We start from the raw sequence: 57,016 nt of genomic DNA on the forward strand, positions 1-57,016 counted from the left end.
TCGGCGTGCGCGGCAACGGCGTCGGCCACGGCGAGATGCAACTGCTCCAGCGATTCGGAGACCACCGCTTCGACAATGGCGTCGCGATCGGAAAAGTGTCCGTAGATAGATGGTGCGGATATCCCGACCTCGCGAGCGACCGACCGAAGCGTCACCGCTTGATCCGATCCGGTGCGGGCGATGAGCGTCGCCGCTGCGGCGACGATCTCTCCACGGAGCCGTGTGCCGCTTCCTCTTGGATTTCGGGCGCGAGTACTCCGAGATCCATTCGTCCCAGTTTCATCGGCATCCTCGGAAACATCACTCACGCGACAAACTTTACACATGTAAGGCGACGGGGTACGTTCTCATCACTAAACATCCGTAAGGTTACATTCGTAAGGACATGATGAATTCTCTCCACCTCACTGACCGGCGACGATGGGCGGCTCTGGGCGCCCTCTGCACTTCCCTCGTCGTAGTCACGATCGACAACACCATCCTCAACACCGCCATCCCGACCCTTGCCCGCGAACTGCCGGCGACCACCGTCGACCTGCAATGGATCAACAACGCATACACATTGGCGTTCGCCGCCTTGCTCATCACGGCAGGTGGACTCGGCGCGAGATTCGGTCACCGTCGGATACTTCTGACCGGCCTCACCTTGTTCACCCTCGGGTCAGCCTTCGCAGCCCTCTCGCACACGTCGTTGCAGCTGATCGGCTGGCGAACAGTGATGGGGGCAGCCGCCGCACTGGTCATGCCGGCCACGCTGTCACTTGTCGTCTCGATGTTCGTTCCGCACGAGAGAGGCCGGGCGATAGGCATCTGGTCTGCAACCGCCGGACTCGGAATCGCGATCGGCCCTGTAGCCGGTGGCGTACTACTCGAACATTTCAGTTGGGGAAGCGTCTTCTGGATCAACGTCCCATTGGTCGCCGTTGTGATAGCCGCGACGGTTTCTCTTGTGCCCTCAGTTGAAGGAATGGGAAAGGGTTCCTTCGACATCCCCGGACTCCTGTTGTCTGCCGGCGGACTGGCTTTGATCGTGGATGCCCTCACTCAAGCAAGCCTGCGCGGATGGTCTTCGCCCATCACGCTGCTGGAGATCGTCAGCGCAACAGCACTTCTCGCCGGATTCGTCTGGTGGGAGCTGCGGGCCCCGGCGCCGATGACAGATGTGCGCATCTTCACCAGCCGAGTGTTCAGCATGTCCAATGCCATCTTGGCCGCCACGTTCTTCGCCTTGTTCGGAGTTCTCTTCACGTACACGCAATACCTTCAATTCGTTCGCGGGTACGGTCCATTGATTGCCGGCGCCGGTGCAGTTCCGTTTGCACTGGTGATGGCAGTTGTAGCGTCGAGCAGCGATCGTGTGGTCGGCCGACTCGGGGTGCGCAGTTCGATCGCGGGCGGCCTCACGCTTATGTCCGTGGGACTGTTGGTCTTGTCGATCGCCGCAGGTAGGTACGCACCGTCCGGGATCCTCGCTGCGATCATGGCACTGGTCGGCGCCGGGATGGGGCTGGTCATGGCTCCAGCCACAACTGCGTCCATGTCGTCGGTTGCGCCTCAACAGGCTCCGATGGCAAGTTCGATCAACAGTGTCGTACGGGAATTGGGTGGAGTTCTGGGTGTCGCCGTCGTCGGGACGGTCGTAGCAACGGTTTTCCGGTCCCGCTTCGAACCAGGAGTCGGCACTTCCACAGTCGATCTGGCGCAGATCCACGCCGACGCTCCCACGGTGGGCGCTGTGGCCGATGCAGCGAATCAGGCTTACAACTCGGCGATGTGCATCGGAATCCAGATCTGTGCCGCAGTCGCGTTCCTCGGTGCGTTGACCATCATTACGTTGTTTCCCGCACCACGTCGCCCGGCTTCTTGTCCTCCCGCAGACCCCGCCAACTCGGATGGCGAAGGCGTCCGGTTGCCGTCCAATCCATGAACCGCACCTCACCGACGAGTTCAGGCCTCACCCAGACCGCCCCCTTTCGGTCATCTGCTGGAAGTTCCTCCTCGAACGGACTTTCCTTCTGACGCAACGGTTCCAGCACCGCAAGCAGTGACTCCAAATCACGATCACTGAATCCGGTACCGACGCGGCCCACGTAGGTCAATCCGTCCTCACCCGGAATTCCCATGAGCAGCGCCCCGATCCCCTGCGCTCGATTGCCCTGTCCGGTGCGCCACCCACCGATCACCACCTCTTGAGTGCGCCAGTTCTTCACCTTGATCCAACTCGACCCACGCCGTCCCGGAAGGTAGACCGATGCACGACGTTTGGCGACGATCCCTTCCCACCCGGCATCGGTACTCACCTCCAACGCGTTCTCCGCCGTACCCTCGATCTGTGGGGGCACCTCGAGCTCACCGACCTTGCCCGCCAACGCATTCAACACGGTGCGGCGATCCGAATAGGATTTCCGCAGCAAAGACACTCCGTCGAGGTACAGAAGATCGAAGGCCAGGAATATCGGTTCCCCACCTCGCTGGAGGAGGCCGAAATCTGTAACTCCCGCGTCGTTGTACGCCACCACTTCACCGTCGAGAATTACGTCATGACCGTCCAGCACCTCGGCCAACCCGGCAAGGGCTGGATAGTCCCCGGTCTTGTCGTTACCCGCGCGACTGCGAAGCGACATTGTGCCCGAATGATATTCGAGGATCACTCGAATCCCGTCCCACTTGCCTTCGAAGGCCCACTCCTGCGGGTCGAGACCTTCGAGCGTTCCAGCGGTGGCAAGCATCGGCTCGAGATTCTTGGGAAACTCAGTTCCGAAACTCGCGTTCTGATCCTTCATCAGATGCATCAGCCACTGGTCGCCCTTTGTCCGGATCAGCGCGAATCGTCCCTGCACCCGTTCGCCGCTGAGGCGCACAATCACTTCGTCTTCACGCCACTTCTCGGTCTCGTACGTCCCGGAATCCCAGATCGTCATCGAACCGCCGCCGTACTCCCCCTTCGGAATCGTGCCCGAGAACGTGGCGTATTCGAGCGGGTGATCCTCGGTGTGCACGGCCAACCGATTCTCTCCGGCACTGGTCGGCACGCCCTTCGGAACAGCCCAGGACACGAGCACACCGTCCCGCTCGAGACGAACGTCGTAATGCAATCGTCTGGCGTGATGTTCCTGGATCACAAAGGTATTGCCCGCGCTCTCCTTGGTCACCGCAGCAGGGATCGGCTCCGGTGTCCGGTCGGCCGACCGCTTGTTGCGATAGTGCGTCAACGTGTCGGCTACAGCCGCCGAGACCGGCGGATCCAGATCGCTCAGCAGATCGCCGTCGGATTCGACACGCTCCAGAACCTCGTCGAACAACAGATGCCGTAGTTTCGGATCGTCGAGTTCATCCCAACTGCGCGGCGCGGCAACATAGGGTTGATCGCGACCGCGCATCGAATACGGCGCAATGGTTGTCTTGGCTGCGTTGTTCTGACTCCAGTCCACGAAAATCTTGCCTGCCCGGACATTTCGAGCCATCGTCGCGGTGACGAGATCCGGGTGAAGCTTCTCGAGCCCGGTGGCGATCTGCTTGGCGACAGTCGACGCACCACTGCCGTCCAAGGCTCGATCCAGTGGAACGTAGAGGTGAATTCCCTTGCTACCACTGGTTACCGGATAGGCAGTCCACCCCAGAGTTGCGACCAGATCGCGAATCGACCTCGCCACCTCGGCGCACTGGGTCAACCCGACGCCTTCGCCCGGGTCGAGGTCGAATACAAGTCGCGTCGCCGGACCACGCTCGGAACCGTCGAATCGCCATTGGGGAACGTGCAATTCGAGTGCGGCCTGCTGACCCAGCCACGCCAGGGATGCAACGGAATCGAAGATCGGGTAGGTGACGACACGATCAGAATGTTGCAGCGACGCACGCGTGAGCCACTGCGGGGCAGACGATGCAAGGTTCTTCTCGAAGAAGGACTGACCGTCCACACCGTTGGGCCAACGCTTACGAGTGCCCGGCCTACCGACTACATGCGGAAGCATGACTGCGGCGATACGGGTGTAGTAGTCGATGACTTCGGCCTTCGTAGTGCCGCTCTCGGGGTAAAGGATCTTGCCCAGATTGGTCACGGACACGGTTGTGCCGTCGAGTGTGATCTGACCCCGATCCGTCGTTGCCATTTTCTCATTGTGCTGGATAGCGCTGTGTCTGGCAGTAGAAATCTGACGGATCGGAAACCTGCCGCTGCACCAGGCCACGGGCAAGACTGGTTTCTCGATGGGAGAGGAGACCACGATGACAGTTCGCAGTTCCGTGGAGCCGTTGGTCGACAACAATTGGCGGATGTTCGCCACCTGTAAAACAGTGGACCCGGCGGTGTTCTATTCGCCGGGTGAAGAACGCGGACGCAATCGGGCTGCACGGGAAAGTTCGGCGAAGCAGGTGTGCTTCCGCTGCCCGGTCATTCGGGACTGCCTGACCTTTGCACTCGACACCGCCGAACCACACGGAGTATGGGGTGGGACGACACCGTCGGAGCGCCTTGCACTACGACGCTCAGCTGCGTGAACTCCGCTCATACGAGACCCCCGTCACGTCGATACCGGACAAACAGGCAAGATGGCCTTGTGCCTATGACACGACGCGCAGTTGCCGTGACCGCGATCTTCGCTTCCTCGATCTTGTTGGGCTCATGTTCGCCGCAGCCGCAGGCCCCTGCGGCAGCAGACACCACCACCACAGTTCCCGAGGCGTTCACCAAACTGCCCTCGACCACCGCCGTGGACAAGTGCGGACCCCAGAGCGGGACCACCCTCGAGGACGGTTTCTTGACCATCGCCACCGATTCACCGGCGTACGCGCCGTGGTTCGTCGACAACAGTCCGTCGAATGGCAAGGGCTTCGAAGGTGCGGTGGCCCGGGCCGTCGTCGACAAGCTCGGATACAACACCGACCAGGTTCGCTTCACCACGGTCGCCTTCAACGACGCGCTGAAACCTGGCCCCAAGGATTTCGACTTCGACGTCAATCAATTCACGATTTCCGAAGATCGCCGCGCGAACGTCGACTTCAGCTCGCCGTATTACGCCGTCGCGCAGTCGGTGATCGCCTCTGACGGAAGCAAAGCGGCCGGTGCAAAGAATCTTGCGGATCTCGCCGGCTACCGCTTGGGCGCTCAAACCGGTTCCACCAGCCTCGCGGCAATCACCGACACGATTGTTCCGACCACTGCGCCCCGCGAGTTCGCGACCACGGACGACGCGAAAGCTGCGCTGGCCGCGGGCGAGATCGACGCACTGGTCGTCGACATTCCGACCGGATTCCACATCACCGAGAACGAACTGCCCGGGTCGGTCATCGTGGGTCAGTTTCCGCGCCCCAACGCGGTCACCGAATTCTTCGGGTTGGTGCTGGAGAAGAACAGTCCACTGACCGCGTGCGTCTCTGCCGCCGTGGATGCGCTCTACGCCGACGGCACCCTCGAGAAGCTCGCTACCGAATGGATCACGGACAGCGCCGACGCACCCGTTCTCGAGTAGCTCAGCCGGCGCGCCCACTGATCGCGCCGACGAAGACCTTCGGGATGTCTGCCGGTGCCGGAGCGAAGTGACTGTTACCGCCGGTGAGAGCCGAAATCTGCTCGAGCACATCGGTATCGGCGTCATCGGTGACACCGATGGTGATGATCGGTACCGGCCGCGCCGGGTCCTGCTCGCGAGTCAGGGTGTCGACAAGTTCCTGCAGCGAGATACCCGACGGGTCGTCGTTCGCACCGTCGGTAAGGAGAATCACCGAATTGATCGAGGCCGGATCGTAGGACTGTTGCATGGACCGATACGCGGCGAGAACGCTGTCGTACAAACCTGTTCCGCCGCCGACGATCGAAGAGAGATTGTCGATCCGAGACAGCAGTTTGTTCCGATGATCCGTGTCGCCTTCAGTTGCATCCATCCGGGCGACAGGTTCGAGTTCGCGGTAGTCCGTCCCCTCACCGAGGTCTACCGAGAATGCCCAGAGACCCAATTGTGCGTTGGCAGGAAACATTCGTATCGCGATGTCACCGGCCTGCGCCGTCGCGGCCATTCGAGTGACCCCGTCCTGCATGTAGTCCATGGACCCCGAGACGTCGACAACTGCCAACGCACGGGAAGGCCTGGACAGAATCTCGTACCGCGCAAGCGCTTTGGTGACCACAGTCGGATCGGACGGCACCAGTGACACGACCTTTCCCACTCCACCGGCGACCGGTGGGGCTTGATCCGCGCCGCGGAACCCGAGGCCGGCAAGTACCGAGCGCCCGGTGTCCGATGTCAGCGCTGCCGCCAGCAGTTTGCCGGCGCCGTCCGCCGCTGACCAGTCTGCACCCACACCTGCCATCGGGTAGTCCATGAAGACCGAACCGGACGACGGTACCGACGCGGTGAGTCGACTGTCCGCGTGTGCGGCGAGATAGGCCTCGAAGGTCTGCTCGGTAGTCACCGCGGTCCCGCCGTCCGCGTCCACGGTTTGGATGCGTCCGGTCGAACCGGTTTCCTTCAGATTTCCGTACTGCGCTTGCGCCACCGGGACCAAGGCTGCCGATATGGACGTGAGGTCCCCGCCCCGCGACTGGGTCTCGGCAAAGGCTGCCACGATCGGTGCGCTGGAGACGGCACTGGTCAGGGGATCGCCGATGTGCAGTGCTGGAGCGCCGAGGACGTCCGTCCATGCGCCGGGTGCCTCGGTGCCTGGCGCCGAGACGGCGACAACCGGGGTGGACGCGACCGAGTTGCTGATCCGGCGAACCTCCTGCCCGCTTGCGGAAACCTTGTCCAGCCATTCGCTCGAATCAGGTATCCACAGGGCGGGCGCCGTACCGTCAGCGATCGCCGCGACAGTGAGCACGGGATCTTGCGGCGTCACGCTGAGCGAGATGCACCCGAGTTCCGTAGCGGGGATGGCAGCGGCGACAGCTTCGAGTCCCGAGGCGATCGACGGATCGGCCGCCACGGTCACGGTTTCCGGGTTGTCACAATTGGTTGCCGTAGCAGCTGCAGCGGCGCCCGCACCGAGTTCTCCCTTGTCGCTGACGCTTTTGAATGTCACGGCGAATGCCGCGGTTCCACCGACTGCAACTACCGCCAAGAGTCCGATCAGAACCTGCACGGATCGAGGCATGGACGCAGGTGGTGCGCCGTACCCATGACGAGACGACATTGATCGAATCCTTTCCGGCGGGACCCGCACCAATAACAAACCGATGCCCGGTTTATCCCGCCGAAAAGAATCCTAACCCACGTTAGCGGTGAAGTAGCTCAATGTGTAGATCTCGACAAACTAGGTGTAGATCTGGACAAACTGGGCCAGTGACTTCTCCACATCGCCCTTGAGTGCCCGTGCCACGCTCGAACCGATCGGGCCGAACAACGGAGCGCCGCCCAACTCGGCTGTCAGCGCGAGTTCCGACCCGTCGCCCTTTGCCTTCACGTCGAGTTCGAGACCGAGCTTGACCCCGCCCTTGCCGTCTCCCTTGAGCGAGATCGCCTTCGGGACGTCGTACTTCTTGATGGTCCACCGAACGCGGTTGCGCAGGCCCTTCACGGTCACGACCGAGCTGATCTCGGTGCCCACACCCAACTGCTCGGGAAGTTCACTGCGCCATCCGTCGTGAACCACGAGCCAGTTTTCGTATCCACTGAGATCGGACGCCTTGTCCCACACTTCTTGGGGAGGAAGCGGAACATCGATTTTCACTGTGAGCTTTGCCATGGCAGAACAATAAGCCCCGTGCGCCTTTTCCGTAACCGGAGGTACCAGAAAGACGCACGGGGCTTTGCCCGTACTAGTGGCTGACAGCCTTTTCGACGCCGACGCCGGTGAGGGAGCGAACTTCCATCTCCGCCTGCTTTGCCGGATCTTCGATCTTGTTGCGTCCGATGTACGTACCGACGATGCCGAGGACGAATGCCAGCGGGATCGAGACGATGCCGGGGTTCGAGAGCGGGAACCAGGCGAAGTCGGAGTTCGGGAACATCGACGACGGCTTACCCGACACAGCCGGGGAGAACACGATCAGCGTCAAGCAGCTGATCAATCCGCCGTAGATGCTGAAGAGCGCTCCGGTGGTGTTGAACTTCTTCCAGAACAGCGAGTACAGCAGGGTGGGCAGGTTCGCCGAGGCCGCCACGGCGAAGGCGAGAGCCACCAGGAAGGCGATGTTCTGTCCCATCGCCATGATGCCGAGAACGATGGAGACGAGTCCGATGACCACGACGGTGATTCGAGAAACTCGCACCTGCTGCTCCTCGGTTGCGTTGCCGCGCTTGATGACACTGGCGTAGATGTCGTGAGCGAATGACGCCGAAGCAGTGATCGCGAGGCCGGCCACGACGGCGAGGATGGTCGCGAACGCCACCGCCGAGATGATGCCCAGGAAGATGGTGCCACCGAGTTCGAAGGCGAGCAGCGGGGCCGCCGCGTTCTCCTTACCTGGTGCTGCCAAGATCTTGTCCGGTCCGACCATGCTGGCCGCGCCGTAGCCGAGAACCAGCGTGAACAGGTAGAAGGCACCGATCAGCGCGATCGCCCAGGTCACCGAGCGGCGAGCTTCCTTGGCGGTGGGTACCGTGTAGAAGCGCATCAGCACGTGTGGCAGGCCGGCGGTGCCGAGCACCAAAGCGATTCCGAGAGAGATGAAGTCGAGCTTGGTCATGCCGGAGAGTCCGTACTTCGCACCCGGCCCGAGGATGTCGCGTCCCTGCACACCCTTGGTGGTGGAACTGTTGACCATGTCCTGCGCATTGGCCAGCAACTGGGAGAAGTTGCCGCGTACTGCCCACAGAACGAGCACGAACATGATTCCGGCTCCGGCAACCAGCAGAACCGCCTTGACCATCTGCACGTAGGTGGTGCCCTTCATGCCGCCGACCAAGACGTACACGATCATCAGCACACCCACGATCGCGACCACGATCGACTGTCCCACCTTGCCGTCGATATTGAGCAGCAACGCGACCAGCCCGCCGGCGCCGGCCATCTGAGCGAGAAGATAGAAGAGGGAAACGGCGAGCGTGGACAGGGCTGCCGCCATGCGCACCGGACGCTGCTTGAGCCTGAAGCTCAGCACGTCGGCCATCGTGAATCTGCCTGTGTTCCTGAGCAATTCGGCCACCAGAAGCAGCGCAACCAACCAGGCGACAAGGAATCCGATGGAGTACAGGAAACCGTCGTAGCCGTACACGGCGATCGCACCTGCGATACCGAGGAACGATGCCGCCGAGAGGTAGTCGCCGGCGATGGCGAACCCGTTCTGCGGGCCGGTGAACTGCCCACCGCCGGTGTAGAAGTCGGACGCCTTCTTGGTGGTCCGGCTGGCGCGGATGACCAGCGTCATGGTCACGACGACAAACGCGAGGAAGATCGCGATGTTGAAGGCGGGGTTTCCTACGTCCGTTCCGGACGCGGCGAGTGTGGTGATCACTGTGCGGGACCTTCCAGTTCTTCACGGATGGCAGCGGAGCGGGGATCGAGCTCACGCCCGGCGAACTTCACGTACCACGCGGTGATGGCGAAGGTCGTGACGAATTGCCCGAGGCCGAGGATGATGCCGAGATTGATGTTGCCGAGGACCTTGGTGGCCATGAAGTCGTGGGCATAGGTAGCCAGGACGACGTACACCGCATACCAGAGCAGGAAGAATGCAGTGATGGGGAAAACGAACTTGCGCAGACGCGTTCGGAGTTCCTGGAATTCGGGACTCGCTTGCATGTCTATGAATGCCTGGGCATCCGGGGTGCGTCGCTCTTGCGGCGACCCCTCACTGATTTCTGCTGTGGACACTGCCGGCTCCTCGCCTCGCGTGTGAAGTGAACTACGCACAGACGTTAGTGAGATCGGAGTCACATGAAGATGCTGTGGTGCCAGTCACACGCTGAGCAGTCGCGCGCTGCGCCGAACGGTCAGGCAGGCGCGACCAACGGCAGAGACTTCGGGCGACTTCAGGCGGTGACTGTCAGGGTTGGCGGAGATCGTCTTCGCGATCGGAGCCCATTCCGAGCCGTTCCGGGGCGTGCATCCGCGTGAAGATTCGCGCAATATCTGCCGGTACCTGCTTCGACGACGCCTTGCTGACGACGATCATCGTGAGGAACGCCAGCGGCACGCTCACCGCGGCCGGGAACGCGAAAATGGCTGCCGGCCAGCCACCGAGGACGCTCTCCGACAAGCCCCCCAGGACCGCGACAGTCGCAGCGGTTCCCGCGACGAATCCGCCTACCACCATCCCCGCCCCAGCACCGACAGCAGTCAGACCGCGCCACCAGATGCCCAACACGAGCAGTGGACAGAGCGTCGACGCGGCAACCGCGAACACCAACCCGACGGTTCGCGAGAGGTCGACCGACACCACCGCCAGCGACAGTACGAGCGGGACGACACCGGCCAGGAGTGCGGCAATGCGGAAGTCTCGGACTCGCCCGCGGAGAACATCGGTACTGACGACACCCGCGATGCTCACGAGCAATCCGGACGACGTCGACAGGAAGGCCGCAATGGCACCGGACGCCACGAGCGCTGCCAGCAACTGTCCGCCCCACCCCGAGAACACCGAGCCCGGCAACAGCAGCACCGCGGCGTCGGAGGTGCCCGTGATCAGAAGTTGCGGAACGTAGAGGCGAGCGAAGACACCGAGGAGTGTCGGGAACAGGTAGAAGACGCTGACCAGAGCGACAACGGCGAGCGATGTCAGACGGGCGGCCCGTCCGTCGGGGTTGGTGTAGAACCGGACGAGGACGTGCGGCAGGCCGAGCGTTCCGAGGAAGGTGGCGAGCATCAGCGAGTACACCTGATACATCGGATGGGGCCCGCCGAACCCCCAACCCGGAGTGATCCAGTCCGAGTTCTGCGCAGGCGCTCCGGCGACGACGGGGACCGCCGCTCCCGCGTCGAGAACCATCGACATGCCTTCACCGAGGGTGTGCTCCCCCGGACCCAGCGTGACGGTACCTTCAACTGCTTGCCCGTCGACTGTGCCGCCGCTGACCGTCACCGGCTCGGACACCTGGACGACGACGTCGGTTGTGATGTCGACGGTCGTCGCAGTGGTGACCGTCGGCGGCATCGACGCGCCGACGTCGTGGTGATCGCCGAAGAAATAGAAGGTCAGTGCCACAGCGGGAATCGCGACGGCAGTCAGTTTCAGCCAGTACTGGAAGGCCTGGACGAAGGTGATCGAGCGCATCCCACCGCCGACGACGTTGGCGATGACGATGACTCCGACCGCAACGCCCCCGATCCAGCTGGGAACACCGAGCAGGATGTTGAGCGTCAGCCCCGCGCCTTGGAACTGCGGAATCAGATACAGGATGCACACCATCGCGACCACGAGCATCGCGAGCTTGCGCAATCGCGGTGAGCCGAGACGGAATTCGGCGAAATCGGGGACGGTGTAAGCGCCGGAACGTCGAAGCGGCGCCGCGACGAAAAGCAACAGTGCGAGGTATCCGGCGGTGAATCCGATGGGATACCAGAGAGCGTCTGCCCCGTATTTCGCGACCAGTCCGGCGACACCGAGAAACGAAGCAGCAGAGAGATACTCGCCGGAGATGGCCGTCGCATTCCACCGCGCGCTGACGGTTCTGGACGCGACGAGAAAGTCGGAGGTGGTACGAGCCAGCCGAACTCCGTAGATACCGATCGCCACTGTCGCCACAGCCGCCGCCACGATGCCGAGCACCGTCAACACCGGGATTGGTTGTCCGCCCACAGCGCCGCGCTCAGTCGTCCACGATGTCGGTGAAGTCCTGCTCGTTTCGTTCCGCCCGACGCACGAACACCCAGCCGGTGATCAGCAGCAAGGGATACACGGCGCCGCCCATCACGAGCCACGGCAAGCGGATGCCCAGCACTGCGACCTCCGACAGAGTCGGGAAGAGATGGGTCAGAAGCGGCACCGCACACAGGAGTCCGGCTGCGACGACGGCAAGGCGGATCGCCAGTCCCAACTGCGCGCGAACGAGACCGCGAATCATGGCGTCACCGACTTCGGTCTGTTCCTGCACCTCCACCCGGGTACGCACGATCCGAGCGCCACTGCGTTGCGCCAACACAACGCGCTCACGCTGCGGGGGGTCGGACTGCGACGTCACCGCGACAACCAACTCTGTTTGGGCGCACGAACCAGTCGATCCTTGAGTTCACGCGTGTGTCTGCGGCTGACCGGAAGCTCGACGGGCGGCTTGTCGCCGTGCGGGCGCAGACAGACCACCAACCCGCTTCCAACCGTGCGGATACCGGTGACCAGGGCCAGAGACACCAGATATGAACGATGCACGCGCAGGAACCCCGCGTCGGCCCAGCGTGATTCGAGCGTCGAGATCGGGATGCGCACCAGGTGTGACTTCCCGGCGGTGTGCAGACGCGCGTAGTCCCCGTCGGCTTCCACCCACTCCACCGAGGAACGCTGAACGAGCGTCGTGACGCCGCCCAGTTCCACCGGGATCACCTCGTCGGTCGACGCAGTTTCGGGCTTGCTCTCACTCTTGGTTCGCCCGGCCAACCCCACGATCCGTTGAACGGCCTGAGCGAGGCGCTCCTCTCGGAGCGGTTTGAGCAGATAATCGACGGCACCGAGATCGAAAGCCGCAACCGCTCGATCGTCGTGCGCCGTCACGAACACCACGGGTGGTGGAGTCGCGAAGTTGGAGAGAATGCCGGCCAGTTCGAGACCGTCGAGGCCTGGCATGTTGATGTCGAGAAATACCGCGTCGATGCTTCCACCGCGCAGGATTCTCAGCGCGGTCGTCGCATCCGACGCCGTGTGAACGTGCGCGACCGCGCCCTCTGCGCGCAGCAAGAATGCCAGCTCGTCGAGGGCTGGTTTCTCGTCGTCGACGGCCAGGACGGTCAGCTGGGCATCAGTGTCAGTCTCGTTCACAACAGGTCCATGTTCCCACGACCGTTTCGGCCTGATCATCGAAGGCGAGAATCAGACGTGAATCCCCTGCTTGAACTTGGGAACACGCATACTGACCTTCGTTCCGGCGCCCGGCGCTGTCTCCACCACGAGTCCGTAGTCGTTTCCGAATGCGGCACGAAGCCTGTCGTCGACGTTGGCCAAACCGACGTGAGCGGCTTCCCGAGCACTGGGCCGTCCCGACCCCGACTCGATGGCGTCGAGCGAACCGGACCGCAGCAGTTCGGGATCCATCCCCACACCGTCGTCTTCGACGCTGATGATGCAGTCCGGTCCCTCGTCCGCGGCAACGATGCTGACCGTGCCGCCCTCCGGCTTACTCGAAATGCCGTGACGAACCGCGTTCTCGACCAGAGGCTGGAGCGCCAGGAAGGGAAGGACCACGTTGAGCACTTCGGGTGCGACTTGAAGTCGGACGTTCAGAGCGTCCCCGAAGCGCGCGCGTTCGAGAGTCAGATACCGATCGATGTTGCGTAGCTCGTCGGCGAGCAGAGTGAACTCACCCGCAGATCGAAACGAGTACCGGGTGAAGTCCGCGAACTCGAGAATCAGTTCCCTGGCCCGCGCCGGGTCGGTCCGTACGAAAGACGCGACGGTGTTGAGGGCGTTGTAGATGAAGTGGGGACTGATCTGAGCGCGCAGAGCCCGCACTTCCGCTCGATCCAGCAGGGCCCGGGACGCGTCGAGGTCGGCGAGTTCGATCTGACTGCAGGCGTACCGGGCGACCTCGGTGACAGCTCCGAGCATTCCCGGCCACGGGTCCTCGCTGGTGACGATTCCCATCACCCCGACGACGCCGATGTCCTCGATCAGCAGTGGTTGAGCGATCAGCGCGCGCACGCTGTGATCGCTCGACCCGCGTACCAAGTCCGCTTGGGAGACGAGCACCCGGCGCTCACCTTCGATCGCGCGAATGGCGGCGTCGTGGAATTGATCGGCCAATGCCTCGTGACGACCGTCCCACGCCAGCAGATTTCCCGAAGCATCGGCCAGGCCGAAACCGGCGCCGCCGGTCAGCTCGCGCAGGTGAGGCGCTGCCTCGGCAGCCGAATTCTTGTCGAGCCCGCGCCGAAGCGGCCGTGCGGCAAGCGAAGCCGTGTGGAGCGCGGCATGGACGGCTCGTTCGGTGGGCGTGGTCACCTCACGTCTGGTGCGCATCCACACCACTGTCAGTGCCCCGGCCACTGCGAGGATCAGCACGCTGAGAAGTGCGACCACGGCCGGGCTCAACGCGGATCCTCGTCCAGTTTCCGGATCAGTGTTCTCGGAGCCACCGTGCGGTACGCCTCTTCGACGATGTCGGCGACGTCGTTCCAGAATTTCCCGTCCTCGGTGTCGTCGGCACTCGGGACGTCGAGGTACACGCCGATCCATCCACGGCCGCCCACGTACGGCGGCACGAAGAACCGCGACGGATCACGGCCGACCCAATCTGCCTGCGCCCCAGGCGGTGCTGCGGCCCAGATCGCGACACGATCGTCGTGGTGGTGATCTGCCATGGAGACGAACTGCGGCGCCTTACGCACGAACCACGACGGTTCACCGTGGCTGACCCGCTCGGTCGCCTCCGGCAGTGCCAGTGCAAGCGCGCGGATTCGTTCCAACGGCGTCACCGATTCACGACCCGCAGGTATTCGGCGCCGGCACACCTGCAAATCGATCCTTCACCCACGCAACAGCTCCGGGCACCGCGGCACCGTCCGCGTGACCTTCGCCCGGCCGCGCCTGGAATTCGATGACGTCGCCGTCGGCGCAGGCACGTTCGACCGCAGCCTCGGTCCATTCCGGACGGATGAGGTTGTCGTTGGTACCGACAACCACGTACATGGGACCGCTCGCGCGTTGACGTGGGAGCGCAACGTCGCCTAGCCACGCGAGAATTCGGTCCGCATCCTCGGCGGTGGCGGGCCGGGTGTCTGCTGGCGTCACCTTTCCGACAAGACCCAACTTCTCGGTCGCACGGGAGGTCAGGCACGAGGTGAGCAGGTCGTAGTTCTGCTCGAATGCGCCGCGCACGTAGTCGGTTCGTTCGAGGTCCGGATGGGTGAGGGACAGCCCTTCGAGAACATAGGGCAGCAGCAGTTGCTGAGGCAGTGACAGATTCACCTCGGAATCACTCGAGATGATCGGTGAGATGTCCGCTGCCGGGGACAGGTTTGCCGCACCTACGAATTCGAGTCCGTCCCCGTAGGAATCGGCTTCCTCGGCTGCTGCCCAGGACGCCTGCCCGCCTTGGGAAAGTCCCAGTGTTGCCCAGCGAGTCGAGGTGTCCGGAACGACGTTGCGCGCCGCTCGAACAGCGTCTATGACGTTGAACGCCGCAGTGTCCGGTTGCAGGTACGGATGCGGGTCCGGAGTGCCGAGGCCCTCGAAGTCGGAGACAGCGACCACGTATCCCGAGTCGAGGAACGGCGCGACCAGACCGATCGTGCCGAAGAGGGTCGGCGAGGCCGACGGCGCGCAGTCGTCCGAAATACCCGTCGTGCCATGGCCGATGGAGACGATCGGCCAACCACCCTCGGGCGGAGTTCCAGCCGGCGTGAACACCGTTCCCGAGACCTGAGTCTCCCGGCCGTCGATGCCGGAGGTGGAGCCGTACAGGATCTTCGTTGCGCTCGCTCCGGACGCCGCCACTTCGGCTGTGCTGGTGAAAGGTTCACTGGCGAAGACGACGCCGCGTTGAGCACTGCTCACGACCGGTGGGGTCGTCGTGGTTGCGGTGTCGGTGACAGAGATGTCCGGCGACGCATTCGATCCGCAGCCCACGCTGACGAGAAGTGCGCTCGCCACCATGATTCCCCAGCCTGCGCGAACTCTCGAACTCCGAACCGTCATACGCAGTGTTCCCCTCTATTTGCCCGCGCCGCTACCGGCTCGGCGACGCCTGACACGTTCCTCGGCTGCGGCCTCTTCGATGTCGAGTCCTTCCAATACGGTACGCAATACCTCGTCGTCGAGATCGCCGTCGTCACGTGCGGCGATCAAGGCAACTCGTTGCGAGCGCAGTGACTGATGCCGGAACTTGTCGAACAATGCTCCCGCATTCCACAAAGCGGCCTCGCGATCGGCGTCCTCGTCGACCTCCTGGAGTTGAAGCCTCGCCTGCATCGAGCGTCGTACGCGCTCGACGATTGCCTGCAATTCCTTTCCGTCGATCCCCGGCGGAGGGTGCGCGGCTGCGTCTGCCAGCGCCTTCTCGCCCGCCTTGCGAGAAATGTTGCGGGCCAACTCCATCTGTTCCTGTGTCCGCAGCTGCTCGTAAGGATCCGCGACGTCGAGGCGACGGATCATGAACGGCAAGGTCGATCCCTGGATGAGCAGAGTCCCGACAGCGACGATGAACGCGATCGCCTGAATGACGCCGCGACCGGGGAACGGCTCGCCGGACGAGAGCGCGAACGGGATACCGCCGGCCGCAGCAAGAGTGACGACGCCGCGCATTCCCGCCCACGAGACCACCAGATTCTGTTTCCACGTCAGTTGATTCTCGCGGTCACGGCGCAGGGTCACACCGAATCGCACACGCGAGTAACTCAGGAACAGCCACAGCGGCCGAATTACGATGACCACGGCCAGGACTGCGAGACCGTACGCGAACACGTGAAGCACCGGAAGCCCGTCGGCGACAACATCGTCGATCACGAAACTCAGCTGCAGCCCCATGTACGCGAAGACGAACATCTCGAGAAGGGTGTCCAGGCTCGACCACACCGAGCGCTCCTGCAGTCTCGTCATGATCGACGCGTCCGTCGAATAGTGCCCGATCACCAAACCTGCAACCACGACGGCCAGGACACCGGACGCGTGCAGTTCCTCAGCGGCCAGGTAGGCGGCGAACGGAAGCACCAACCCCAGGCCGGTTTCGAGTGGAGAGTCGTACATGCGTGCACGAACGAACTTGACGACGAACGCGAGCACCAAACCGACGACGACGCCACCGATCACTTCGTACGCGAAGAACAACAGGGGCGAATCGGTGGCAATTCTGGTTCCGGTCACTGCTGCGACGGCAACGGTGAAGAGCGTGAGCGCGGTGGCGTCGTTGACGAGCCCTTCGCCCGTGAGGATGGCGATGACCCGTTTCGGGAGTCCGAGTTTCTGACCGACCGCTACCGCGCTGACGGCGTCGGTCGGCGCGATCACGGCTCCGAGCACGAGGGCGGCGCCGATCGTGAACTCGGGAACCATCCATTCGGCGAAGAAGGCCACCACGAACGCCGTCACCAACACCATTCCGACGCCGAGGCGCAGGATCGGTGCAAGGTTGCGTTTGAAGGTCGCCACCGAGAATTTGAGAGCTGCCGAGTAGAGAAGCGGCGGCAGGACCACACCGAGAATGACGTGGGGATCCAGTTCCGGCCGCGGCATGCCGGGTATGAACGAGGCGACCGAGCCCACCGTCACCAAAACCAGCGGGGCCTGCAGGTTTCGCCGATTGGACAGCCCGGTGACTGCGATGGCGGCAATGACGACCAGCAGAATCCAGGTGAAGTTCACGCGTTCATTCTGCCCGCCGACCCTGGGAGTTCACCCAGCGGACGCACAGAAGCCCGCAACCATTTCGGTTACGGGCTCCTGAGCAACGGTATTGCCGAATCCGGTATTACTGCTTTTCTGGAACGGCCTTCTTGGCAGCCTCGGCTGCCTTGTCGATCTGATCGCCGTACTTGTTGCCGGTCTTGTCGTCGGCGATGTCGGCGACCTTGTCGATCGCGTCGTGAACCTTGTCGGAGTTCTCCGCTGCGAGCTCCTGGCCCTTTTCGACCAATCCCTTGACGTTGTCCAAGAAACCCATGTCCGTGTCCTCTCCCGGTGCTGACGCACGTCCTTCGGCGGAATCGTTCCTCCGCGCCCTTCGATTCTCACAGGTCGAGGGCCTCTGCGCCAGAAAGCAGGTCCGTGCGTCCGGGCCACGCACAACTCGAGGTAGCGTTAACCCGCCAATAGCTGATTGCCCATCCATCGACATCGACAGGTACCCGGTTTGAATGCAGGACTGCGCGGGACGGGGAGCGACCCCCACCCGACGCGTGAACTGCTGTCACGGTGGTGGTCAGATCACACGGATTACACCTGGCTCCCCCGATTCCTCGACGCTCGCGGGTTGACCGTTCCCGGACGCAAATTGGTCGCGGTCTGGTGTTTCCTCTTCGCCCTGATCGCGGTGACGATGCAGTTGAGCCGGTTCGGTTCCGACACTGCTCTGGCTCGGTCGATCTTCGCCCTCGGAACGATCAGCGGCGCCTATGCGGGCTACCGCTGGGCGCGTAATGAATCGTGGCCCACCTGGCGACAATCCGTGGCTTTCGTCGTCTGGGCCGACCTATGGCTCGCCGTCACTCTTTTCTTCGCCGTACGCACCGCTTTCGTCGGGACCATCGGCTGCATCCTGTTCATCATGATCGGTTTCTACGCGGCTATCGTTCACAGCCCACGCGTTGCCATCACCCACATCGGCTGGGCTCTTGCTGTCTGTACGGCGCTGGCCGCCATGGCGATGCCCGAACCGGTCAACGACAACTGGGTGGTCCTGAACCTTTATCTGATGGTGGCCGGCGTGGTGTTCTCCACGGCGTGGATTCTGCAGATCGTCTGGCTCCGACTGACCGACGACGCACGCAACGCCCACCGGGACTATCTCACCGCGACGCTCAATCGCCGCGGACTCCAGGACGAGGCTCAGCATCTGCTGCGCAGCGATCGAACGCAAGCGCTGATCGCGCTACTCATCGACGTCGACTCGTTCAAGATCCTCAACGACACGCACGGGCACGTCGCGGGTGACGACGCGTTGACCGCCGTCGCCGACCGCCTCATCGCTGCCGCCGGGCCCGACGCGGTGGTGGCGCGAATCGGCGGCGACGAGTTCGTCGTCCTGCGCGGAGTCGATCGAGGAGAAATCGAACAGGTCGCCACCGAGATACATTCGGCGGTCTCGTCCGACTCCGATCCCTATCCCGTATCCGCTAGTACCGGCGTCAGTGTCTATCTGAGCCCCGAGACGGACTTACCGGATCGGGCTGTCAACGAACTGATCGAGCACGCAGACAACGCGATGTACCGGGCCAAGAAGCGCGGCGGCGATCGCATTGCCTGGGTGCAGATGTTCAGGCGCTGAAACTACTTACTCGCTGTGAGCATGGTGATGCTCACCGGGCAGATCGTCGGGCGTCGCGAACATCTTCCGCTTCTCCCCGTGTAGGCGCGCGCTGATCCACCACGAGAGTTCCACGAGTACGACGCCGATAGCGCCGAGGGTGATCGCGAGCGTCGTGGCAGCGACGTTGCTCGGATCCAGCTTGAAGAACTCGCGGGTGAACGGCAGCGCGAACAGGATGAGGTAGCCGGCCACCGATCCGCCGATCAGAACGAGCTTCCACCACACATACGGCCGGGCCACGACTGCCAGGACCCACACGGCGATCATGATCAACGTGATGAGAGCGCTGGTTCCGGCCTGGATCTTCTGGGTCTCCGTCTGGTCGGGGCCTTGATAGGCCAACACGTAGGAGATGAACGTGGTGATGCCGATGATCAGACCGGACGGCAGCGCCAAGCGCATCACGCGAGAGACGAAACCGGTTCGTGCGCGCTCGTTGTTCGGTGCCAGAGACAAGATGAAGGCCGGGATACCGATCGTGAACCACGCTGCGATCGTGACGTGGCGGGGCAGAAACGGGTACGGCAGCGGCTCGAAGTCGAAGACCTGGGACAGGACGCCGGTGATGCCGATCAGGAACGCGAGCACCACCGAGTAGACGGTCTTGGTCAGGAACAGATTCGACACGCGCTCGATGTTGCCGATCACTCGGCGGCCTTCCGCGACGACGTACGGGAGCGTCGCGAACTTGTTGTCCAGCAGCACGATCTGGGCCACGGCTCGCGTAGCCGGGCTACCCGAACCCATCGAGACTCCGATGTCGGCGTCCTTGAGTGCGAGTACGTCGTTGACGCCGTCACCGGTCATCGCGACGGTGTGCCCGCGAGACTGCAAGGCCGCGACCATTTCCCGCTTCTGATCCGGTCGCACTCGCCCGAACGTCGTTGCTCCGTCGAGAGTGTCCGCCAGCTTTTCCTGATCGCTGGGCAACTCCCGCGCGTCGATGGGGCGGTCGCCGCCCTCGAGTCCGAGGGACCCGGCAACGGCGCCGACGGAAACCGCGTTGTCGCCGGAAATGACCTTGACTGCGACCTTCTGGCTGGCGAAGTACTCCAGCGTCTCCTGGGCGTCGGGACGCACCTTCTGCTCGAGCACGACCAGAGCTTCGGGGGTGACGGTGCCCGGTGCGTCGGCGTCGTCGACGGGGAGGTCGCTGCTGCCGAGCATGAGGACACGAAGCCCGCTCGATCCCACTTCTTCCGCCTTGCGGGCCATCTCCGAGTCCGGGTCGAGCAGCACGTCCGGGGCACCGAGCACCCAGTTGCCGTTACTGCCGTACGACTGGCCGCTCCACTTCTTCGCCGAGGAGAACGGCGCCACCGCGGTGGCTTCGCCCCAGCCTGGATCGTCGGAGAGCGACTCGCGAATCGCCAGCACACTCGCGTTGGGGCGAGGGTCGGACGCAGCCATCGCGCTCAACGCGGACTTGACCGCAGACTCCCCCGAACCACCCGGTGCGACGTCGACCTCGGACAGGCGCATGCCGTTCTCGGTCAGGGTTCCGGTCTTGTCCGCGCACACCACGTCGACACGGGCCAAGCCTTCGATCGCCGGCAACTCCTGAACGAGGCACTGGCGCTTGCCCAATCGGATGACACCGACCGCGAACGCGATGGAGGTCATCAGCACCAGGCCTTCGGGAACCATCGGAACCAGCGCTGCCACCATGCCGTTGAGGGCGGGTCGGATCGGCAGGCCGATGGTGAAGAGCTGATTGAAGATGATCAGCGCTCCCGCGGGAATCATCAGGTAGGTGATGAATTTCAGGATCTTGTCGATGCCGCTGCGCAGTTCCGAGTGCACGAGAGTGAACTTGCTCGCCTCTTCGGCAAGCTTGGCCGCGTATGCATCGCCACCGACCTTGGTGGCGCGGTACGCGCCGCTGCCGGCGGCAACGAAACTGCCCGACAACACTTGCTGGCCACTCGCCTTGTGAACCGGATCGGCTTCACCGGTGAGGAGCGATTCGTCGACCTCGAGTGCAGCGGAACTGACCACCTCGCCGTCGACGACTATCTGGTCACCGGAGCCGAGTTCGATAATGTCGTCGAGCACAACGTCTTTGGGCGCCATCGCCACGGCGACCCCGTCACGCCGGACCATGGGCTTTGCCTGACTCACGATGGCCAGTGCATCGAGCGTGCGCTTGGCACGAATCTCTTGGATGATGCCGATACCGCTGTTCGCGATGATCAACAATCCGAACATGCCGTCGATGATCGAGCCCGTCGCGAGCACGATCACCAACAACACCGTCAGGATCGCGTTGATGCGGGTGAAGACGTTGCCGCGAATGATGTCCTTGACCGAGCGGGACGCCCGATCCGGCACGTCGTTGGTTTGCCCCGACGCGATCCGGGCCGCAACCTGATCGGCGGTCAGACCGCGGGCGACGTCGACGTCGTCCGGCAATCGCTCAGTGGCTACCGCCACTGCTGTCTCTTCTGAACCGGTGTGCTCGTGAGCCATGGTCAAAGATTACGCACCCGGAGCAACTAATCAGGGTTCGACTCGAAAGGCAACCACGTCCGCTGCGCTTCTGGTCAGCTGAGAGCAATCCACCACTTCGACGGCGGTGTCGGCGACAACGCGTCGATCCGGCCGCCCGGCATCGGCACCGACACGCTGGTGCCCGCCTCCGCCGCGGCCTCGTTGAGGCGAATGATCGGCTCCGACCATGAATGAAACGCGAGGTTGAACGTTGCCCAGTGGATCGGGACGAAGACACCGCGAGACCCGTCGCCCTTGTTGAGGTCGATGTGCGTCTGCACTGCCTCTTCGGGGTTCATGTGAATGTCCGGCCAGCGCACGTCGTAGGCGCCGACGGGGAGAAGCGTCAGATCGAACGGCCCGTACGTTTCACCCAACTGTTCGAAGCGCTGCGTGTATCCGCTGTCGCCGCCGAAGAACACCCGGTGCTCCGGACCGGCGAACACCCACGACGCCCACTGAGTCGTGTTCCGGACAAGACCACGACCGGAGAAGTGACGAGCCTCGGTGCACGTGAGGACCAGGTCGCCGATTTTTGTCGACTCGTCCCAGTCCAATTCCACGATCCGGTTCTCGGGCACCTTCCAGTGCCGCAGGTGAGCCCCGATACCGATCGGCACGACAAACGGAGCGGTCTGAGTACGAGTCAGCGTCTTGACCGTAGCCATGTCGAGATGGTCGTAGTGATCGTGAGAGATGACTATCGCATCTACTGCAGGCAGTTCGGTCAATGCCACCGGAGTGGGGTGCATCCGTGCGGGACCTACTGTGGCCGAGGGTGATACGCGCTCGCTCCACACCGGATCGGCGAGAACACGGTAACCGTCGACCTCGACGAGAACACTCGAATGGCCGTACCACGTCACCGCTGCGTCGCCGGCTACCGCCGGTGCCAGCGGAGTGGCCAACGGAATCGGCTGACGCGGCCGACCCGTCGACCCTCGCGTTGCCATCGACTTGAACATTCCGGCATCAGTGCCCGGCACCAGTGTGCTGCTGGGCTCCGAGTTGTGGAACTGGCGGTCCCGATATCGCGGAGACATCGCCGCATACGGTTGCACCGTGTTTCGCGATGCCCCGATCTGCGTCGGGATTCCCCATGCGGCTCGCGCCACCCACCCCGTCGCCGCGGCAACAGCAGCAACTCCGAGAACCGTCGTCTTCTTCATTCAGACGAGCGTAGCCACTATCCGCCCTGTGTGCCCGGCGCCTGTTTACCCTGCAACCGGCTTTACTTGCCCTTGAATACGGGAGGGCGGTTCTCGATGCGGGCCGCGCGGGCTTCCTGGACGTCCTCGCTGAGCCAGGCGGCGTGAAGAGCGTCGAGTTGCTCGGGAGACTGCTCCTCCATGGTGCCGTCGTCGTTGAGAACCATCTTCATGTGCCGCAACGACAGCGGTGCGAGATTGGCGATGCGGTGTGCCCATTCCTGGGCGTCGTCGAGGGTGCCGATTTTGTTGGCGAGGCCCCGAGTGAAGGCTTCCTCAGCGCCGATCTGTTCGATACCGAGCAGAATGGTGCGCGCGGGACCGCCGCCGACCAGCGACGCGAGCCGACGCATCGTCCACTTGTCCACCGAGACACCGAGGGTGGCTGCCGGGATTCCGAAACGAGCGCCCGGCGCCACGACGCGCAGATCCGACGCGATGGCCAGCTGCGTGCCCGCGCCGATGGCCGGACCGTTGACGGCAGCGATGACCGGGATGGGCGCCGTGTCGATAGACCGAAGCATCTCGAACAGGCGATCGGTGAAGCCCTCCATGTAGACGTCGCCGGAGAGATCTGCCCCTGCGCAGAATGCCGATCCCTCACCGGTGATGACGACGACGTGCGCATGCTCGGCGACTGCCGCGTTCATCGCGTCCCGAATCGCAATGCAGAGTTCCGCGCTGAGTGCATTGCGACGCTCGTGACGCTGCAACTCGATGGTCACGACGTTGCCGTCACGGGAGAACCCGATCATGTCCGCTCACTTTCGTTTCTGGAAGGCTCGACGCAGGGACGTTCCGAGGCGCCGATACCGTCCGCATACTTCTCTGCAGCTAAGTTCTGTACATCAGGAGGTTAGATTACCGATGAGTACAGACGACCTTGCCTCACCGGAACCGCACCCGGTTGACGTGGTGGTGATCGGCGCCGGACAGGCCGGACTCTCCGCCGCGTACTACCTGCGCAAGTTCGGAATCGAACCCGAATCGGGTTTCGTGGTGCTCGATCATGCGTCCGGGCCGGGCGGGGCGTGGCAGTTCCGCTGGCCGAGCCTGACACTGAGCACCGTCAACGGTGTGCATGATCTCCCGGGAATGTCCTTCGCGGAAACCACCGGCACCGACGCCGAACAGGTGCCTGCATCCGTCGCGGTCCCCCATTACTTCGAACTGTACGAAAAGCAGTTCGAACTTCCCGTCCACCGCCCGGTGCACACCCGAGTGGTGTGTCCTCGGGAAGAGCGACTGCGGATCGAGACCGACCACGGAGTGTTCGCGGCGCGAGGCTTGATCAATGCGACAGGAACCTGGGAGCGGCCCTTCATCCCCCACTATCGCGGGGCCGAATCATTTCGTGGACGACAGCTCCACACGAAGGACTATCGAACCGCCGCGGAGTTCGAGGGCAAACATGTGGTCGTGGTCGGCGGCGGTATCTCGGCCGTCCAACTGCTCGACGAGATCTCACGCGTCACGACCACTACCTGGGTGACGCGTCGTGAACCGGAGTTCCGCGACGAGCCGTTCACTCCGGACATCGGCCGCGCCGCGGTTGCCATGGTCGAGGATCGTGTACGACGCGGTCTGCCACCGGGATCCGTTGTTTCGGTGACCGGCCTCCCGGTGACACCGGCCATCCGGGCAGCGCGAGAGCGCGGTGTCATGAATCGACTCCCGATGTTCTCCGAAATCCTTCCGAACGGCGTGAAGTGGGCCGACGGTACTGTCATCGATGCCGATGTGATCCTGTGGTGCACCGGTTTTCGCAGCTCACTCGATCACCTGGCGCCTCTGCACCTGCGAGGACCAGGTGGCGGAATACCGATGACCGGACGCCTCGCCACGCAGGTCGAAGCCGACCCTCGCGTACATCTGGTGGGATACGGGCCGTCGTCGTCGACGATCGGAGCCAACCGCGCCGGCCAAGCGGCCGCCCGCGAACTGACGTCTTACCTGGGAATCGGCGAATGAACAGAATTCTTGTACCGGGAGAAACCTGCTGGCGCATCGAACCGGCCGACAATCTGGCCTGCATCGTCGACGCCGCTGACTACTTTCATCACGCGAAGTCCGCAATGCTGCAAGCCGAGAAGCGAATCATGTTGATCGGCTGGGATTTCGACACGCGCATCAAACTCGAGCCAGGCAAGCAGACGCTCGACGGCCCCAACCGATTGGGGATGTTCCTCCGCTGGCTCGTCCGCGAGAAACCCGATCTCGAAATCCTCGTACTCAAATGGAACATCGGCGCCTTCACCGCAATCGGGCGCGGGATGACTCCCGTCTTCGTGTCCAACTGGTTGACCGACGAGCGTCTTCGGTTCGAGATCGACGGCGCACATCCAGTGGGCGCGGCGCACCATCAGAAGATCATCGTCATCGACGACGCCCTGGCCTTCTGCGGCGGCATCGACATGACGGTGGACCGCTGGGACACCTCGGATCACGTCGACCGCAACGACTACCGGATCACACCGAGCGGAAGACGTTACGGCCCTTGGCATGACGCCACCACAGCAATCGACGGCGATGCGGCCGCGGCAATCGGCGAATTGGCGCGGGCACGCTGGAAATCCGCAACCGGCGAGGATCTGGTACCGGTTCAGAGCACAGCGACGCCATGGCCGGTCAATCTGGCTCCCACGTTGCGGGTCATCGACGTAGCCGTAGCCAGAACACTGCCGGAACTCGGCGAACGCACGGAGGTACGTGAGATCGAGGCGCTCTATCTCGCGGCCATCGCCGGGGCGGAGCGGACGCTGTACATCGAGAGCCAATACCTCGCCTCCCGCACTCTGGCCGAGGCAATTGCCGCGCGTCTACGTGAGGCCGACGGGCCGGAGATCGTTCTGGTCATCCCCCGCAATGCCGATGGATGGCTGGAACAAAAGGCGATGGACGGAGCACGCCACGACCTCTTGCATCTGCTGTGGAGCGCCGACATCCATGGCCGGTTCGGTGCGTTCTATCCCGTGACCTCTTCTGGCGCACCCATTTACGTGCACGCCAAGGTCCTCGTGATGGACGATCGACTCTTGCGAATCGGGTCGTCGAACCTCAACAATCGATCGATGGGCTTCGACACCGAGTGCGACATCGCCGTCGAATCCGTCGACGACGCAGATGTCGAGCTGCGCGCGTCGATCATCGGATTGAGGCGGCGGCTACTCGGCGAGCACCTCGACGTCACCGAGGAAGAAGTCGACGACGCGTTGGGTGAGCAGTCACTGTTGTCGACGGTTCGCGCTCTCTCGACCTCCGACGCTCGCAGTCTGCGCGAATTCGACCGCAACACAGTCGACGGCGAAGACCACGTACTCGCCGAAAATGCACTGATGGATCCCGAGCGCACGCCGCCCAGACTGAGCGATCGAATCGAAGGATTACGCCGCCTGCTCGGCAAACGCTGAGACTCTAGAACACGCACACACAGTGACCGGTTGCCAGCGCGAGTTCGACGAGAGTTGCACTTTGAACACTCGGGACGAACACGATGAGAAACGTATCGCTGTCGCTGTCGAGCCAGGCTACGGAAACTCCTGACCCGGCGATGTTGGCGCCGACGCCGGCAAGAAGCGTTTCGAGGCCAGCGGTGCGGTCATAGCCTGCGGCAAGCTCGTCCGCCCATTTCCAGGAGTGGGCCGCTCCGGGTGCAGACTCCAGCTGCCGCAGTCGACCGAGAACCTCGGCGGCGTCCTCGTTCCAGTCCACCCAGGCCAGGAGTTCTTGTTCGTGCAATGCGTCGACGAGAGCAAACCACGCCATTTCCGGGTGCGGCTTCTCGAGCGTCTGTGAGTACAGATCGTTCTGTACCTCGACATACCGTTCCGGGTAGTCGATCGCGAGAGTCACACGATCGCTGACTGCGGGGCTGTCAGAGGCGAGCAGTTCGGCGATCGCACGCAACGCGTCGCGAGCAGGTCCACCCACTACGGCTCCAAGGTTCGATTCGGTCATCGGTGCGGTTCCCACAGTCTGACATGCGAGTGCGCCGTCTTCGGATATGTCTCGATGTCGGGACACGAGCCAGATGCTTACCCCGAGTTCCACCGATTCCCGAGCAGCGCCGGTGTCGAGCTACCAAATTGGACTACCCGGCTATCCCATTCGCCGCACTTGTCCGTTTACCCTTTCACCTGGTCTTACAATCCGGATATAGTCATCGTCGGTCCGAGAAGCCAACTGGGATGTAGCGAGCCAGCGAACAGTCTGTTACCGTTCAGCTAACTACTCCTTCTGGTCAAACCGGATCGAAGGGGTTCGGGCAATGACCCACGGGGGGTTGACGTGAAGGGGCCATGTTCCGCATGAAACACGATTCACACACGACAACCTCTTGGTGGTCGATCGGCGAGTGGCGCCTGGGTTGGAAGGTCATCGCCGTTCTCGCATTGCCGATGATCGTCGCCGTCGTCCTCGGAGCCCTTCGCGTTCAGACCGAACTCGAAGAAGCCGCGCAGCTGAGTTCCTCGTCCGAACGCGCCCTCGCTGTGCCCGCCGCGATCAACCTCGAATCCGCGCTGTACGAACTCGCCGAAGCGGCCTCGGCACGCACTGACACCGGCCCGGCCACACAAGCGGTTTCGGACGCAATGGACCAACTGGTCGACGCGGCGCGCGCGTTCCAGTCCGATGACGCCCTCAACGACCAAGTGACTTCGGCACTTGCCGAGAGCCGATCCATCACCGAGGAGATTTCCGCCGGCGCGGTGGCTCCCGCACGCTTGGTTTCTCGGGTCGGTGAAGTCTCGCGCGCACTCTCGAGCACCTTCACCAGCGTCGTCGAGCATTCTCAGCGTCCGGCGCTGCGCGAAGAGGGTGGCCGACTCGCCGCACTCTGGGATGCGCGACGAGCACTGGCCGAACAACGAATTCTCTTCGGCTCAGGTGATCCGGACCAGCAGGCTCGTACCTCGATGGTCAGTGCCGCCGGTGCCGAACTGGTCGCTCTGGACAACATTCTCGCCATCGACGGGAGTAACGACACCGTCCAGACCCTCAGCAACTCAGCTCAGAACCGGATCAACGCCCTCGGATCAACTCCGTCGACCTCTCCTCTGGGAAGCCGCGTCGGCGCAGACCTGAAATCCGACAACGACCAGTACAACAGCCTGACCGATACCACCGTCACCGAGTTCGGCGACACCGTCACCACTGAATCCAATGCAGCACGAACCGCAGCACTTCGTGACACTGCCATCGTGCTCGGCGCGGTCCTGCTGGCACTGGCGATCGCCCTCGTCATCAGCCGATCGCTCATCGATCCGATCCGCCGGTTGCGGTTCGCCGCTCTGCAGGCCGCGAGACGCGGACTTCCCGACGCGATCGAACGAATCCGCGCAGGTGCCAGTACCGACGAACTCGACTTCGCCCGTGTCCCGATCCGCACCCACGAGGAAATCGGCGAACTTGCGCGCGCCGTGGACGACATGCACGGTCAGGCCATCACGCTTGCCGGCGAGCAGGCGACCCTGCGGCGCCAGGTCAACGACATGTTCGAAACGCTGTCGAGGCGGAACAAGTCCCTCGTCGACCAGCAACTCGGTTTGATCGAACAGCTCGAGCAGGACGAGGACGACCCGCGTCGCCTCGAGAATCTGTTCCGGCTCGACCACATCGCCGCGAGGATGCGTCGAAACGGCGACAACTTGTTGGTTCTCGCCGGAACCGATGTACGCCGAGCCAGAACTGCCCCCGTCGCTCTCGGCGATACCCTTCGCGCCGCGGTATCGGGTGTCGAGGAGTATCGACGCGTCGAACTCGGGCAGATCCCGCCCGGAGTCGTCACCGGTCACGCTGCGCCGGACGTCGTTCACCTCATTGCCGAACTGCTCGACAATTCGCTGCGGTACTCCCCACCGGAGACCACCGTCTCCATCAACGCTGCCCGCACCATCGACGGCTCCATGATCGTCGAGATCGCAGATCTCGGTATCGGTATGTCGCCTGCCGACATCCTCGATGCCAACGAGCGCCTCGCCGCCGGCGGCGAGATGAGCGCGGACACAGCGCGTCGCATGGGTTTGTTCGTCGTGAGCCGAATCAGCCGTCGCTACAACATCTCTGTGCGCCTGCGCCCGACGGCAACGTCGTCGACACACAGCGGCATCACCGCAACGGTGCTCCTACCGACCTCGATTCTCGATTCCTCGCGGGCTCCCGAAATCCGCACGCCGCGAACAGGACCCGTTGCCACAGTCGAGCGGACACCGCCGCCCGCACCACCTGCCCCGGTATGGTCACAGCCGGTCCCGACCGCTTCCGCACCCCCACAGCCTGCGACCAGAAGCTTCGCCGACCTCCCCCGCCGAACGCCCGGCATCAGCACCGATCGGACCGAGACGTTCGCCCCGATCACGCCGGAGTCGACACCGACGGCAACACCCTCGGGACTACCTCGCCGCACCCCGGGCACGAGTGGAGTGCCGCAGGTCAGTACCTCGACCACTCCGGCACCAGCTGCGCCGGTGTCAACCTTCGCTCCCCAACTCGATCCCGCGGGCGCGAACGCATCGACGTCGCTTCCCGTCCGTACTCCGTCGCCGGAATCCAACTCGTCTGCACAGGGTCCCGAGATCCCGGTGGGTCCACAGCCGTCGACAACTCCGGCGCCGCGGCACCGACTCTCGGCACCGACGCCGACGCCGACAAATACTGCGGCCTTCTTCTCCTCTCGTACCCGTGACGGGATGTCGGCTCGCACGTCTGCGCGTACTGACAGCAGCAACAACAACGGCGGCGCGAACGGTGGAACGTCTGCCCCGTCGACGATGCCGATCTTTGCTCGGATGGTGTCGGAGTGGCTGGTGGATCCGACGGCGGAGTCGTCAACGGCTTCCACCGGTGGTTCCTGGACCACGGACGCAGATCAAGGCTGGCTGGCTGCCCGGACGTCGTTCGAGATGCCGGTCACCAAGATCGCCGATTCCGGATTGCCTATTCGGGATCGAGGAGCTCGCTTGGTTCCCGGCGCCGTCGGAGGAGGTGGTACAGCCCAACGTCAAGCATCCAATCCCGCCGACGTTCAACGTGGTTGGAGCAGTTACCAATCCGGCGTGCAACGTGGGCGTCGGCATGCTGCCGTCCACCAGTCCGATGGCGGACAGTCTTTCGAATCGTCCACGATGTTGCACAACGATGAAGGAGAACAGTGAACACTGTCGGAGCCCAAGAGACTCCCCGCGCACTCGACTGGCTGGTTTCGGCTTTTGCCCGAGACGTGCCGGGTGTGAGTCACGCGATCATCGTCTCAGCCGACGGGTTGTTGACGGCCTCGAGCACACACCTTCCGCTCGACCGGGCGGATCAATTGGCCGCTGTCACTTCCGGACTCGCCAGCCTGTCCGCGGGGGCGTCACGCCTCTTCGACGGTGGGGCCGTCATGCAGTCCGTCGTCGAGATGGAGAACGGCTACCTGCTTCTCATGGGCGTCGGTAGTGGCGCCTACCTCGCCGCACTCGCTGTCGCCGGATGCGACATCGGCCAGATCGGTTACGAAATGGCGACTCTCGTCGATCGCGTCGGGACCACCATGGACATTGCCCCGCGAACATCGCAGGGTATTTGAGTTCGATGCCTCACCATCAATCCGAGTACGACGACGCCGAACCGAGCTTGGTCCGGCCGTACGCGCTCACCGAAGGTCGGACCCTGCCGTCCATCGACCTCCCGCTCGAGGCGATCATCGCGACGATCGAAGACGTGGTCTCGAACAATCTTGCACCGCAAGATATTCGTGCCTCGATCGTCGCACTCTGCGAGCAGCGGATCTCGGTTGCCGAGATTGCTGCCCACCTGGGTGTTCCGATCGGAGTCGTGCGGGTACTGGTCGCCGACCTCGTAGTAGCCGGATCACTGGAAATACATGCCACTCTGCGAAGCGACGCATCTCGAGTCGAGCGACGCGAACTGATCGAAAGGACCCTCAGTGGACTTCGGGCACTCTGACTCATCGTCTCGCGTGAAATCGACAAAAATCGTGATCGCCGGGGGTTTCGGTGTTGGCAAGACAACGCTTGTGGGGACCGTCTCCGAAATCGTCCCCCTTCGCACGGAGGCCATGGTCACCGACGCCAGCGACGGTATCGACAATCTCGGTTCCACTCCCGACAAGAGCACCACGACGGTCGCGATGGACTTCGGGCGCATCACTCTCGCCGACGACCTGGTTCTCTATCTGTTCGGAACCCCGGGACAGCGCCGCTTCTGGTTCATGTGGGACGACCTGATCACCGGTGCGATCGGTGCGGTCATTCTGGTCGACACGCGTCGCTTGGAAGACAGCTTCGCCGCAGTCGACTTCTTCGAGGCGCGAGGCCTCCCGTTCATCGTGGCGGTCAACCGTTTCGACGGCGCACCCATCCATTCGGCGAGCGATCTCCGCCAGGCGTTGGCTCTACCCAACCGCGTTCCCATGATCGAGATCGACGCCCGAAACCGCGAATCGGCCAAACGCGCGCTGATCGCCGTCACCGAATACTCCCTCGAACGACTTGCAGCTGAAGCAGTCGTCTAGATGAATCACCAGATGCGAATCGTCACCGAAAGGAACTGGCATGTCGGATGAAATGCACCATTTCTCGATGGGAATCTGGCTGCTCGGGCTCGCCTACGTCGTGTCCGTGGTCGGGTCGGTAGTCGGCCTGGCGTGCACCAGGCATTCAGCGTCGGCGACGACAACCGCCACACGCATGCGCTGGCTCGCCATGGCCGCCCTGTCGATCGGTGGCGTCGCCATCTGGCTGATGCATTTCATCGCCATGCTCGGCTTCGCAGTCCCCGGCAGTCCCATTCGATACAACCTCGGATGGACCGTGATCTCGGCGATCATCTCGGTAGGGGCCGTGTTTGTCGGCCTGCTGATCATCGGGACCGAATTCCGCTGGACTCGACTTCTGATCGGCGGCCTGGTGACCGGTCTTGCCGTGAACATCATGCACTACACCGGTATGCGCGCCTTACGCTTTCAGGGTGAGATCCACTACGACCTGCTCTTCGTCGCACTGTCGGTTCTCATCGCAGTCGTCGCCGGAACGGCCGCACTGTGGTTCACCATGGTGCTCGAGTCCACGATTCTTCGTTTTGTCGCCGGAATCATCATGGGTATCGCCGTCGTCGGAATGCATTACACCGGAATGGCCGCGGTCGAGGTTGTTCACGACGCAGCAGCCCCGGCGCCGCAGGGACTCGAAGTGTTCTCCTTCCTCTTCCCCGTCTTCGTTCTCGGCTTGTTGGCGTTGGCGGTTCCGATCGTTGCGGTGCTGACAGCGCCCAACCGTGCGACGGCTCGGATGGAGTCCGCCGCCGACGACCTGGCGTTCGAAGCACGCGAGTTCGCGATCTCGAACTGAGCGAAGTACGAGGCGAGTCAGTGTGAATCGACGACGCCCCGTACATTTCGAGGATGGTGGATGCCGGACACAACCCCCAGCCGTCGGCCCGCGCGACACTGGTCGTGATCGGTGGTTTGCCGGCCACCGGCAAGTCGACGATCGCGCGAGCGCTTGCCCAGCATCACCGAATCCCTTTCGTGCGGATCGATACCATCGAACAGGCACTGACCCACAGCGGTATCGCTGACGCATCCGGGACCGCTGGATACATCACCGCCTATGCGCTCGCCGCCGAACAATTGCGGCTGGGACTCTCGGTCGTGGTCGAGTGTGTCAACCCGATCGAGGTGACGCGAAGCGCCTGGTCCGCTACCGCACAACACAATTCGGCGTACTTGCTCAATGTCGAAGTAGTCTGTTCGGATCCCGACGAGCATCGCAGACGCGCTGAACAGCGAGTCGTCGACATCCCGGATCTTGTACTACCGACGTGGCAGGAAATTCTGGATCGGGACTACGAGCCGTGGACCACGGAACGGCTGGTGCTCGACACCGCAATCATGGACTCCGACAGCGCAGTACGACGCATCACCGCCACGATGCCGTAGCGTGCGAGCTGCTCACAGGGCGAGAACGAAGAATGCACTGTTCGGATCTTCGCGGTAGTTCCCGAACGGTGGACAGGGCACGAACCCGAATCTCGCGTACAACCGGCGAGCTGGATCGAAGAAGTCCTGTGTGCCGGTCTCCAATTCGAGTTGACGGTAACCTCGTTGTCTCGACTCGTCCACGACGTGTTGAAGAAGTCGCGTACCCACTCCACGCCCGCGAGCTGCCGATGAAGTCCGCATCGACTTGATCTCGCCGCCGGTCGACGACCGTTCCTTGAGTGCTACGCAACCGAGTAGCTCGTCACCGTCGCTCCACAGCGTCCACATGGTCACAGAGCTATCCGTCAGCCCCGTGACGTCCAGCGCGTGAACGCTGTCCACAGGGGAGGTCGCATGCATGTCCGCGAGGTGCTCGGCCAGGAGAGCCCGGACCGCGTCCCGACTCAGGTCGTCAGTTTCGATTCGCACAGATCCCTCACTGTCCACGTCGCCTCCGGCAGCATCGCATGAAAGTATGACTGTCCGTCACTTCGCCGAAGGCTTGGCCCGAACGTGAATGCGTTCTCCTTGTGGGCCGAACAGACTCAGCACTTCGACCGGGCCTTTGCCGTCACTGCCGAACCAATGCGGATTTCGGGTGTCGAATTCAGCAGCTTCACCCGTTCCCATGATGATGTCGTGATCGGCCAACACCAATCTCAGCTTCCCCGACAACACGTACAGCCATTCATAGCCGTCATGCACTTGCGGATTCGGCTCGGTCTGGTTTGCCGGGATGGTCATCTTGAATGCCTGCAGCCCACCCGGTTGCCGAGTCAGCGGCAAGACCGTTCGCCCACTGACGCTTCGAGGCGCACTCTGGATACGCGGATCGGCGACCTGTGGCGCCGCCACCAACTGGTCCAACGGCACTTGGTGGGCGAGCGCGATCGGGAGCAGCAACTCCAAACTCGGGCGACGCTCCCCCGCTTCGAGCCTCGACAGGGTGCTCTTCGAGATACCGGTCGACTCGGACAGCGCCGTGAGCGTGACATTGCGCTGTGTACGAATGCGTTTGAGGCGCGCGCCTATCTGCGAGATGGCGGCATCGATGTGCGGGCCGTTGACATTCATGGTCCGAGTCTGACGACGATTCCCAGAAATGGCAACAATAGTTGCTGAGCTGTCTCGTCCGCGGGCAACCTGTGCTCATGCGAACACACACTGAAACACAGGTCCTCGACACCGTGATCGTCGGTGGTGGAGCCGCCGGACTCAGCGCAGCCCTGGTGTTGGGGCGCGCTCGGCGCAGCGTCGCCGTCATCGATTCCGGCACTCCCCGCAACGCACCCGCGGCACACATGCACGGCTTCCTCTCGCGCGACGGCATGGCGCCGGGCGAGTTACTCACCGTCGGACGCAGCGAATTACAGACGTACGGAGTGGAATTCACACAGGATGACGTTGTCGACATCTCGTGGCGCGGTATCGAACCCGGCTTTGTCGTCGAGCTTTCAGGCGGCACGACGCTCACCGCTCGCACCGTGCTGGTTGCCACCGGCCTACGGGATTCACTTCCGGAAATACCAGGCATCCAAGAACTTTGGGGACAGAGCGTGCTCCATTGCCCCTACTGCCATGCGTACGAGATCAGCGACCAACCGATCGGCGTTCTCGGCGGCGACGTTCGCGAAATGTCACTTCACCAGGCGCTCCTACTCCGGCAGTGGTCGTCGGATGTGACGTTCTTCCCTCATCACATCTCGCTCACACCGGAAGAACGCAGGCGACTTGCGGCGCGCGGTGTCGAGGTAGTCGACGGGCAGGTCACCGGAGTGACCTCCGAGCACGGCGAACTGAAGGCAATCGAGTTGGACAACGGTCAATTGGTTCCTCGTTCAGCGCTGTTCGTCGCACCTCGCCTCGTCCCGAACGACGGGGCCTTGTCACAACTCGGTTGCCACGTGGGCACAAACGGATTCGTGACTGTCGATCCTTCCGGCGCCACCAGCGTTCCTGGCATCTGGGGCGCCGGCAATGTCGTCGACCCTCGCGCTCAGGTGATAGGCGCTGCCGCTGCCGGTTCGACAGCGGCAATCGCGATCAACGGATACCTGGTCGAGCAAGACGTCGAATCGGCCCTGCTTACGACCGCGCCAGAGGATGATTTCTCGGCCACCGTGGAGCAACGCGTCTGCGAGATGAACGGCGGCAGCGCCCTCCACGGCTTCTGAGAGAAGGGTCTACGTCGCGGGGCCGCCATGCAACTTCTCGTAGGCGGCCTTCTCGGCGTCGTGGCGCGAGATCTTCTTCGGGTTCTCGAGGTCGGAAGGCAAACCGTGACGCTCGAGGCGACGCGACCTGTTCTGAGCCATGTAGGAAACCGAATAGAACAGTGCCAGGAGCACTCCGAGCAGCACCATCGATGCCCGCAGAGCCCACGGCCCCGGAAAGAGCATGAAGGCAGCGAAGACTGGAATGAACGGCACCATGCTTCGGATCAGGTGACGCGGCACAGCCCAATCACCGATCAGGTCGTTTCGCACCCAGTCCTGCATGGAGTCGGGCAGCTTACGGCCCACTGAATAGCCCAACCACTGAAGGGGATTCGGGCTCGTACGTTGCTTTTTGGAAGTCACGGAAGTCACCTGTTCGGTACGCATCGACGGTACTGACGCAGTCATCACGTTTCTTTCGGATGCAGTCATCACATTTCTCTCATTGGTCCAAGGCTCCGGCGCGGAGCGCGGCCTCGTTGACCCGCGTCAGAACGTTGTGGAGTTCTTCGAGTTCGGCGAGGCTCACGCCCAACTTCGCGACAACCGCCGGCGGGATCTTCTCCGCCTCGTCGCGCAGCGCCACACCCGCTTCGGTGAGGTCGACGTCGAGTTGACGCTCGTCGGCGCGGCTACGGGTTCGCGTGATCAACCCGGACGCCTCGAGCCGTTTGAGGAGCGGCGACAGTGTCGGCGAATCGAGCTGAAGCGCCTGCCCGATTTCCTTGACCGCCATCGGCGACTTTCCCCACAGTGCCAGCATCACCAGATACTGGGGATGCGTGAGGCCCATCGGCTCGAGCAGGGGCCGGTAGACGGAGAGCACTGCCCGGTTCGCGACCGCAAGTGCAAAACACACCTGCCGGTCGAGAGCCAGCGGATCGTCCATCTGCGTCTGCGGAGCCTTCGTCGTCATGAATCCGATGTTATCAGATTAATTAGTGCAGTAACTATTATTGCACTAATCAATCTGGCGATGATCGTCACTCTTCTCCAACGTCGACGTGGGTTGCCCGGTCAGACCCACGTGCGCTTCCGCCCTCATTCGCTCGACCATGTGCGGGTAGTGCAGCTCGAACGCCGGACGCTCGCTACGGATGCGCGGCAACTCGGTGAAGTTGTGACGCGGCGGCGGGCATGTGGTCGCCCACTCGAGCGAGTTTCCGTAGCCCCACGGATCGTCGACGGTGACCACTTCGCCGTAGCGGTAACTCTTGAAGACGTTCCACAGGAAGGGCAGCGTCGAGGCACCGAGCACGAAGGCGAAAATGGTCGAGACCGAGTTGAGCACGGTGAATCCGTCCGAGGGCAGGTAGTCGGCGTACCGACGCGGCATGCCCTCACCGCCGAGCCAGTGCTGAACGAGGAACGTGCCGTGGAAACCGACGAACGTGGTCCAGAAGTGCCACTTGCCCAACCGTTCGTCGAGCAGACGTCCCGTCATCTTCGGGAACCAGAAGTAGATACCGGCATACGTGGCGAACACGACCGTACCGAAGACCACGTAGTGGAAGTGGGCCACGACAAAATACGTGTCGGTGACGTGGAAGTCGAGCGGCGGGCTCGCGAGGATGACACCCGACAGACCACCGAAGAGGAAGGTGATCAAAAAGCCCACCGAGAACAGCATCGGCGACTCGAAAGTCAACTGCCCCTTCCACATCGTTCCGATCCAGTTGAAGATCTTCACGCCTGTCGGCACGGCGATCAGGAACGTCATGAACGAGAAATACGGCAGGAGAACAGCACCCGTCGCATACATGTGGTGAGCCCACACAGCGATCGAGAGAGCGGCAATCGCGAGTGTCGCATAGACCAATCCCGTGTAACCGAAGATCGGCTTACGGCTGAAGACCGGGAAGATCTCCGAGACGATGCCGAAGAACGGCAGCGCGATGATGTACACCTCGGGATGACCGAAGAACCAGAACAGGTGCTGCCACAACAGAACTCCGCCCGACGCCGGATCGAAGATGTGACCACCGAGGTGACGGTCGACGAACAGCCCCATGAACGCGGCGGTCAGGAGCGGGAACGCCATCAAGATCAAGATGCTGGTGATGAAGATGTTCCAGGTGAAGATCGACATGCGGAACATGGTCATGCCGGGTGCGCGCAGGCAGATCACGGTGGTGATCATGTTGACCGCACCGAGAATCGTGCCGAGCCCACCGACCGTCAGACCGAAGACCCACAGGTCGGCCCCGACGCCGGGGCTGTGAACCGCGCCGGAGAGCGGGGTGTACGCCGTCCAACCGAAGTCGGCAGCGCCGCCCGGCGTGAGGAAGCCGCCGAGAACGATGAGGCCACCAAAAGTGAAGAGCCAGAACCCGAATGAGTTCAGCCGAGGAAAGGCGACGTCGGGTGCTCCGATCTGCAACGGAAGCATGTAGTTCGCGAAGCCGAAGACGACGGGGGTCGCGTACAGCAGCAGCATGATCGTGCCGTGCATGGTGAAAAGCTGGTTGAACTGCTCATTGGAGAGGAACTGCATTCCGGGGACGGCCAGTTCGGCGCGCATGAACAGCGCCATCAGGCCGCCGATCAGGAAGAACGCGAACGCAGTGATCAGGTACATGATCCCGATCTTCTTGTGATCGGTGGTCTTGATCATCTCGAGCATCCACGACCCCTTGGGATCACGACGCTTCGGGTACGGCCGCTCCGGAATCGGCTCCAAGTCTCCGGTCCGCTCGTCCGGCACCGTTGTTGTCATGCTCGCGCGTCCTCTTTCGTGCTCGATACCGCCCTCAAGAACTTTCCGCACGACCATATCGCATGTTAATAGTTAATGCACAAACTAAGTTTCGACGACCGATGCACCGATGAAAACCGAACGTACGCAACCTTTTGCAGATTTTCGGCGAGATGAACTCATGCAGCGGAATAGGTCGAGAGCCGGCCGCGTTGAACAAACCCGTGACTCTTCCCGACACATCGACAGCACCCGAGGCCTCCGCGTTGCGCGGCCTCTTCGAGCCTTTCGAGGTCAAATCACTCTCGTTGCGTAACCGTTTCGCCATGGCCCCGATGACGCGCGCCTTCTCGCCGGACGGAATCCCCGGCGCCGACGTGGCCGAGTACTACCGTCGTCGCGCAGCAGGTGGTGTCGGCTTGATCATCACCGAAGGCACGTACATCCCGGACCCGGCGGCCGGCCCGCACACCCGCGTACCGCGCATCTACGGCGATTCGAGCCTGGGCGGCTGGAAGTCGGTAGTCGACGCCGTCCACGCCGAGGGCGGATCGATCATTCCCCAGCTGTGGCACCTCGGAGTCGAGCGCGGCGAGAATTCGCGCCTGAACCCAGAGGTCGAAACCGTCAGCCCTTCCGGCCTGGCGCTGGACGGCACCCGTCTGGGTCGAGAATTCACCACCGCGGATCTCGATAACTTGAAGCAGTCGTGGGTCGACGCGGCACTCAACGCGAAGAACACCGGTTTCGACGGTCTCGAGTTGCATGGGGCGCATGGCTACCTGCTCGACGAGTTCCTCTGGGCAGGAACAAATGTCCGCACCGATGGATACGGCGGATCACTCGAAGCCCGCACCCGTTTCCCGGCCGAGGTCGTCGCCGCGATCCGGGAGGCAGTCGGAAACGAGTTCGCGATCGTCTACCGCTTCTCGCAGTGGAAGTCCGGCCACTACGACGCTCGTATCGCCCAGAGCCCGGCAGAACTCGGCCGCATCCTCACTCCCCTGGTCGACGCCGGTGTCGACGTTCTGCATCCGTCGACGAGGCGTCATTGGGAACCGGCGTTCGCTGAACTCGACGGTGAAGACGGCAAGCTCGGCCTCGCTGGCTGGACGAAGAAGCTGACCGGGTTGCCGACCATCACCGTCGGCTCGGTCGGACTCGACTCCGTGTTCACGACGGCATTCACCGGCGACGCTGCATCGGCTGTCACGGGACTGGAGCGTCTCGAAGCTCAGTACGAGAACGGTGAATTCGACATGGTTGCCATCGGGCGCGCGCTGCTCGCCGATCCCGAGTGGGTCGAGAAGCTCCGCACCGGACGCGCGGACGAGCACATCGCATTCACTGCAGAACATCGCACGCACCTGAACTGACCTCGCACGACAAAACGGCACTCCCGCGATCGCGGGAGTGCCGTTCGTGGGTCTACCGGAAGTTCTAGCTGCCGAGCGTGACCGGATCGGGGCCGATGCGGCCGGCCGGGTCGTCGAGAGCACCGATCGCGTTGATCTGTTCCGGCGTCAGTTCGAAGCCGAAGACATCGAAGTTGGCGGCGATACGTTCGGGGGTCACCGACTTCGGGATCACCACGTTGCCGATCTGCAGGTGCCAGCGAATGATCACCTGAGCCGCGGTGACGCCATGAGCGTCGGCGACAGCGGTGATGACGGGGTCACCGAGAACGGTTCCCTGGCCGAGCGGGCTCCATGCTTCCGTCGCGATTCCCTTGCCGGTGTGGAAGGCGCGCAATTCGGCCTGGTTGAACTTGGGGTGAAGCTCGATCTGGTTGAGGACCGGTACCTCACCGGTTTCACCGATGACACGCTCGAGGTTCTCGATGGTGAAGTTGGAGACGCCGATGGATCGAACCCGTCCGTCGGCCTTGAGCTTCTGGAATGCCTTGAAGGTCTCGACGTACAGGTCCTTGGACGGTACCGGCCAGTGGATCAGGTACAGATCGAGGTAGTCGAGACCCAACTTGTCGAGGCTGGCGTCGAATGCGGCAAGCGTCGAGTCGTAGCCCTGATCGTCGTTCCACAACTTCGTCGTGATGTAGAGGTCTTCGCGGGCGATGCCGGATTCGGCGATCGCGCGGCCGACGCCCACCTCGTTGCCGTAGATCTTGGCGGTGTCGATACTGCGGTAGCCGGTCTTCAGGGCGGTGGAGACAGCTTCCTGCGTCTCGTCGTCCGGAACCTGGAACACACCGAATCCGAGTGCGGGGATCGTCTTACCGTCGTTCAGAACAATTGTCGGTACATCGGTCACATCATTGGTCTCGGTCATAAGTGAATCCAACGCCCGAGGGCAGGGAGGCATTCCCCGCCGAACCTCCGCGCGGTGCCCTTGTACCGCCCGAAATGCCGGTCTACCTTGGAAGACAAGTATTGGAATCGCCTCGAGAAAAGAGAGAGCGATGAATCTCGGATATCGTCTCGCCTACAAGGTCGGCGTCACTCCGTGGGAGCACACCGGCCACGGCTTCGACGCTCAACTGTCCGGCCTTCTGGATGCGATCCCCGTCCCGGAAGGTGGCCGTGCACTCGACATCGGCTGCGGCACCGGACGCCATTCCATCGAGCTGGCGCAACGCGGTTGGCACGTCACCGGCGTCGACGCCGAGCAGGAACCCCTGGACAAAGCGCGCATACATGCACGCGAAGCACACGTCGACGTCCGGTTCCTCCACGAGGACGCGGCAGACCTGCACATAGCCGTCGACGGTGGGCACATGCTGGTACTCGACATCGGCTGCTTTCACGGGCTCACCGATCACCAACGACGGGACTACGGGAGGTCGGTCAACGCGATCACCGCACCGGGAGCGTCCCTGGTGATGTTCGCGTTCGGGCCAGGTCACCGCTGGCCGATGCCACATGGTGTCTCCGAGGAGGACGTCACGCGAGCATTCGACGGTTGGTCGATGGCCTCGAGTACGGCCGCCGATGTGAGTGAATCGCCACTTCCGGTCCGTGCGGCACATCCGTGCTGGTATCACCTGGTCCGCGGCTGACTGCTGTGCGCCTTTATTAACCGCCCGCGGTTAATAAAGGCGCACAGCACCGATTAACACTGGCGCACAGCGCCGGGGATACTTCTCAGGTGACTGCAACACTGCGCATCAGCGGCCTCTCTGCCTCCCGGGGAGAACGCACCCTGTTCTCCGACCTCGATCTCACCGTCGCGCCTGGCGACGTCATCGGCCTCGTCGGCGCGAACGGCGCCGGCAAGTCGACGCTTCTCACCGCACTGGCCGGAATCGGCACTGCTGATGTCGAGGGTTCGATCATTCTCAGTCCGCCGGATGCTGCGGTCGGTTACCTCGCGCAGGAACCCGACCGCATCGAGGGTGAGACCGTCCTCGAGTTCCTCGGCCGCCGCACCGGCGTCGCGCACGCCGAGGAAGTCATGAACGCGGCGGCCGAAACCCTGGCCGAAGCGGAAGAGGATCTGTACTCCCCGGCACTGGAACGCTGGCTCGCTCTCGGCGGCGCCGATCTGTTCGAGCGCGCTGAGAAGGTGGTCGAAGAACTCGGGCTCGGAGTTCCGCTCGATGCGCACATGACGGCGTTGTCCGGCGGTCAGGCCGCGCGCGCCGGCCTCGCGTCACTGTTGCTCTCGCGCTACGACATTCTCCTGTTGGACGAGCCCACCAACGATCTCGACCTGCGCGGTCTCGAGCAGTTGGAGCGATTTGTCGCCGAGACCCGAGCGGCGCTGGTTGTCGTGAGCCATGATCGCGAATTCCTCTCGCGCACCGTCACCGGAATCGTGGAACTCGACCTGGCACAGCAGGACATCGCAGTTTACGACGGCGGCTACGAGTCGTACCTCGCCGAACGCGAGATCGCCCGCCAGCACGCACGCGAGGCCTTCGAGGAATACGCAGGCACCCGCTCCGATCTCGAAGATCGCGCGCAGATGCAGCGCAACTGGATGGAACACGGCGTCCGCAACGCGCGTCGTAAGGCCAAGGACAACGACAAGATCGGACGCGGATTGCGGACCGAGTCGACGGAGAAGCAAGCCGCGAAAGCCCGCCAGACTCAACGCCGAATCGAGCGCCTCGAAGTCGTCGAGGAACCGCGCAAGGAGTGGGAACTTCGCATGGAGATCGCGGCGGCGCCGCGATCCGGATCCGTTGTCGCGACCACGAACGGCGCCAAGGTAACTCGCGGCCAGTTCACGTTCGGTCCGGTCACGACGCAGATCGACTGGGGTGATCGAATCCTCGTCACGGGCGCGAACGGAGCAGGCAAGACCACCCTCCTGAACGTCCTACTCGGCAAACTCGTCCCCGACGAAGGCATCGCGTCGCTGGGTTCCGGTATCGCGATCGGTGAGATCGACCAGGCGCGCGGATTGTTCGAAGGCGATCAGCCAGTCGTCGAGGCCTTCGGTGCACAGGTTCCGGATTGGCCCGATGCCGATGTCCGCACTCTGCTAGCCAAGTTCGGCCTGCGCGGACACCACGTACTCAGATCTGCCGCTTCCCTGTCCCCCGGCGAAAGAACAAGGGCTGCACTTGCTTTACTGCAAGCTCGCGGCGTGAACCTATTGGTACTGGACGAGCCGACGAACCATCTCGATCTTCCGGCGATCGAACAACTCGAGCAGGCGATGGAATCCTTCGAGGGAACCCTCCTCCTGGTCACTCACGATCGACGCATGCTGCAGTCCACCAGAAGCACGCGCCGGTGGCGAATGGAGAACGGACAGCTCTTCGAGGAGTAGCCAATCGACTGCGCTTGCGCAGACAACCCGCGTGTGCAACTATTTATCAGGCGGACGCAATAGTTGCATGCGCGGCATAGGTGGACCACGGGCGACACGATCGCCCCTCGAACCGCCACACCCAGTCCTGAAAGGCACTCTTCAATGTTGTCGATCCCCGACCGCGCACTGACTCACGGAACCACCGGCGAGCCGATCACCATCCCGCAACTCGGGTACGGCGTTTTCCAGGTACCGGACGCACAGACCGAAGAGGTCACTTCCACCGCTCTCGAGATCGGCTACCGCCACATCGACACGGCCGCAATCTACGGAAACGAAGCCGGTGTCGGCCGCGCCATCGCAAGTTCGGGAGTTCCGAGGTCAGAGCTTTTTGTCACCACCAAGTTGTGGAATGACGATCAGGGCCACGACCGAGCACTCGCCGCGTTCGACACGAGCCTCGACAAGCTCGGCCTCGACTTCGTCGACCTCTATCTGATCCACTGGCCGGCACCGGCAAAGGGCCTGTTCGTGGAGACGTGGGCAGCTTTCGAGGAGATCCTCGCCTCCGGCCGCACCCGTGCGATCGGTGTGTCGAACTTCCTCCCCGAGCACCTCGAACTGCTGGCCGAGCACAGCTCGATCATCCCGGCCGTCAACCAGATCGAATTGCACCCCCGCCTGCAACAGCACGCATCACGGGAGTACGCACAGAGCCGCGGCATCGAAATCGAGGCATGGAGCCCATTAGGACAGGGAACGATCCTCGACGACCCGACCATCGGGAAAATCGCTGCAGCACACGGCAAGAGCCCAGCGCAGATCATTCTGCACTGGCACCTCGAACTGGGACACACCGTTCTGTCGAAGTCGGTCACCCCTGCCCGCATGCGCGAGAACGCCGCGATCTTCGACTTCACACTCGATGCTGACGAGTCAGCTGCCATCGCAGCCTTGAACACCGACAGCCGAGTCGGACCCGATCCGCTCGAATTGAACTGAATCGAAACGACTTCAGGGGTTCTCGTGCGCAGCCAACGTCAGCAGCACAGAATCAACAGTCTGCTCTGCCAGGAGCGCGTCCAGCGGTAGGTGACGAAACAACGCTCGGTAGTAGATCGGGGACGCCAGCGCGTCCAGGACGAAGTCCAGGTCGAAATCATCGCGAATGTCGCCGCGTAGCCGCGCCGATTCCAGCACTGCCGCAGTGGAATCGCGTCGGGGCTGAAAGAACGCCGACTGGAACTCCCGCGCCAACTCCGGGTCGGAGGCCAGGTCCGCGACCAACGCGGGCAGTATCCGACCAACCACCGTTTCGCTCAGTCCCACAACCAATGTCGTGATGCCGGCGACCAGGTCTGCCCTGAGATCGCCGGTGTCCGGCGTCGGATCGGTGCCGATATGCCCCACGACGACGTCTACCACCAAATGCCGTTTCGACGGCCATCTCCGGTAGATGGCGGGTCGATGTACGCCCGCTTTCGTCGCCACCGAACCGATCGAGAGCTCCGCATACCCGTTCTCCCCCAACAGTTCCAGGGTCGCGGACAGTACGGCGTCGTCGATCCGTTCGTCGCGGGCGCGCACCATCTACAGCACCGGCCGGGGCATGAGCACCAGACGCCAGCCGTCGGGATCTTCGAAAGTCATCCCCGCATTCTCCTCCCAATACGGATTCTCGGCGCCAACGGGTTCGTGCCCCGCCTCACCCAACCGCTGAACTACCTCGTACATCGCCGACTCGCCGGCGAAGTAGAGCACCAACAGGTTGTCCTGCGTCGGCGCCGGGCACGGGCTTCCGTCTTCGTGGGTCGTGAATTCGAGGTGGTAGTTCGAATCCGGCAGCCCTAGCATGATTCCGTCGTACCCGGCATGACCGGAGAACCGGTAGAGCTCCGGCAATCCCACGCAGTCGCGATAGAACGCAATCACGTCGTCAAGCCGGTCGGTGGGTCGCGCTACTCGCACTTGGACTACTTCGAGGTCGTTCGGCCACGTTGTCATATCCAAACAGTACAGTACGTACCGTAACAAATCGAGGACGAGTCGGACCGCCCTCCGCGGCCGACCTCGCCAGGACTACAAGCGATCGTTCTCCGGAAATGCGGCCTTGGGCATGAACTTCGGCCGGGCGAACAGCACCGACAGTTTGGTGGGCTGCGACTCCACCGGGCGATCGGACCGGTACAGCAACGCCTGCTGCGGGGTACTCACCCATTCGGCGGCGAAGATCTCACCGATACGGCCCACCTTCACGTGCGATCCATCCTCGAGCCGAACGGTGACGTCGGCCGTGGTGTCGGACTGGCCGTACACGACCCACCACGATTCTCCTTCCACATCCCCCGGAGTGTGCTGACCGATACCGATGACGGCACCCTTGTCCATCGGATCGCGCCAGATCGCTTCGAGCCCTTGTGATCCCACGCTGTAGTTGCCGTCCTCGCGCACCTGCACGACCAGGCGAGACTTCTCGAGCATCAACTGTTCGACCACCATGTCAAGCCCCTTCCGTTGCCCGAACCTTATCCGTCGGCACGTCCCAGCAGCAGAACAATCTCGGTTCCAATTGACAAACTGTTGGGTTTTTACAACACTTTGATGCATGAGCCCAGTCCGGCGGGGAGACGCGCTCCCCATCTTCAATCGCATCGGAGTGCTTCGCGCCGAGCGGAAGATGAGCCGGGCCCAGCTCGCGCAACTCGTCGACGTCAATCCGCAGACTGTGGGGGCACTCGAACGCGGTGACCACTACCCCAGCCTGGATCTTGCATTCCGAATCTGCTGGGTGTTCGACCTCCCGGTGGAGGCGGTGTTCTCTCGGACGGAGTTCGGGCCGCTGTCGACGGAGGTCTACCGGAATGCACAGTCGACGGAGATCAATCGGAGTCACCGCACTACCGAGGGGAGTGAAAAGCCCAGTGCCTGAATCGAATCTGATCGACCGCTACCAGGCCCACCGCACTCGGCGGTTCCTGCAGAACGAGGAGACGTTCCGACATTGGCTCCCGAATTGGCGAACCCGTCGACGTCGGCGGATGCTCGTCATCGCCCTCGGAGTCCTGTTCGCCACGATGGTTGCCATCGGCATAGCGTGCCTGTTCAACCCACTGTTCGCGGTGGCATGGCCGGTCCTCACCCTGTTGTTCCTACCGACGTGGTCTTCACTTCAAATCGTGTCGGGCAGGCAAGGGGATGCGCCGCGGCATGCTCTGGACGAATGGGAGATCCAGCAACGCAACGACGCCCGTTCCGTCGGGTTGAGCGTGACTCAATCGTTGGTCTTCATTGTCGCCATTTTCCTCATTTTCACCTCGTCGGTGCAGTGGAATGTAGAGAGACTGCCTTACTCGGGAGGTTTATTGGCACTGACTGCAATGCTGATCGGCGCGTGCACGCCCGCGATGATTCTCTCGTGGACCAATCCAGACCCGGATCCGATTGATTCCGAAGAGTTCGACCTCTGACCCGTATTACCGAAGCGCACCACTCGACCGATGGGAAGGACCCATGTCAGCCACCCTCACGATCGACGGCATCTCGAAACGCTACGGCGACGTCGTTGCACTCGACAACCTCAGTTTCGAAGTGCGACCAGGCGAGATCTTCGGATTCGTCGGCAGCAACGGCGCCGGCAAGACGACCACGATGCGCATTGCGCTGGGTGTGCTCGGAGCAGATTCGGGGGAAGTTCGCCTCGGCGGCAAACCCGTCGACCTCGACGTGCGTCGCACTATCGGATACATGCCGGAGGAACGCGGCCTCTACCCCAAGATGAAGGTGGGCGCGCAACTTTCCTATCTGGCCGAGCTACATGGACTCTCAAAAGCCGATGCGCATGCGGCGACAGAGCGCTGGACCGAACGTCTGGGTATCGCCGAACGCGTCAAGGACACCGTCGACTCCCTGTCCCTCGGTAATCAGCAACGTGTGCAGCTTGCGGCCGCGCTGGTTCACGATCCAGCGGTACTCGTTCTGGACGAACCGTTTTCGGGCTTGGACCCTGTAGCGGTCGACGTCATGAGTGACGTGTTGGTCGAGAAGGCTCGCACCGGCGTTCCGGTGATCTTCTCCAGCCATCAGCTGGATCTGGTGGAGCGCCTGTGTGATCGCGTCGGCATCATCAGTCGCGGCAGCATGCGAGAGATCGGAACTGTCGACGAACTACGAGGCAAGGGGGACGGCCGAATCGAGGTCTTCGCTCCTGACGCACCGGTCGGCTGGGCACACCATCTGATCGGTGTCACCACGCTGAGCCACCTCGACGGTCGAACGCTCCTGAGCGTCGACGGCACAGCCGACGATCAGCAGATCCTGCACGCCGCCTTGAAAACCGGACCGGTGCACGAGTTCACGCTTCGACGTCCGTCACTGACCGACCTGTTCCGAGAGGTAGTAGCCGCATGAGCAACCAGTTGAGCGGAGGTCGAGCCATCGGGTTGGTCGCCCGACGCGAATTCATGACGCAGATCTCGAAGAAGAGTTTTGTGATCAGCAACGTCATCATTCTGGTCGCGATCATCGGCGGCATCATCGCCTTCTCACTCTTCTCCGGCGGCGACGAGGACAAGTCGAAGATCGGCCTGGTCGGCAACCAGTCGCTCAGTGCCACGATGGTGTCCATCGGCGACACACTCGGAAATCCGGTGACGGTGACGGAGGTTTCCGACGACGGAACCGCGCGTGATCAGGTCAAGGACGGCGACCTCGACGTGGCCGTGATTGCCGGATCGGGCGGCGGCGTCACCGTCGTGACCAAAAAGGAAGTAGCCACGAATCTGCGGGCCGTCATCGAGAGTTCCGTTGCACAGCAGGCACAATCGAATGCGCTGGCCGCCGCGGGAATCGATCCGGCTCAGCTCGCCGAAGCCACGTCCACGGCAGTGGTCACCATCGATGCCATCGATCCGCCGGATCCCGAACAGGGCCAACGCATTGCGATGTCGATCGCGGCTGTGGTGCTCCTGTACATGCAGATCCTGCTGTTCGGAACGTACGTGGCGATGGGCGTCGTCGAGGAGAAGTCCAGCCGTGTCGTCGAGTTGCTGCTCTCCACGCTTCGTCCGCTGCAGTTGTTGTGGGGCAAGGTTCTCGGAATCGGTGCTGTCGGGCTGATGCAGATGGCCGCTTACGCTGTCGCGGGCGTCGCCACCGGATTGGCGACGGGCGTCCTGACCGTGACGGGCACGGCGATCGGCGTTCTGTTCGGCACTCTGGGGTGGTTCATTCTCGGCTTCCTCTTCTTCGCCGTGCTGTACGCCGCCGCCGGGTCCATGGTCTCGCGGCAGGAGGACGTCAATGCCACCGCGATGCCTCTCGCGCTGCTCGTCATGGCAATGGTCAGCGTGGCTTTCGTTTCGGTGAGCAATCCAGAAGGAACCCTGAGCAACGTGTTGAGTTGGATTCCGCCGTTCTCGGCAATCCTCATGCCCCTGCGCATCTCCGCCGGCGTTGCTTCTCCGTTCCAGATCGTGGGAACCATTCTGCTGATGCTGGTGGTGACTGCTGCGCTGTCGATGATCGCGGCAAAGATCTACCAGCGCTCCATCCTTCGTATCGGCAAGGTCGTTTCATGGAAAGAGGCGTTCGGACGCTGATTCTCCGGCGCACAACTGGCGCCACGCGTCCCCGGCGGCACCCCGTCCAGGTAGGTTCATCCTGGACGGGGTGCTGCTTACTTGGAGGACGTTGTGCGAATCTCGGCCGAAGAACTACTCACTGCGGTACTCGATCCCGAGAGCTTCGTCTCCTGGGACTCCCCGCCGGTCGACGTCGGGCCCGGCCCGAAATACGCGGAAGACCTGGCGAAGGCCCGCGAGAAGAGCGGAGTGGACGAGTCGGTCGTCACCGGTGTCGGTACCGTTCGGGGACGTCGGGTTGCGGTAATTGCCTGTGAATTCAGCTTTCTCGCCGGTTCCATCGGAGTCGCCGCGGCCGAGCGGATCGTGACCGCCGTCGAACGTGCTACGGCAGAACAACTCCCGCTGCTCGCCTCGCCCACCTCCGGCGGAACGCGGATGCAGGAGGGCACCGTCGCCTTCGTTCAGATGGTGAAGATCGCTGCGGCAGTGGCTGTTCACAAAGCGGCACACCTGCCCTACCTGGTTTACCTGCGCAATCCCACCACCGGAGGGGTCTTTGCCTCGTGGGGATCCCTCGGTCACATCACCGTCGCGGAACCCGGTGCTCTGGTGGGATTCCTCGGACCCCGTGTCTACGAATCGCTCTACGGGGAAAAGTTTCCCGACGGAATCCAGACATCCGAAAACTTGTATCGCAACGGCGTTATCGACGGCGTCGTACCCGTCGACCGCCTCCGTCTGCTGGTCAATCGAGCGTTGTGCGTGCTCACCGATCCCCCGGCTCCGGCGGCCGCGGACCCGATTCCCTCACCCGAGATTCCCGATGTTCCCGCCTGGCAGTCGGTGATGCTCTCGCGCCGGGCCGATCGACCAGGCATTCGGCAGTTGCTCCGCCATGCCGCGACCGAACAGGTACCGCTCAGCGGCACCGGGCAGGGTGAAACCGACAAGACGATCTTGCTCTCACTCGCCCGCTTCCGAGGCTTTCCGTGCATCCTGCTCGGCCAGGACCGCAGTGGCCAATCCGCGCTCACCACGATGGGACCGGCCGCGCTTCGTGAAGCCAGACGGGGCATGAAACTTGCCGAAGAACTACAACTCCCGCTTGTCCTCGTGATCGACACTTTGGGCGCGTCGCTGTCCAAGGAAGCCGAGGAACGTGGACTGGCCCCTGAGATCGCCCGCTGCATCGCCGACCTCGTGACGCTGAAGACCCCGACAGTGTCGGTGTTGCTCGGCCAGGGAACAGGCGGCGGGGCTCTCGCGCTGCTGCCCGCCGATCGGGTACTCGCGGCACAGAACGGGTGGCTCGCTCCCCTACCGCCGGAAGGCGCCAGCGCGATCGTCCATCGCGACATCAGTCACGCACCGGAGATGGCCGCCGCGCAGGGCATTCGTTCGCTGGATCTGCTTCGAGACGGCGTGATCGACGCGATCATTCCCGAAACGCCTGACGCGGCGGACGAACCCGTGGAATTCTCCAAGAGGGTAGGGGCTGCGATAGCGCACGAACTCTTCGTGCTCGCCGAAGAGTCGGAGACCGATCGCCAGTCCTCCCGTATCGCGCGCTATCGAAACCTGGGAGTTCCGCAATGACGACGAAGGACCGGAATGCGCTGACTCTGCCGCACAGTTACGACCGCGCGGCGCTGGCTCGTTTCGAATTGTTCCTGTTCGCCGGCGTCGCGACCGTGCTGATCACCCGCGCCTATCTGGCAGCAACGGGCTATCCCCAGATCGGGGGCGGCGCCCTCCACATCGCACACGTTTTGTGGGGCGGATTGCTGATGGCCGTCGCCATCGTCGCTACCGCCATCACCGAGGGCTCGCGCACGCGTGACCTGGCCACGCTGGTCGGCGGAATCGGGTTCGGTCTCTTCATCGACGAGGTCGGAAAATTCGTCACCGCCGACGTCGATTACTTCTACCAGCCTGCCATCGCGATCATGTACGTCGTCTTCGTTCTCTTCTATCTCGCCGCGCGCGAGGTGGTGATTCGGCGCGGAATGAATGATCGTCATCGGCTCGCCATCGGCGCGCGGGCGCTCTCCGACCTCGCTCTCGGTCAGCTCGACGAGATCCAGTACAACCACGCCCTCCGCGTACTCGACGGCGTCGAAGACCGCAGCCTCACCGACCTCGTCGATTCGATCAAGGCCGGCCTGCATTCACAGACTCCGCCGGTCGGCGGTATCGAATCCAAAATCACTCGTGGTCGCAATGCCTTCTTCCACCGCGCCGAGGAACTGCTCCGACACCGTGTCGTCCGCCGACTGGTACTCACCCTGTTCGTACTGCAGGCTGTTCTGGCGATAGTCCAGGTGATCTACGCGTTGGTTTCCGAGAACGTCGTCGAGGCCGACGACGTCTCCGACCTCGTAGTCCAGATCTCCACCGTCGCAACCGGAATTCTTGTGGTTCTGGGAGTGTGGTTCCTCTTCCGCGGTCCCTACCTGCGAGCTCTGAGACTCCTGCGCGCATCTCTCATCGTGAGCCTTCTGGTGACCCAGGTGTATCTGTTCACGCAGGACCAGTTCGGCGCGCTGTTCGGATTCGCAGTCTCACTGTTCATGCTCGCGACTCTTCGCATCGCGATTCGAAGCGAAGAGGCAGCAGCTCTACCGCAGTGACTTCTCTACCGCAGCGAGATCGCAGGCCGACTCGGTAGATCGCGGACGCCGCGGAGCGGGCTCAAGAGCAAGACCAATCCGCACGGCGCAATCAGTCCGGCCATGATCCACATTGTCCCGCGCAGCCCCACGAGGTCACCGAGGAAGCCCGCCAGCAGCGCACCCAGCGGAATAGTGCTGTGCAACAGGAACATACTCGTCGCCACTACTCGACCGAGACGGTCCGGCGGACAGTAACTCTGACGGAAGCTGCCGAGCACTACATTGCAGGACACGACGCCGGCAATCATCACCATTCCTCCGGCACAGAACCAGAGCAGGCCGGCGCCGTACGTCGTCAGGGGCGCCAACAGGACGAACGGTCCCGTGACCAACTGACAGATGAGAACACTTCGGGCAGTGCCGAATCGGCGCCCGAGCGGGCGCGCGATCATCGACCCGACAATTCCGCCCACCCCCGCAATCGCCAACAGAAGCCCTAGCCCGAACTCCCCCACACCAACCGTCTTCTCCAGGAACACGATCTGGATCGTGGTGTACCCGGCAAGACCGAAATTGAGAAGAGTCCCGTAGACGACGATGGGCCGCAGATACGGATCGACTGCGACGAATCGCAGTCCGAGCGCTATCTGGCGCCGCAACGGCTCTCGGGCGCCGAGTCCGCGATCAACCGTTTCCTGCGCACGAATCAGGCAGATGCACACGAAGCAGAAGACGAAGGTGAACGCATCGACCAGCAGACCGGCAGCGAGCCCGACCGTCGCTACCAACAGTCCGCCGAAACTGGGGCCGATCACCCGGGTTGCGGCCTCGGCGCCCTGAATCTTCGAGTTCCCTTCGACAAGATCCGTTTCGGCGAGCACCGTGGGGAGATACGCGTGGTAGGCCGCCTGGAAGAAAACGGTGGCGGTACCGGTGAGCAGCGCAACCAGAAGCAGGTGGCTATACGTCACCGCCCCCATGAGGCCCGCAATCGCGACGCTCGCGAAGAGCACCGCGCACGCAGCGTTCGCGATCATCATGATCGGACGGCGGCGCAGCCGGTCGATCCAGGCACCGGCAGGTAGTCCGACGATCAACCACGGCAACCAGACCGCCGAGGCCAGCACACCGATCTGGAAGTTACTCGCTTCCAACTCGCGAAGCGCGATCAACGGCAGCACGACGGTCGTCACACCGTTACCGATTCCGCTGACTGCGTCGCCGGTCCACAGAAGTCGGAAGTCACGCTGAGCGAGGACTCCCCAGAAGCCTGCGCGTTGCGCTGCACCTGTCACGTCGATCCCCCTTCCAATCCCTGGCCCATCCCACCCCACCCGCACACACCACTGACCGACGGGACAGGCCCGCCCGGCGCAAAGGGACGGTACCCGCACCGCCACTGAGGCGCACCACACTGACGGTGACCTAAGGTGTTTCAGGTCACCGGTAAGCGAAGTTCACGAGAGGACACACGTCGATGAGCTCTTCCGAGCAGGCGTCCCACACCACGTATGCCGACGCATACCGCGAGAGCATGGATCAGCCGGAGAAGTTCTGGCTCGACGCTGCGCGTGCCGTCGACTGGGATGTCGCCCCAACGAGGGCTCTCGACGATTCGGCCGCACCGATCTATCGCTGGTTCCCGGATGCTTCGCTGAACACCAGTTTCAATGCACTCGATCGGCATGTGCGCGACGGCCGCGGCGATCAGACCGCGCTGATCTTCGACTCCGCGATGGTCCCCACCAAGGCCACGTACACCTACGCCGAACTCCTCGAGCAGGTCTCGCTCTTCGCCGGTGTCCTGAAAGATCAGGGCGTCGTGACAGGTGACCGCGTCATCATCTACATGCCGATGATCCCCGAAGCCGCGATCGCGATGCTCGCGTGTGCGCGTATCGGCGCTGTGCATTCGGTGGTGTTCGGCGGCTTTGCGGCCAAGGAACTCGCAACCCGTATCGACGACGCCGGCCCGGTCGTGCTCGTGACGGCCTCCGGTGGCCTCGAGCCGGGACGAACCATCGAGTACCTGCCGATGGTCGAGAAGGCTCTGCAACTGTCGGCCACGCCCGCGCACACCGTGATCGTGAAGAATCGTGAGCAGATTCCCGGTGCCGCTGCCGACTACAAGTCAAGTGCCGCAGCCTGGTTCGACTGGGACGAGCTGATCGCCGACGCCACCGCGGCCGACCCGGTGTCGGTCGCCGCAACGGATCCGCTCTACATCCTCTACACCTCCGGAACGACCGGCAAGCCCAAGGGCGTCGTCCGGGACAACGGTGGCCATGCCGTCGCGCTGACGTGGACCATGAAGAATCTGTACGACATCAGCCCGGGACAGGTGTGGTGGACCGCCTCCGACGTCGGCTGGGTGGTCGGGCACTCCTACATCGTCTACGGACCTCTGCTCGCCGGAGCCACGACGGTCATGTACGAAGGCAAGCCCGTCGGGACCCCCGACGCCGGTGCCTTCTGGCGAATCATTTCCGAATACAACGTGTCGGCACTCTTCACCGCTCCGACAGCGATCCGCGCGGTCCGCAAGGCCGACCCGGATGCAAAAGAGCTTGCCAAGTACGACATCTCGTCGCTCGACACACTGTTCGCGGCCGGCGAGCGCTTGGATCCCGACACCTACGAGTGGGCTACTCGGATTCTCGATCGCCCGGTGGTCGATCACTGGTGGCAGACCGAAACCGGTTGGGCAATCTGCGCGAACCTGCGCGGCCTCGAACCGATGGAGATCAAAGCAGGCTCACCCACCGTCGCCTGCCCCGGATACCGCGTCGAAATCGTCGACGGCAAGGGCGAACTCGTGGGTCCGGGCACCGAGGGCAACATCGTGATCGGCCTGCCGCTTCCTCCCGGAACACTCGCCGGACTGTGGCGTGACGAGGACCGGTACGTGAAGTCCTACCTGTCGACTTTCGAAGGCTATTACCTCACCGGCGACTCCGGATACATCGACGAGGACAACTACGTCTTCGTGCTCGGACGAAGTGACGACGTGATCAACGTTGCCGGACATCGCCTTTCGACCGGAAGCATGGAGGCGGTCGTCGCCGGCCACCCGGCTGTCGCCGAATGCGCGGTCATCGGCATTCACGACGAACTCAAGGGGCAACGCCCCAGCGGCTACGTCGTGCTCAAGTCCGGAGTCGACATCGATCCCGAAACACTCCGACAGGAACTGGTCGCGCGGGTGCGAGACCAGATCGGTGCCGTCGCCACGTTCCGGGACGTCACCGTCGTCGCGGCCCTGCCGAAGACGCGCTCCGGCAAGATCCTCCGCAAGACCATGCGGCAGATCGCCGACAACGAGGAGTACACGGTCCCGTCGACCATCGAGGACGCGAGCGTGCTGGACGAGTTGTCCAAACTCCTTCGCGGATAAGGATTCAGCGGATTCCCCTGCCTGTCTGCCGCCGGACGTAGCAGTATGAACACGTTCCAGTTCTGGCGATTCACACGGGCAGGGGAAGTTCGATGGGCAATTTGGACGGTCAGGTCGCATTCATCACCGGAGCGGCGCGTGGGCAAGGTCGTGCGCACGCCGTCAAACTCGCATCCGAGGGTGCAGACATCATCGCGGTGGACCTGTGCGCGCCGGTCGCCACGGCGGGGTACGACATGGCCACCGAGGCCGACCTCGCCCAGACCGTCGCCCTGGTCGAAGCTCAGGGCCGGCGCATCGTCGCGTCCGTAGCGGACACTCGCGACCTCGATGCCCTGAAATCAGCTGTCGACGCCGGAGTCGAGGAGCTCGGCCGACTGGACATCGTGATCGCCAACGCAGGCATCGCGGCGTCGGCAAAGTTGTCCTGGGACCTGAGCGCCGAAGAGTTCCGCGAGCTGATGGACATCAACGTCACGGGCGTGTGGTTGACGACCAAGGTGTCGATTCCGCACATCATGAACGGCAATCGAGGTGGATCGATCGTGTTGATCAGCTCGATGGCCGGGCTTCGAGGTGTGCCGGGTATCGCACACTATTCCGCGTCGAAGCACGCCGTTCGAGGGTTGGCGAAGTCTCTGGCCAACGAGCTCGGCTGGGCGGACATTCGGGTCAACTCCGTACACCCGGGCAATGTGCGAACGACGATGATCGACAACGAACCGATGGTTCGTGCGTTCCGTCCGGACTTGGAGAATCCTGTCCTCGCCGATACCGCTCCGATCATGTCGAAGCTGAATCTGCTGCCCCATCCGTGGGTCGATCCCGAAGTGATTGCGGATGCGGCGTTCTATCTCGTAGGGCCGGCCGGGCGCGGGATCACCGGCATCGCGTTGCCGATCGATCTCGGCACCTCGGAAAAATTCGCAGGCGGCTGAGGGCATCGAACTGATGCAGAATTGCCTCTGCCGGATGGGTCTCGAGCACCATCCGGCAGAGGCAATTCCGGCTTGATCAAGCCTTCGTAGCAACAGAACAAGTAGTCGACAACCTCATAGGCGCTCCTCGTCTGGCGTGGGAAAAACCGTTGTGGGATGCGCAACAAACCCAAGACCCAGAGTAGAAGCATTTCGCCGCAAACGCGCGTCATTCCGCACTATTTTTTTGGATTCGGGCATACTGGACAACGCTCCCACCACGTATTATGGACCCGAGTTCACACTTACAGGGGGTAGGCACAGTGACGGTCAAATACGCCGCAACGGACCCGATTCACGGAAAAGTCGAGATCTCATTCGACGTCGACACGGGGGTCGTCGACGTCCGAAACGGCAACTCACATGCTCTGTTGACGCGTCGAGTCGATTCCCCGCGCCGCGAAGGCACTCCCATCGGAACGCGCGCCGCCGCAGACTTGTTCTTCACTGTCGGTGGTGACGAAGTCGAACTCACTGTCGGCAAAGGGTTTCTGTCCCGTCGCTCGTACTCCGTCTCGGCACTCGTCGACGGCGTGAGTTTGAACTTCGCTCCAGTCGACGACGCGAACAGTGCCTTCACCCGCAACGGTGTACGGATCGGGCACTTCTCCAAGAACGAGGAATCCGATCCCAGACAGACCGACGCAGTCTGGTCGAGCACTCCGAGCACAGACGAACTCGTCATCGGTTACGCCCTGGCCGAGGCCTTCGATTGCGGAGCGCTCAACGGAGCTTTCGCTCTGATCGAATCACTGGTGCTCGGCGGCGGATAGAGGCCCCGCTCAGAGCAGGTGGATTACCAGCAGAACTACGGCAATAGCTGGGAAAAGCATCTGCACGACGGCTGCGCGGGCTTTGTCGGGAGACGAGAGAATCAGCACCAACCCCGCGGCAACCATCGATCCTGTGCCTGCCAGGACGAGGGCAATTCCGACCGACGCGGAACCGGTCGCCGCAATCACGATGCCGATCACCGACACGATCGCCAGGAAAAGGTTGTAAAAGCCCTGGTTGAAGGCGAGCGGCTGCGTGGTGATCGCCTCTTCCTCGGACTTCACGCCGAACGTGGCGCGGGTCTTCGGGGCCGTCCAGAGGATCGATTCGAGGACAAAAATGTATACGTGCACTGCTGCGGCAAGTCCCGCGAAGATGTAGCCGGCGACGTTCATCGGTGAGCTCCTGTTGCTTCGAGTAAATTCTGTATCGTTCGGTCCAATATATACTGGACCGAACGATACAGAAAGAGCGAGGCTTTGATGGGCAGATCACAAGAATTCGACACAACAGCCGTGGTCGCTGCCGCCTTGGACGTGTTCTGGGCACGAGGGTACGAAGGCGCATCCCTCGGAGACCTCGAATCCGCAACGGGGCTGAGTCGGTCAAGTCTCTACAACTCGTTCACCAACAAGCGCGGATTGTTCGACGCCGCCGTGCAGATGTACCTCGAACATGTCATCCGACCACGTCTGCGCAGCCTCACGACAAATCCCGGGGCAGACGCCGTCGACGCCTACCTTTCCTCGCTTGCGCACGCGATCGGCACCATGACCGCCGACTCACCTCGGCGCGGTTGCCTACTTCTCAATACGGCTGCCGGACTCGGCGCGCACGACGATGCGGTGGCAGCCGTGATTCGCGCGTATCGGCAAGAACTTGCCGTTGCGATTCGCAGTGGCCTACAAGCCGCCTTTCCGAACGAGACGGACGCCGCACTGGAGGATCGCACTCGAATCCTTCTCTCCTGCACGGTAAGCGCGCTGGTCCTCGCGCGAGTTGACACCGAAGAGGCGATCGCAACCCTGGAATCTGCGCATCGACTGAACGCAGAGTGGCAGAGCCGGAACATGTAGCTCGCGTCGTTACCCACAATCGAACGGGTAGGCAATGATGCTTCACATGCCCACGTTGACTACGCCTGCGATCGCCAGTGGCTGCCTCGGAGGGATGGGCCAACCCTCGATCCACGTCGGGACTTCGGCGATTCTCCGGCCGTGGACCTACGACGACGCCCCGGCGGTCGTGGAAGCCTTTCGGGATCCGTCGATTCAGCGTTGGCACGTCCGCCGCGCCGACTCGATCGACGAAGCACGGAATTGGCTCA

The 57,016-nt window shown here is 62.8% G+C and carries 57 protein-coding genes (2 of these 57 only partly in view); 28 read left to right on the plus strand and 29 right to left on the minus strand.

The genetic code is table 11. From position 1 onward, the window contains the following. On the minus strand, positions 1-308 hold the start of the coding sequence (locus tag I7X09_RS08130; RefSeq protein ID WP_200316351.1) for a TetR/AcrR family transcriptional regulator. It extends 340 nt beyond the left edge of the window; 308 of the gene's 648 nt are visible here — the first part of the coding sequence; its start codon is at positions 306-308; the stop codon falls past the left edge of the window. A 77-nt stretch (positions 309-385) separates the two neighbouring features. Between I7X09_RS08130 and I7X09_RS08135 the strand changes: the two genes are divergently transcribed. Further along, positions 386-1,927, plus strand: a complete 1,542-nt coding sequence (locus I7X09_RS08135) for an MFS transporter (RefSeq protein WP_200316352.1) — start codon at positions 386-388, stop codon at positions 1,925-1,927. Here the strand turns inward: I7X09_RS08135 and I7X09_RS08140 are convergent. Next, positions 1,830-4,109 (minus strand): ATP-dependent DNA ligase, encoded by a 2,280-nt coding sequence (locus I7X09_RS08140; RefSeq protein ID WP_200316353.1) that lies wholly within the window; start codon positions 4,107-4,109, stop codon positions 1,830-1,832. The two genes, I7X09_RS08135 and I7X09_RS08140, sit on opposite strands and share 98 nt — an antisense overlap. Before the next feature lie 115 nt (positions 4,110-4,224). Between I7X09_RS08140 and I7X09_RS08145 the strand changes: the two genes are divergently transcribed. Continuing rightward, positions 4,225-4,497 (plus strand): WhiB family transcriptional regulator, encoded by a 273-nt coding sequence (locus I7X09_RS08145; RefSeq protein WP_050654722.1) that lies wholly within the window; start codon positions 4,225-4,227, stop codon positions 4,495-4,497. Positions 4,498-4,562: 65 nt separating this feature from the next. After that, positions 4,563-5,468, plus strand: a complete 906-nt coding sequence (locus I7X09_RS08150) for an ABC transporter substrate-binding protein (RefSeq protein WP_200316354.1) — start codon at positions 4,563-4,565, stop codon at positions 5,466-5,468. 1 nt (position 5,469) lies between these two features. On the opposite strand, the gene I7X09_RS08155 is transcribed toward I7X09_RS08150, so the two are convergent. The 12 genes from I7X09_RS08155 to I7X09_RS08210 all read right to left on the minus strand — a co-directional run bounded on the left by I7X09_RS08155 (position 5,470) and on the right by I7X09_RS08210 (position 17,675). Further along, a complete protein-coding gene (locus I7X09_RS08155; protein ID WP_200316355.1) occupies positions 5,470-7,125 on the minus strand; it encodes a substrate-binding domain-containing protein in 1,656 nt (551 codons plus the stop codon). Positions 7,126-7,245: 120 nt separating this feature from the next. Continuing rightward, complete coding sequence (locus tag I7X09_RS08160; RefSeq protein ID WP_200316356.1) at positions 7,246-7,677, minus strand: type II toxin-antitoxin system Rv0910 family toxin; 432 nt, start codon at positions 7,675-7,677, stop codon at positions 7,246-7,248. A gap of 73 nt (positions 7,678-7,750) precedes the next feature. Further along, positions 7,751-9,388 carry a solute symporter family protein gene (locus tag I7X09_RS08165; protein WP_007727752.1) on the minus strand — a complete coding sequence of 546 codons (1,638 nt, stop codon included), beginning with the start codon at positions 9,386-9,388 and terminating at the stop codon, positions 7,751-7,753. Next, positions 9,385-9,747 (minus strand): DUF485 domain-containing protein, encoded by a 363-nt coding sequence (locus I7X09_RS08170; protein ID WP_003939976.1) that lies wholly within the window; start codon positions 9,745-9,747, stop codon positions 9,385-9,387. The genes I7X09_RS08165 and I7X09_RS08170 overlap by 4 nt, the downstream gene beginning before the upstream one ends. Positions 9,748-9,919: 172 nt before the next feature. Further along, positions 9,920-11,671 carry a sodium/solute symporter gene (locus I7X09_RS08175; protein WP_124567517.1) on the minus strand — a complete coding sequence of 584 codons (1,752 nt, stop codon included), beginning with the start codon at positions 11,669-11,671 and terminating at the stop codon, positions 9,920-9,922. Positions 11,672-11,681: 10 nt separating this feature from the next. Then, positions 11,682-12,053 (minus strand): hypothetical protein, encoded by a 372-nt coding sequence (locus I7X09_RS08180; RefSeq protein WP_095971213.1) that lies wholly within the window; start codon positions 12,051-12,053, stop codon positions 11,682-11,684. Continuing rightward, a complete protein-coding gene (locus tag I7X09_RS08185) occupies positions 12,050-12,841 on the minus strand; it encodes a LytR/AlgR family response regulator transcription factor (RefSeq protein ID WP_124567519.1) in 792 nt (263 codons plus the stop codon). Before I7X09_RS08185 ends, I7X09_RS08180 begins: the two co-directional genes overlap by 4 nt. Before the next feature lie 51 nt (positions 12,842-12,892). Next, a complete protein-coding gene (locus I7X09_RS08190) occupies positions 12,893-14,110 on the minus strand; it encodes a sensor histidine kinase (RefSeq protein WP_095971215.1) in 1,218 nt (405 codons plus the stop codon). After that, the gene (locus I7X09_RS08195; protein WP_200316357.1) at positions 14,107-14,493 is read right to left on the minus strand and encodes an MmcQ/YjbR family DNA-binding protein; all 387 of its coding nucleotides are present in this window, start codon (positions 14,491-14,493) and stop codon (positions 14,107-14,109) included. The genes I7X09_RS08190 and I7X09_RS08195 overlap by 4 nt, the downstream gene beginning before the upstream one ends. Positions 14,494-14,497: 4 nt before the next feature. Next, complete coding sequence (locus I7X09_RS08200; RefSeq protein WP_200316358.1) at positions 14,498-15,715, minus strand: lipase family protein; 1,218 nt, start codon at positions 15,713-15,715, stop codon at positions 14,498-14,500. A gap of 15 nt (positions 15,716-15,730) precedes the next feature. Then, positions 15,731-17,377 carry a Na+/H+ antiporter gene (locus tag I7X09_RS08205; protein WP_095971218.1) on the minus strand — a complete coding sequence of 549 codons (1,647 nt, stop codon included), beginning with the start codon at positions 17,375-17,377 and terminating at the stop codon, positions 15,731-15,733. Between the two features lie 106 nt (positions 17,378-17,483). Continuing rightward, a complete protein-coding gene (locus I7X09_RS08210) occupies positions 17,484-17,675 on the minus strand; it encodes an antitoxin (RefSeq protein WP_003940164.1) in 192 nt (63 codons plus the stop codon). Positions 17,676-17,864: 189 nt separating this feature from the next. Between I7X09_RS08210 and I7X09_RS08215 the strand changes: the two genes are divergently transcribed. Beyond that, on the plus strand, positions 17,865-18,998 hold the full coding sequence (locus I7X09_RS08215) for a GGDEF domain-containing protein (RefSeq protein ID WP_234036843.1): 1,134 nt from the start codon (positions 17,865-17,867) through the stop codon (positions 18,996-18,998). A gap of 6 nt (positions 18,999-19,004) precedes the next feature. Here the strand turns inward: I7X09_RS08215 and I7X09_RS08220 are convergent, their stop codons facing one another. The 3 genes from I7X09_RS08220 to I7X09_RS08230 form a co-directional block, all read right to left on the minus strand. Further along, positions 19,005-21,509: a cation-translocating P-type ATPase gene (locus I7X09_RS08220; protein ID WP_095971219.1), complete on the minus strand. Its 2,505-nt coding sequence runs from the start codon at positions 21,507-21,509 to the stop codon at positions 19,005-19,007. Between the two features lie 74 nt (positions 21,510-21,583). Continuing rightward, positions 21,584-22,699, minus strand: coding sequence for an MBL fold metallo-hydrolase (locus I7X09_RS08225; protein WP_095971220.1), 1,116 nt, complete (start codon positions 22,697-22,699; stop codon positions 21,584-21,586). 62 nt (positions 22,700-22,761) lie between these two features. Next, positions 22,762-23,493, minus strand: a complete 732-nt coding sequence (locus I7X09_RS08230) for an enoyl-CoA hydratase (RefSeq protein WP_166809388.1) — start codon at positions 23,491-23,493, stop codon at positions 22,762-22,764. A gap of 112 nt (positions 23,494-23,605) precedes the next feature. Between I7X09_RS08230 and I7X09_RS08235 the strand changes: the two genes are divergently transcribed. Beyond that, positions 23,606-24,709, plus strand: a complete 1,104-nt coding sequence (locus I7X09_RS08235; RefSeq protein WP_095971221.1) for an NAD(P)-binding domain-containing protein — start codon at positions 23,606-23,608, stop codon at positions 24,707-24,709. Then, a complete protein-coding gene (locus I7X09_RS08240; protein WP_200316359.1) occupies positions 24,706-26,148 on the plus strand; it encodes a phospholipase D-like domain-containing protein in 1,443 nt (480 codons plus the stop codon). Before I7X09_RS08235 ends, I7X09_RS08240 begins: the two co-directional genes overlap by 4 nt. Positions 26,149-26,152: 4 nt before the next feature. Here I7X09_RS08240 and I7X09_RS08245 read toward each other — a convergent pair whose 3' ends face one another. Beyond that, positions 26,153-26,695, minus strand: coding sequence for a DUF6630 family protein (locus I7X09_RS08245; protein ID WP_234036844.1), 543 nt, complete (start codon positions 26,693-26,695; stop codon positions 26,153-26,155). A gap of 350 nt (positions 26,696-27,045) precedes the next feature. Between I7X09_RS08245 and I7X09_RS08250 the strand changes: the two genes are divergently transcribed. Genes I7X09_RS08250 through I7X09_RS08275 form a run of 6 tightly spaced genes read left to right on the plus strand, consistent with a single transcriptional unit; the run spans position 27,046 to position 32,678 of the window. Beyond that, positions 27,046-29,892 carry a HAMP domain-containing sensor histidine kinase gene (locus tag I7X09_RS08250; protein WP_234036845.1) on the plus strand — a complete coding sequence of 949 codons (2,847 nt, stop codon included), beginning with the start codon at positions 27,046-27,048 and terminating at the stop codon, positions 29,890-29,892. Next, positions 29,889-30,305 (plus strand): roadblock/LC7 domain-containing protein, encoded by a 417-nt coding sequence (locus I7X09_RS08255; protein WP_003940329.1) that lies wholly within the window; start codon positions 29,889-29,891, stop codon positions 30,303-30,305. Before I7X09_RS08250 ends, I7X09_RS08255 begins: the two co-directional genes overlap by 4 nt. 5 nt (positions 30,306-30,310) lie before the next feature. After that, positions 30,311-30,685: a DUF742 domain-containing protein gene (locus I7X09_RS08260; RefSeq protein ID WP_003939996.1), complete on the plus strand. Its 375-nt coding sequence runs from the start codon at positions 30,311-30,313 to the stop codon at positions 30,683-30,685. Then, positions 30,666-31,253, plus strand: coding sequence for a GTP-binding protein (locus I7X09_RS08265; RefSeq protein ID WP_003940118.1), 588 nt, complete (start codon positions 30,666-30,668; stop codon positions 31,251-31,253). Before I7X09_RS08260 ends, I7X09_RS08265 begins: the two co-directional genes overlap by 20 nt. Before the next feature lie 40 nt (positions 31,254-31,293). Then, entirely contained in the window at positions 31,294-32,088 is a 795-nt protein-coding gene (locus tag I7X09_RS08270) for an MHYT domain-containing protein (RefSeq protein WP_095971225.1), read from the plus strand. A gap of 53 nt (positions 32,089-32,141) precedes the next feature. Beyond that, the gene (locus I7X09_RS08275) at positions 32,142-32,678 is read left to right on the plus strand and encodes an AAA family ATPase (RefSeq protein WP_124567528.1); all 537 of its coding nucleotides are present in this window, start codon (positions 32,142-32,144) and stop codon (positions 32,676-32,678) included. Between the two features lie 12 nt (positions 32,679-32,690). Here I7X09_RS08275 and I7X09_RS08280 read toward each other — a convergent pair whose 3' ends face one another. Together I7X09_RS08280 and I7X09_RS08285 are read right to left on the minus strand one after the other, a co-directional pair. Then, entirely contained in the window at positions 32,691-33,149 is a 459-nt protein-coding gene (locus I7X09_RS08280) for a GNAT family N-acetyltransferase (protein ID WP_095971227.1), read from the minus strand. A 57-nt stretch (positions 33,150-33,206) separates the two neighbouring features. Further along, on the minus strand, positions 33,207-33,794 hold the full coding sequence (locus I7X09_RS08285) for a helix-turn-helix domain-containing protein (protein ID WP_095971228.1): 588 nt from the start codon (positions 33,792-33,794) through the stop codon (positions 33,207-33,209). A gap of 71 nt (positions 33,795-33,865) precedes the next feature. Between I7X09_RS08285 and I7X09_RS08290 the strand changes: the two genes are divergently transcribed. Continuing rightward, positions 33,866-34,894: an NAD(P)/FAD-dependent oxidoreductase gene (locus tag I7X09_RS08290; RefSeq protein WP_200316361.1), complete on the plus strand. Its 1,029-nt coding sequence runs from the start codon at positions 33,866-33,868 to the stop codon at positions 34,892-34,894. Between the two features lie 9 nt (positions 34,895-34,903). Here the strand turns inward: I7X09_RS08290 and I7X09_RS08295 are convergent, their stop codons facing one another. The 3 genes from I7X09_RS08295 to ctaD are packed head-to-tail and all read right to left on the minus strand — an operon-like array spanning position 34,904 to position 37,652. After that, positions 34,904-35,323 (minus strand): DUF5313 family protein, encoded by a 420-nt coding sequence (locus I7X09_RS08295; RefSeq protein ID WP_042451127.1) that lies wholly within the window; start codon positions 35,321-35,323, stop codon positions 34,904-34,906. A 55-nt stretch (positions 35,324-35,378) separates the two neighbouring features. After that, on the minus strand, positions 35,379-35,852 hold the full coding sequence (locus I7X09_RS08300; RefSeq protein WP_019744857.1) for a MarR family winged helix-turn-helix transcriptional regulator: 474 nt from the start codon (positions 35,850-35,852) through the stop codon (positions 35,379-35,381). A 45-nt stretch (positions 35,853-35,897) separates the two neighbouring features. Beyond that, a complete protein-coding gene (gene ctaD, locus I7X09_RS08305) occupies positions 35,898-37,652 on the minus strand; it encodes an aa3-type cytochrome oxidase subunit I (protein ID WP_095971300.1) in 1,755 nt (584 codons plus the stop codon). A 203-nt stretch (positions 37,653-37,855) separates the two neighbouring features. Between ctaD and I7X09_RS08310 the strand changes: the two genes are divergently transcribed. Then, positions 37,856-39,007, plus strand: a complete 1,152-nt coding sequence (locus I7X09_RS08310; protein WP_200316362.1) for an NADH:flavin oxidoreductase — start codon at positions 37,856-37,858, stop codon at positions 39,005-39,007. A 64-nt stretch (positions 39,008-39,071) separates the two neighbouring features. On the opposite strand, the gene I7X09_RS08315 is transcribed toward I7X09_RS08310, so the two are convergent. Next, positions 39,072-39,920: an aldo/keto reductase gene (locus I7X09_RS08315; protein WP_095971230.1), complete on the minus strand. Its 849-nt coding sequence runs from the start codon at positions 39,918-39,920 to the stop codon at positions 39,072-39,074. A gap of 130 nt (positions 39,921-40,050) precedes the next feature. On the opposite strand from I7X09_RS08315, the gene I7X09_RS08320 reads away from it, so the two are divergent. The 3 genes from I7X09_RS08320 to I7X09_RS08330 all read left to right on the plus strand — a co-directional run bounded on the left by I7X09_RS08320 (position 40,051) and on the right by I7X09_RS08330 (position 43,352). Further along, positions 40,051-40,647, plus strand: a complete 597-nt coding sequence (locus I7X09_RS08320) for a class I SAM-dependent methyltransferase (protein ID WP_200316363.1) — start codon at positions 40,051-40,053, stop codon at positions 40,645-40,647. Positions 40,648-40,736: 89 nt separating this feature from the next. Further along, a complete protein-coding gene (locus I7X09_RS08325) occupies positions 40,737-42,368 on the plus strand; it encodes an ABC-F family ATP-binding cassette domain-containing protein (protein ID WP_200316364.1) in 1,632 nt (543 codons plus the stop codon). Positions 42,369-42,512: 144 nt separating this feature from the next. Next, entirely contained in the window at positions 42,513-43,352 is an 840-nt protein-coding gene (locus I7X09_RS08330; RefSeq protein WP_200316365.1) for an aldo/keto reductase, read from the plus strand. Between the two features lie 12 nt (positions 43,353-43,364). Here I7X09_RS08330 and I7X09_RS08335 read toward each other — a convergent pair whose 3' ends face one another. The 3 genes from I7X09_RS08335 to I7X09_RS08345 all read right to left on the minus strand — a co-directional run bounded on the left by I7X09_RS08335 (position 43,365) and on the right by I7X09_RS08345 (position 44,849). Continuing rightward, positions 43,365-43,940, minus strand: coding sequence for a TetR/AcrR family transcriptional regulator (locus I7X09_RS08335; protein WP_200316366.1), 576 nt, complete (start codon positions 43,938-43,940; stop codon positions 43,365-43,367). Next, positions 43,941-44,354 carry a VOC family protein gene (locus I7X09_RS08340; RefSeq protein ID WP_200316367.1) on the minus strand — a complete coding sequence of 138 codons (414 nt, stop codon included), beginning with the start codon at positions 44,352-44,354 and terminating at the stop codon, positions 43,941-43,943. It lies immediately after the preceding gene. A gap of 75 nt (positions 44,355-44,429) precedes the next feature. Next, a complete protein-coding gene (locus I7X09_RS08345) occupies positions 44,430-44,849 on the minus strand; it encodes a hypothetical protein (protein ID WP_124567535.1) in 420 nt (139 codons plus the stop codon). 106 nt (positions 44,850-44,955) lie between these two features. Between I7X09_RS08345 and I7X09_RS08350 the strand changes: the two genes are divergently transcribed. The 6 genes from I7X09_RS08350 (at position 44,956) to I7X09_RS08375 (ending at position 50,562) form a co-directional block, all read left to right on the plus strand. After that, complete coding sequence (locus I7X09_RS08350) at positions 44,956-45,279, plus strand: helix-turn-helix transcriptional regulator (protein WP_124567536.1); 324 nt, start codon at positions 44,956-44,958, stop codon at positions 45,277-45,279. Further along, positions 45,272-45,817: a hypothetical protein gene (locus tag I7X09_RS08355; RefSeq protein ID WP_020970450.1), complete on the plus strand. Its 546-nt coding sequence runs from the start codon at positions 45,272-45,274 to the stop codon at positions 45,815-45,817. The genes I7X09_RS08350 and I7X09_RS08355 overlap by 8 nt, the downstream gene beginning before the upstream one ends. 43 nt (positions 45,818-45,860) lie before the next feature. Continuing rightward, on the plus strand, positions 45,861-46,757 hold the full coding sequence (locus I7X09_RS08360) for an ABC transporter ATP-binding protein (RefSeq protein WP_019744869.1): 897 nt from the start codon (positions 45,861-45,863) through the stop codon (positions 46,755-46,757). Beyond that, on the plus strand, positions 46,754-47,947 hold the full coding sequence (locus tag I7X09_RS08365; protein ID WP_095971239.1) for an ABC transporter permease: 1,194 nt from the start codon (positions 46,754-46,756) through the stop codon (positions 47,945-47,947). The genes I7X09_RS08360 and I7X09_RS08365 overlap by 4 nt, the downstream gene beginning before the upstream one ends. A gap of 93 nt (positions 47,948-48,040) precedes the next feature. Then, positions 48,041-49,528, plus strand: coding sequence for an acetyl-coenzyme A carboxylase carboxyl transferase subunits beta/alpha (locus tag I7X09_RS08370; RefSeq protein WP_200316368.1), 1,488 nt, complete (start codon positions 48,041-48,043; stop codon positions 49,526-49,528). Next, positions 49,525-50,562, plus strand: coding sequence for a hypothetical protein (locus I7X09_RS08375; protein ID WP_200316369.1), 1,038 nt, complete (start codon positions 49,525-49,527; stop codon positions 50,560-50,562). The genes I7X09_RS08370 and I7X09_RS08375 overlap by 4 nt, the downstream gene beginning before the upstream one ends. Before the next feature lie 5 nt (positions 50,563-50,567). Here the strand turns inward: I7X09_RS08375 and I7X09_RS08380 are convergent, their stop codons facing one another. Then, positions 50,568-51,839, minus strand: coding sequence for an MFS transporter (locus tag I7X09_RS08380; RefSeq protein ID WP_200316370.1), 1,272 nt, complete (start codon positions 51,837-51,839; stop codon positions 50,568-50,570). A 182-nt stretch (positions 51,840-52,021) separates the two neighbouring features. Here I7X09_RS08380 and I7X09_RS08385 point away from each other — a divergent pair, with 182 nt between their 5' ends. The 3 genes from I7X09_RS08385 to I7X09_RS08395 all read left to right on the plus strand — a co-directional run bounded on the left by I7X09_RS08385 (position 52,022) and on the right by I7X09_RS08395 (position 55,688). Continuing rightward, positions 52,022-53,938 carry a propionyl-CoA synthetase gene (locus tag I7X09_RS08385; RefSeq protein WP_200316371.1) on the plus strand — a complete coding sequence of 639 codons (1,917 nt, stop codon included), beginning with the start codon at positions 52,022-52,024 and terminating at the stop codon, positions 53,936-53,938. A 92-nt stretch (positions 53,939-54,030) separates the two neighbouring features. Next, positions 54,031-54,876: a mycofactocin-coupled SDR family oxidoreductase gene (locus I7X09_RS08390; protein ID WP_200316372.1), complete on the plus strand. Its 846-nt coding sequence runs from the start codon at positions 54,031-54,033 to the stop codon at positions 54,874-54,876. Positions 54,877-55,178: 302 nt separating this feature from the next. Beyond that, positions 55,179-55,688, plus strand: coding sequence for a hypothetical protein (locus I7X09_RS08395; protein ID WP_234036847.1), 510 nt, complete (start codon positions 55,179-55,181; stop codon positions 55,686-55,688). Between the two features lie 9 nt (positions 55,689-55,697). Here the strand turns inward: I7X09_RS08395 and I7X09_RS08400 are convergent, their stop codons facing one another. Then, on the minus strand, positions 55,698-56,084 hold the full coding sequence (locus tag I7X09_RS08400) for a DUF1304 domain-containing protein (protein ID WP_200316373.1): 387 nt from the start codon (positions 56,082-56,084) through the stop codon (positions 55,698-55,700). Positions 56,085-56,171: 87 nt separating this feature from the next. Here I7X09_RS08400 and I7X09_RS08405 point away from each other — a divergent pair, with 87 nt between their 5' ends. Together I7X09_RS08405 and I7X09_RS08410 are read left to right on the plus strand one after the other, a co-directional pair. Beyond that, entirely contained in the window at positions 56,172-56,765 is a 594-nt protein-coding gene (locus I7X09_RS08405) for a TetR/AcrR family transcriptional regulator (RefSeq protein ID WP_200316374.1), read from the plus strand. A gap of 46 nt (positions 56,766-56,811) precedes the next feature. After that, on the plus strand, positions 56,812-57,016 hold the beginning of the coding sequence (locus I7X09_RS08410; protein ID WP_234036848.1) for a GNAT family N-acetyltransferase. 416 nt of this gene lie beyond the right edge of the window; the window shows 205 of its 621 coding nt (coding positions 1-205); its start codon is at positions 56,812-56,814; its stop codon lies off the right edge, out of view.

The sequence above is a fragment of the Rhodococcus sp. P-2 genome, from assembly GCF_016598535.1.
Classification (GTDB): Bacteria; Actinomycetota; Actinomycetes; order Mycobacteriales; family Mycobacteriaceae; genus Rhodococcus_F; species Rhodococcus_F baikonurensis.

Excerpts from the sequence above, each read along its gene's own strand:
- I7X09_RS08135 (WP_200316352.1), top strand. The coding sequence starts at position 386 with ATGATGAATTCTCTCCACCTCACTGACCGGCGACGATGGGCGGCTCTG.
- I7X09_RS08140 (WP_200316353.1), bottom strand. The coding sequence starts at position 4,109 with ATGGCAACGACGGATCGGGGTCAGATCACACTCGACGGCACAACCGTG.
- I7X09_RS08145 (WP_050654722.1), top strand. The coding sequence starts at position 4,225 with ATGACAGTTCGCAGTTCCGTGGAGCCGTTGGTCGACAACAATTGGCGG.
- I7X09_RS08150 (WP_200316354.1), top strand. The coding sequence starts at position 4,563 with ATGACACGACGCGCAGTTGCCGTGACCGCGATCTTCGCTTCCTCGATC.
- I7X09_RS08155 (WP_200316355.1), bottom strand. The coding sequence starts at position 7,125 with ATGTCGTCTCGTCATGGGTACGGCGCACCACCTGCGTCCATGCCTCGA.
- I7X09_RS08160 (WP_200316356.1), bottom strand. The coding sequence starts at position 7,677 with ATGGCAAAGCTCACAGTGAAAATCGATGTTCCGCTTCCTCCCCAAGAA.
- I7X09_RS08200 (WP_200316358.1), bottom strand. The coding sequence starts at position 15,715 with ATGACGGTTCGGAGTTCGAGAGTTCGCGCAGGCTGGGGAATCATGGTG.
- I7X09_RS08210 (WP_003940164.1), bottom strand. The coding sequence starts at position 17,675 with ATGGGTTTCTTGGACAACGTCAAGGGATTGGTCGAAAAGGGCCAGGAG.
- I7X09_RS08220 (WP_095971219.1), bottom strand. The coding sequence starts at position 21,509 with ATGGCTCACGAGCACACCGGTTCAGAAGAGACAGCAGTGGCGGTAGCC.
- I7X09_RS08225 (WP_095971220.1), bottom strand. The coding sequence starts at position 22,699 with ATGAAGAAGACGACGGTTCTCGGAGTTGCTGCTGTTGCCGCGGCGACG.
- I7X09_RS08230 (WP_166809388.1), bottom strand. The coding sequence starts at position 23,493 with ATGATCGGGTTCTCCCGTGACGGCAACGTCGTGACCATCGAGTTGCAG.
- I7X09_RS08235 (WP_095971221.1), top strand. The coding sequence starts at position 23,606 with ATGAGTACAGACGACCTTGCCTCACCGGAACCGCACCCGGTTGACGTG.
- I7X09_RS08240 (WP_200316359.1), top strand. The coding sequence starts at position 24,706 with ATGAACAGAATTCTTGTACCGGGAGAAACCTGCTGGCGCATCGAACCG.
- I7X09_RS08245 (WP_234036844.1), bottom strand. The coding sequence starts at position 26,695 with ATGACCGAATCGAACCTTGGAGCCGTAGTGGGTGGACCTGCTCGCGAC.
- I7X09_RS08250 (WP_234036845.1), top strand. The coding sequence starts at position 27,046 with ATGAAACACGATTCACACACGACAACCTCTTGGTGGTCGATCGGCGAG.
- I7X09_RS08260 (WP_003939996.1), top strand. The coding sequence starts at position 30,311 with ATGCCTCACCATCAATCCGAGTACGACGACGCCGAACCGAGCTTGGTC.
- I7X09_RS08270 (WP_095971225.1), top strand. The coding sequence starts at position 31,294 with ATGTCGGATGAAATGCACCATTTCTCGATGGGAATCTGGCTGCTCGGG.
- I7X09_RS08275 (WP_124567528.1), top strand. The coding sequence starts at position 32,142 with ATGGTGGATGCCGGACACAACCCCCAGCCGTCGGCCCGCGCGACACTG.
- I7X09_RS08285 (WP_095971228.1), bottom strand. The coding sequence starts at position 33,794 with ATGAATGTCAACGGCCCGCACATCGATGCCGCCATCTCGCAGATAGGC.
- I7X09_RS08295 (WP_042451127.1), bottom strand. The coding sequence starts at position 35,323 with ATGCGTACCGAACAGGTGACTTCCGTGACTTCCAAAAAGCAACGTACG.
- I7X09_RS08300 (WP_019744857.1), bottom strand. The coding sequence starts at position 35,852 with ATGACGACGAAGGCTCCGCAGACGCAGATGGACGATCCGCTGGCTCTC.
- ctaD (WP_095971300.1), bottom strand. The coding sequence starts at position 37,652 with ATGACAACAACGGTGCCGGACGAGCGGACCGGAGACTTGGAGCCGATT.
- I7X09_RS08315 (WP_095971230.1), bottom strand. The coding sequence starts at position 39,920 with ATGACCGAGACCAATGATGTGACCGATGTACCGACAATTGTTCTGAAC.
- I7X09_RS08320 (WP_200316363.1), top strand. The coding sequence starts at position 40,051 with ATGAATCTCGGATATCGTCTCGCCTACAAGGTCGGCGTCACTCCGTGG.
- I7X09_RS08330 (WP_200316365.1), top strand. The coding sequence starts at position 42,513 with ATGTTGTCGATCCCCGACCGCGCACTGACTCACGGAACCACCGGCGAG.
- I7X09_RS08335 (WP_200316366.1), bottom strand. The coding sequence starts at position 43,940 with ATGGTGCGCGCCCGCGACGAACGGATCGACGACGCCGTACTGTCCGCG.
- I7X09_RS08340 (WP_200316367.1), bottom strand. The coding sequence starts at position 44,354 with ATGACAACGTGGCCGAACGACCTCGAAGTAGTCCAAGTGCGAGTAGCG.
- I7X09_RS08345 (WP_124567535.1), bottom strand. The coding sequence starts at position 44,849 with ATGGTGGTCGAACAGTTGATGCTCGAGAAGTCTCGCCTGGTCGTGCAG.
- I7X09_RS08350 (WP_124567536.1), top strand. The coding sequence starts at position 44,956 with ATGAGCCCAGTCCGGCGGGGAGACGCGCTCCCCATCTTCAATCGCATC.
- I7X09_RS08360 (WP_019744869.1), top strand. The coding sequence starts at position 45,861 with ATGTCAGCCACCCTCACGATCGACGGCATCTCGAAACGCTACGGCGAC.
- I7X09_RS08365 (WP_095971239.1), top strand. The coding sequence starts at position 46,754 with ATGAGCAACCAGTTGAGCGGAGGTCGAGCCATCGGGTTGGTCGCCCGA.
- I7X09_RS08375 (WP_200316369.1), top strand. The coding sequence starts at position 49,525 with ATGACGACGAAGGACCGGAATGCGCTGACTCTGCCGCACAGTTACGAC.
- I7X09_RS08385 (WP_200316371.1), top strand. The coding sequence starts at position 52,022 with ATGAGCTCTTCCGAGCAGGCGTCCCACACCACGTATGCCGACGCATAC.
- I7X09_RS08390 (WP_200316372.1), top strand. The coding sequence starts at position 54,031 with ATGGGCAATTTGGACGGTCAGGTCGCATTCATCACCGGAGCGGCGCGT.
- I7X09_RS08400 (WP_200316373.1), bottom strand. The coding sequence starts at position 56,084 with ATGAACGTCGCCGGCTACATCTTCGCGGGACTTGCCGCAGCAGTGCAC.
- I7X09_RS08405 (WP_200316374.1), top strand. The coding sequence starts at position 56,172 with ATGGGCAGATCACAAGAATTCGACACAACAGCCGTGGTCGCTGCCGCC.